Below are 57,671 nucleotides of genomic sequence, written 5' to 3'. Positions count from 1 at the left end.
TTCCAATCGGTAGCGTGCTGCGTTTGTCGATTCGAGGACTAGCACTGTCTTGCAAAATAAGGTAAGCCTATGCAAACAGCAATGGGGTGGGTCCAACATTGTGGGCGTGCACACAGCGCTCACGAAGAGTCGGGAGAACCGTGGAAACGCTCCTTGTCGTCGGTGCCGGGCCGAAAGCCCTTGCGGTAGCGGCGAAAGCTCACGTACTGCGTGCATTCGGGTTGCCAGCGCCACGCGTGGTGGTGGTCGAGGCGCACGCGGTCGGTGGAAACTGGTTGCCGAGCGGCGGCTGGACCGACGGCAGGCACCGGCTCGGCACCAGCCCCGAGAAAGACATCGGCTTCCCGTATCACTCGACCTTGGCGCGCGGCCGCAATCGAGAAATCGATGCGGCTATGACGGCGTTCAGCTGGGCGTCCTTCCTGGTTGAGCACGGCACCTATGCCGAGTGGATCGACCGAGGCCGTCCCAACCCGCAGCATCACGTCTGGGCCAAGTACCTGCAGTGGGTAGCCGGCAAGCTCGATCTCGAACTTGTTCTCGGCACGGTGAGTTCGGTCGCGGTCGCCGACGATCGCTGGCGGGTCTCGGTGACCGATTCGGACGGCTCGGTCACCGAGATCGACGCGGATGGCTTGATGATCACCGGCCCCGGCCATAGTGGCCAGCCGCTCGCCGAGCATCCGCGGGTGCTGAGCATCGCCGAGTTCTGGGATCTGGCCGCTCGGCGCACGTTGCCGCTGTCCTCGCGGGCCGCGGTGATCGGTGGCGGGGAGACCGCGGGCTCCGCGCTCCACGAACTGGTTCGTCACGACATGCTGACCATCTCGGTGATCTCCCCCGCGGCAACGATCTATACCCGGGGCGAAAGCTATTTCGAGAACTCGCTTTTCAGCGATTCGATCACCTGGCAAGCGCTGAGCGTCGACGAGCGCCGCGAGGTGATCCGGCGCACCGATCGCGGCGTCTTCTCGGTGCGGGTGCAAGAGAATCTGCTGGGCGACAACCGAGTTCATCACCTACAGGGCCGAGTGATCCGCGTCGCCGACCACGGCGATGGAGTAGCCGTCACCCTGCGCAACGAGCTGCGCACGGACCAGGTACACACCTTCGACCTGGTCATCGACGCCACCGGTGGCCAGCCACTGTGGTTCCTCGGGCTATTCGATGCCTACGCGATGGATCTGCTGGAATTGGCGGTCGGCGGCCCGCTCACCCAGTCGCGGATCGAATCATCGATCGGCTACGACCTCGCGGTATCCGGGCTGGCTTCGAAGCTGTATCTGCCCAACCTCGCGGCACTCACGCAGGGTCCTGGGTTTCCGAATCTCAGTTGCCTCGGTGAACTTTCGGATCGGGTGCTGCTGGCCGAACCGGCCCATCCGCGAACCGGCGCCCGTCACCTGGTGTTTCGGTAGGTGAATCCGCGATCAGCGTCGGATTACCGGCATGTCGCCGGGTTCGCGCGGGAGAGTGTAGAGCGAGATCCGGCGATCGGACCGGACATCGAACTCGCCGAGGTGCTGCCAGCCGGTCTTCTCCAGTGCCTTGCGCATCGCCGCGTTGCGATGGTCGGGGTCGCACATCAGGCGTCGGCATTGTGGCTCCGCGCGCCACACTTCGACACCGAGCCTGCCGATCCAGGTCGATATCACCCCCTTGCCGATCAGATTCGGATCAGCGGTGGCGATGTGGAAACCCACGTCCATGGCGTCGGATTCGTACAGTGTGGCGATCTCGTCCTTGGCCGCGCGATACAACTCGACGTAGGCGACCTCTCGATGCCCGAGCTCGGGTCGATCGATGCTCGCGAAGTCGAGGCCGAGAATGCATGGCCGCGAGTAGGTTCCGGCCAATTGGGCGCGTATATCCGCTCGTCGTCGGCCCGCGGTCCACGGCTGCTCCCAAGTCTCGACCAGGTGCGGCAGAGACATCCATTCGGCGATGGTCTCGGGGTCGTTGCTGTCGGGATCTGCGACACGCAGCCGGAATGGCTCAGCGAAACGCGGCGCTATCGGTGCTTGGGCAGCGCGAATTTCGTCCGAAATGTCGGTCAGCTCGCGCGGAAAGACGTATGGCGTCCCCGTTTCGCTCATCGGCATGCGCTCCGTTCGATCGTTACTAAGATCACGTCGTTGGTAAGGCTAGCCTAGCCTAAGGTAGCGCTGTAAGATTGTGCACGCCGATCACCATCACATCGGCGGAGAGTTGCCAACAAGGCGTGCAAGGCCTTTCGTCGATACGACGACGTCGCGAATGTCCGGATTCTCATTTCGGTCGCGAAAAGACCAGGCGTAAACGGTCGCTGATGCGATATCGGCGGCATGCAGGAGAGGGTAGGCATGGCACGCGAACTCGGATGGCTCAGGCAATTTCAGACGCCACGTTCTGCTGCCTCGACACCACTGCTGATCTTCCCGCACGCCGGTGCCGGCGCATCGGCGTATCGAGCGTTCGCTCAACAATTGAGCGACGCCTTCGACGTTGTCGTCTTCCAATATCCCGGTCGGCAGGATCGGGCACGCGAAGCACCGGTGACGAGCCTGCCTGGCATTGCGCTCGGTGCGTTCGAAGCATTTCGGTCCTCGTCGCACGATCGGGCACAGCCGCTCACCGTTTTCGGGCACAGCATGGGCGCGATCATCGCCTTCGAGTTCGTCCGCCTTGCCGAAGCCGCGGGTCGGGAGGTGCGCCTGCTCGGCGCGTCGGCAGCGGTAGCGCCGAGTCGGGTTGCCGATCTGCCACCACATCCGACCGAGGACGAGCAGATCATCGATCACCTGTCCACGCTCGCGGGAACCGGCGCCGACGTGCTCGGCAGTCGTGAAATCATGCGGCTGGCGCTGCCCGTCGTCAAGGCCGACTATCTGGCCTTCGATGCCTACGATTGCCTGCCGGATGTCAAGGTGCGAGCGCGTATTCACGCCGTCGGTGGCGCCGAAGACGATTTCGTCACCGTTCGTGAGCTATACGGCTGGGCAAACCACAGCGAGCAGGATCTAGCGGTAACAGTTTTCGATGGCGGTCACTTCTATCTGAATACGAACTCCGCGGAAATCGCGGAAGTGCTCGCGCCCGAACTGAATCGGGTCGGATGAGCAGCGTGGTGGATCAGATCGTCATTTCCGGGATGGCCGTCGAGGCGCCGGGCGGTATCGACACCTTGTCGGCGTTCTGGACTGCGATCGCTGAATCGCGCGAACTCATCGGGTCTTTCCCGCGCAATCGTGAGTGGCCGGTCGAGCAGTTGCTTTCCCTGCACCGAACGCAGGGGTGGAGCAGAGTCGCCGATGCCGGTGGATTTCTCTCCGGTGCAACGGAATTCGATCCGATGTTCTTCGGGATCACGCCGCGTGAGGCCATATCGATGGATCCGCAGCAGCGGGTCGCGCTGCGGGTGGCATGGCGCGCGTTGGAGAACGCGGGCATCAATCCAGGCGAGTTGGACGGTGCCGACGCCGGTTGCTTCATGGGCGCGTCCATCAACGAGTACGGGCCGCCGGCCGCCGCGGTCACCGAATACAGCGGATACCGTGCGACCGGGTCGGCCCTCGGGGCGGTGGCCGGTCGGATCTCACACAATCTCGGCCTGGTCGGTCCTTCGCTGACCACCGATACAGCGTGTGCCTCCTCGTTGACCGCGCTGCACCTTGCCGCGAGCGCACTCCGTGCCGGGGAATGTGATTGGGCACTGGCGGGCGGTGTCTGTGTGATGGGTTCGCCCGCGGCATTCTTCGAGTTCGCCAAGAACCACGCACTGGCTACCGACGGGCACTGCCGCTCCTATGCCGCCGACGCCACCGGAACGCTGTGGGGCGAGGGCGCGGGCGTTGTCGTGCTGGAAAATGAATCCCGAGCGCGGGCGCTCGGACATCGGGTCTACGGCAGACTGCTCGCTTCGCGGGTCAACCACAATGGCAAGGGCGCGCCAATCGCGGTTCCGAGTGTGTCGGCACAATGTCAGCTGATCGAAAAGACCTTGTCCGCGGCGGGAATTCGGCCGGACGACATCGGGCTGGTCGAGGGCCATGGCACCGGGACGCCCGTCGGCGATCCGCTCGAGCTGACGGCATTGGCCAAGGTGTACGGGGCTGTCGACCGCGTGACGGGCAGCGCACGCCTTGGCTCGGTGAAGTCGAACGTCGGCCACGCGCAGGCCGCCGCCGGGATCCTCGGTCTGATCAAGATGCTGTTGGCCGGGGCCAATGGACAGATTCCGGCCAGTCTGCACACGGACCGGCCGACCGCCGAAATCGATTGGGACGCGACCAGTATTCGACTGGCCGCGGCACTCGAACCTTGGGAACCGGTCAACGACACCCGCTTCGGCGCGGTCTCCTCGTTCGGTGTCGCGGGAACCAACGCGCACGCCATCCTCGCCATGCCCGTGCTGGAGGACCTCGATGTCTGAATACCGGCTCCCGGACGGCACAACCCCCGTGCTGCTGTCCGCCGATACGGTCGACGGTCTGCGGACCGAAGCCGCCGCGCTTCGCGCCTATCTCGTGGACCACCCGACGGTGACGCCTGATCGAGTGGCCGACATGATCTTCCGCACCCGGGTAGCCCGCAGGCGCCGAGCGCTCGCGATGGTCGATTCGCGCGATGAATTGCTCGACGCGCTGGCATCGGTCGTCGCGGACAGCGAGCACCCCTCGGTGGTGTCGACTGTAGGTGCGGCCAGCGCTCGTCGCGTTGGCTTCGTCTTTCCCGGCCAAGGCAGCCAACGACCCGGCATGGGCAAGCTGTACTACGACATCTCGCCGACGTTTCGTACCGCGGTCGACGAATGCGCCGCGATATTCCAGGACCGATACGGCCACACGCAGCCGCTGCACTACCTACTCGGCGATGAAGGCGAATTCGACGACACCGTGCAGGTGGTGCAGCCCGCGCTGTTGTTCCAGATGACCGCGCTGGCCGCGATGTGGCAGGCGGCGGGCGTGCGGCCCGCGGCGACGATCGGTCACAGTCAGGGTGAGCTCTCCGCCTGCTCGGTCTCCGGCGTGATGACGCTTCGTGATTCGATTCTCGTGGTGACGCATCGGTCGCTACTGGTCGACCAGATGAGCCCGGATGGCTACTCCATGGCAGTGCTCGGCATGGACCGTGACGAATGTGAGGACCTGCTGGCCAGGCATTCCGGCTGGGCCGAACTGTCGGTGATCAACTCACCGCACATCCTGGCCATCTCGGGGGATCGGGCAACCATCGTCGACACGGTGACCACCGCGAACGCGCGTGGTCGATTCGCCAGGGAGATCCGGGTCGCCTATCCGGCGCACACGTCGATGGTCGTCGAGATCGGCCGCAGTGTCGGCAACTTCATGGGTGACGAACTCAGCAGCACGTATTTCGCCGCCAGCGACATCCCCTGCTACGGCGCAACGCTCGGAACACCGATCACCCCCGATCTCGAACACGCGGAGTACTGGTACTGGAACCTGCGCAATCGGGTGCGTTTCGATCGCGCGATCGTCGCGGCGGCGAACGACGGTGTCGATACCTTCGTCGAGGTGGCCGAACATCCGATGCTGCAACTGGCCATCCAGGAGAACCTGACCCTGGTGCCGGATCCCACGTCAGCGCCGCGCGATTTCCGAGTCATCGGCACCTCGTCGCGAACCGCGTCCGGACTGGGCGAGTTCACGCGCAATCTCGCGACGGTTGCCGTGCAAGATCAGAACTACCGGTGGTCGGCGCTGCGCGTCGAATCCAGTTCGGGCGCGGTACGGCTGCCACTGCGCGACTTTCCGAACACGGTGATGGCGCCCCAAAAGCTGTGGGCGCCGTACCAATCTGCGCAGGCCACCCCCGTCCCGCACCACGAAGAACCCACCGCCGGCGAAGGTGTCTCTCCGACAAGGCTATTGGAGAGCTGGGTCCGGCTCGGGCGTCGTTCGCTGATGTCCCCGCGTCGTCTGCTCCTGGTCGATCCGACCGGAGCGCGTGCTGGCCTCGTCGCGGCGATCCGTGCCGCGGCCGAGGAGCACGGCGCGGAGTCGGCGGTCTTCGATGCCGAAAGACCGCCAGCGGCACAAGATTACGATTCCGTTGTCGTCTTGCTGCCCGCACTTGCTGACCTCGACGGTCCCGATGCGGTGAGCCGAGTCGCCGACTTCTACACCGCACGCTGGCTACCCGTCATCGATCCAGCGGTCACCGACTGCTGGTTGCTGACCGCCGACGGCGAGTCGGTGCTGCCCGACGACCCGGCTCCGAATCTGTTCCACGGCGCGGTTTCCGCCGGTTTCCGCTGTCTCGCCGCAGAACACATCGGCACGGCCTTCCGTCACCTGGATCTGGCGGCACGTGATGACGCGGTCGCACAGGCGGCCGCGATCGTTCGTGCCCTGCACGCCAAGGGTGAGCCGCAACTGGCCATGCGAGGTAATGGGCTGTATGCCAAACGATTCGAGGTCGACGCGGCGCGTCCGGACTCCGCACCGACATCGGCCGAGCTCAACCATGTCGTAATCATCGGCGGCACCGGCACTTTGGGACTGAAGTTCGCCGAGTACTTCGCTGAGCACGGCGCTCAGCGCATCACCTTGCTGAGCCGGTCCGGTGCGACCGGCGCCGTCGCCGCTCGGGTACGCGAGATCAGGGCGATTCGCGGCACTGAGATCGTTGTCCTCGCCTGCGATGTCAGCGACGAATCCGCCGCGCGAAGGTTCGCCGCCGAATCCGCGGACAGCCCGATCACCACCCTCGTGCATGCCGCGGTGAACTACGTGCACGCCGATCTGGCCGAGGTCACCGCCGACAAGGTGCGGGAGACGGCGAGCTCCAAGATCATCGGCACCACCAACGCGCTGCGGAGCTGGCCGCTCGCCGCCGACTGCCGAATCATCATCTGTTCCTCGGCCGCCGCCACATTCGGCGGGCGAGGACAGATCCTGTACGCCACCGTCAATCGAATGCTCGACGTGCTCGCTATGCGGCTGCGGGCCGACGGCGTGAACGCCGTCTCGATGCAATGGGGAATCTGGGATCTGCCGGGACCACTGCATGCGGTCGGCCTGGACCGCGTCACCGCGGCAGGCGTTGTTTCGATGGATCCGGCCGACGCGCTCACAGTGGGCCTGACCGAACACGCGGCGATCGGCCGTCCGGGCAACCGGCTCGTCATCGCCGCCGATTGGTCCCGGATGCACGCTGTGCTGTCGGCTGTTGGATTCGAGCCAGTTCTCACCGAAGTACTTGCGCGGGAAAAGGCGAAGTCGCCATCGATCGTCCCGGAATCCGGCACTTCCCATTCCGGCGATGTCGTGGATGCGGCGCCGACGGGATTGGCCGCCGGATCGCTGTTCGACCAGGTGCGTTGTCAGCTGGGAGAGGTCATGGGTGCCACGGGAGCGGACGCCATCGATAGCGCCGTGCCGCTGGTTGCGCTCGGTTTGGATTCCCTGCAGGCACTCGATTTCCGCAAGCGGATCAAATCAGAGCTCGACCGCGATCTGCCGGTCGCCGCGATTCTCGGCGGCGCGTCACTGAACGATGTCGTGCTGCTGATGGCAGCGAACTCGCACTAGGGCTTAGGGGCCAGATTCATGTCGAACACCGACGCCGTCACCATGTCCGCGCAGGCGCGGCGCAAGCAACTACTACAGCAGCGGTTGCGTGAAAAAGGCTTGGCCGCACCGGCATCGACGCCATCACCGACACGACGCGTCGCACCGGGCGAGCGGCACCCGCTCGCACCAGGTCAGCGCCGGATGTGGTTCCTGCAGACCCGCGACCTCGCGGACCCTACCCTCAATATCTGCCTGGCCTACCGGTTGACCGGGGCCCTCGATGAGGCACGGCTGCGGGCCGCCTTCGCCGGCGTCGTCGCCCGGCACGACATTCTGCGGACGACCTACGGCGTGGACGGGGATGGAGAGCCGTACCAGGTATTTCAGGACGACGCCGAGATCGCTTGGGACTCGACTGACCTGACGGACCTTCTCGAACACGGGCGCGAGCGCCGGGTCGAGGTGCTTGCTCGACGCGAGTTCGGCCGCCCCTTCGACCTGTCCTGCGAACTGCCGCTGCGCGTCACGCTGGCCCGTACCGGCGCCGAAGAGTTCGTGCTGCTGCTCGTCATCCATCACATCTGCTGGGACGACGACTCGTGGCAGGTCTTCTTCGCGGAGCTCAATGCCGCCTATCGCGGTGACCGCGAGATCGACGACACCCAAGCACAATTCGTCGCCGTCGAGGTGATCGACGCGGCCGATGACGCCGATGCCACGAGTATCGACTACTGGCGTGACACCTTGCGTCCACTGCCCGAGCCGCTCGAACTGCCAGGATCGGCGGCGGCCGCGCCGTCCAAACAGGCCGAGCGCCGCAGCTTGGAGTTGCCCGCCGACCTGCTCGCCCGCGTCGACGCCTTCGCGCGTGAGCGGGCGGCGACCCCGTTCATGGTGTTACTCGCCGCGTTCGACGCATTGATTCGGCGTTACACGGCGGCAACGGATTTCCTGGTCTCCGTTCCGGTAACCGACCGCCGCGCGTCCGCGGCGGGCCTGATCGGGTATTTCGGCAACACGCTGCTGCTTCGCGCCACATTGGCGCCGGAGGACACCTTCGGTACCCTCGTCGACTCGGTGCGTGAGACGTGCGTCGGCGCGTTCAGTCATCAGAGTGTCGGGATCGATCGTGTTGTCCGCGAGCTGAATCCGGAGCGGATCGCCGGTCGAGACGCGATGGACCAGCTGGTGCGTCTCGGGTTCAGCGTGCGCACGAGCACGGCGAGATTCGCGTTATCCGGCGTTACCGCAGCAGAATTGGAGCTTGGTGCTTCGACGGCTCAGATCCCCTTGGCTCTGGCGGTTGTGCTGAATTCCGACGGCATCTCGGTGCTCGAGGCCGAGTATCAGGTGGATGTGCTGGCCCGGCCACTGGTCGACCAGCTGCTCGTGCATTTCGTGCGTCTGTTGGACAGCGCGTTGAGTACGCCGGACCACCGGATCGGCGATCTCGACATGCTCGGCGGTTCGGACCGGGCGGCGATTCTGGCGCTGTCGCACGGCGAACTCGTCGAGATGGCGCCGACCACACTGGTGGATATGCTCGAGCACCGCGCAGCGGTAGTTGCGCGAACACTGGCGCTGGTCTCCGATACCGCGGAACTCACCTACGACGAACTGCATCGGCGCTCGAACCGGTTGGCGCACTGGCTGATTCAGCATGGCATCGGTGCCGAGGACATCGTCGGCGTGCGCCTGGTGACCTCCGTGGAGTTCATCGTCGCCGTATTCGCCGTGCTCAAGGCGGGCGGCGCCTACCTGCCCATCAATCCCGCCTACCCCGACGATCGGATCGACTATCTGATCGAGGACGCCGGGCCACGGCTTGTCCTCGGCCTGGTCGAATTGGCTGCGGCGGAGGCGGCGGCGGCCGAGCTACCGGAATCGAATCCGACCGACGCCGATCGGGTCCGACCGCTGCGCCCCGGCCATCTGGCGTATGTCATCTACACCTCGGGATCCACCGGAAAACCCAAGGGCGTACCTGTATCCCATGCGGCGATTGCCGAGCACATCGGGGGTTTCACCGCCGAGTGGGGGGTTACCGCGGACGATCGGCTGCTGCAGTCCGCGTCGGTCAGTTTCGACGCCTCGCTCGCGGATATCTTCGTCACCTTGACACTGGGTGCGCGACTTATCGTCCCGAAACCCGATGCCTTCCACGATGTCCGCTACGTCGCCGATCTGATCAGCCAGCGCGGCGTGACCGTGTTCCACATGGTCCCGTCGATGTTGAGCAGCTTCTTGCTGCTACCCGAGGTGAGCGAATGGCGTGCGCTGCGGCATGTTCCGGTCGGCGGCGAGGCGTTGCCGGGTGAGGTGGCCGATAGGTTCACCGGAATCTTCGACGCCGAACTGCGAAACCACTACGGGCCCACCGAGGCGGTGGTCTGCTCCACGCACATGCCCGTCGAGGGACCACAGGGTGTCGGCACTGTGCCCATCGGCATCCCGAACCGCAACGTTTACGCATACGTGTTGGACGAGGCGTTGCAGCTCGTACCGACTGGAGTCGTCGGGGAGATCTATCTGGGTGGCGCGCAGCTGGCTCGCGGCTACCTCGGGCGCCCGGATCTGACCGCGCAGCGATTTGTCGCCGATCCGTTCGAGCCGGGGGCACGGCTCTATCGAACCGGAGATCTCGCGCGCCGCAACAGTTTCGGGGAGCTCGATTTCATCGGCCGCGCCGACGAACAGGTCAAAGTGCGCGGATTCCGGATCGAGCCTGGCGAGATCGAGGCGGCCATCGCGGCGTATCCGAACGTGGGTCACTGCGTAGTAGTGGTCGCCGAGGACCCGGTCACCGGGCCGATGCTCGCCGCGTACGTGGTGCGTGCGGCGAATTCCGCGGCCGCCGACATCGACCTCGAACTGGTGCGTGCGCACTGTGCCGCGGTTCTCCCGGACTACATGGTGCCCGGTGCGTTCGCGGTCATCGACGAGATCCCGCTGACGACCAACGGAAAGCTCGACAAGCGCGCACTACCCGCGCTGGCACCGGCAGCCGGGCAGCAGTATCGGGAACCGGCAACGGCAACCGAACGGCGGATGTGCGCGATATTCGAGCAGCTGTTCTCCGTGCAGCGCGTTGGTGCCGACAAATCGTTTTTCGAACTCGGCGGCCACTCGCTGCTCGCCGCCCGGCTTGTCGCGCGGATCCGGGCCGAGTTCGGCGTCGAACTCGACGTGCGTGTCGTCTTCGATTCCCCGACCGCGGCGGGCCTCGCGGCGCGGTTGGTCGCGCGATTCCGTGACGAGTTCGGCATCGACCTCGATGCGGTGGATATGGACGAGGTCACGCAGAGCGGAGCCGACGCTCTCGGCGCGTCGGTCGGCTCGGATCGGCCGCAACTCGGCGGTCGGGCGCGGGAAGACTGTGTCCCGCTGTCTTATTCGCAACTCGCAATGTGGTTCCAATATCGCATGGATGGCCCGAGCGCGGTGGGCAACCTGACCTTCACGTTACGGCTGGACGGTGCACTCGATACCGCCGCGCTGGCCGCCGCTGTCGGCGATGTGGTGGCAAGGCACGAGGTGTTGCGTACCACCTTCCCCGAACGTGACGGTGTGCCTTACCAGCTCGTCCACCCGGTGCTCGAGGTACCTGTGCCGAGTATGCGCAGTGCCGGCGACCGCCTGGCCGCGGACCTGGCCGAGATCGCCACGTACCGGTTCGCGCTGGATGGTGAACCGCTGATCCGGGCGCGGCTGCTGCTGCTCGACGCGCAGACCTCCGTACTTTCGCTGTTGATGCACCACGTCGTGGTCGACCATGCGTCGTTCAGCGTTTTCCTGGCGGACCTCATCACCGCCTATCAATCGCGTGTCGATAGCGGACGAGCACCGCGGTGGGCGCCGCTGTCGATTCAGTACGCCGATTACGCACTGTGGCAACGGGATGCCTTCGAGCCGGGCACGGCGGATACCGTGAGCCCCTTCGGCCGGTCCCAGATCGACCATTGGCGGACGAAACTGGCCGGGGTGCCGGACGAGATCTCGGTGGCGCCGGATCGTCCGCGTCCGCCGGTGCTCGGCAAGCGTGGTGAGGTCTCGACATTCACCGTGTCACCGACGCGGCGCAGTGACCTGACAGCACTCGCCGAACAGTGCGGTGCAAGCGAATTCATGGTGTACGAAGCTGTGGTGGCGACCGTGCTGCACAAGCTCGGTGGCGGGACCGACATTCCGCTCGGGACCCCGGTGGCCGCCAGGGTCGACGAGGCCTTGGGAAACCTGGTCGGCCTTTTCGCGAACATGGTCGTGCTGCGCAATGACCTGTCCGGCAATCCGACGTTGCGGGATACGGTGATTCGCGGTCGCGATGTGGTACTCGACGCGTACGGGCATCAGGAGCTACCGATCGAACGCCTGGTGGAGGCGATCAACCCGGTACGGTCACGCACACGGAACCCATTGTTCCAGAGCATGATTCATTTCCGCGGCGCGGACTGGGCACCGGCCGCGGTCGATTTGAGTGCCGAGGGCGACGCCACGATCACCGTATTACCGGTCGACTTCGATATCTCGTTCCTGGATCTGAATCTGAGCTTCAACGTGACGTCCGTCGGTGGCCTCGAGGTGCGCGTCGTCGCCAACGCGGACCTCTACGATCCGGCGACCACGCGGCTGATCGCCGACGCGGTGGCCGCGACGCTTGACGCGTACGCCACCGACCCGGATCGCACCATCGCCGAGCTACGGGTGCTGGCGCAGGCCGATCTCGAGCGGCTGCTCGAGCCGCCCGCCGCCCGATCGACGGCAACCGAGTCGCCGCGTGCGGCAAGCGGCGGGCAGCCGACAGCGACCGAGCGCACGTTGATCGCGCTGCTCGAGGAGCTGCTGGACATCACCGATGTCGAGGCCGACGACGGATTCTTCGCGTTGGGTGGCGACAGTGTGATCTCCATTCAGTGGTCGGCTCGCGCGGCCGAACTCGGGCTGCCACTCACTCCCCAACTCGTGTTCGAGCATTTCACGATCGCGGAACTGGCGGCCGCGGTCGATGCTGCGGTGAAACAGGCCACGCGAGAAGCGGATCAAGCGCAGGTCGAGCACGCGCCGATGAGTGCCTCCGGCCTGGACGCCGACGCGTTGGCCGCGCTGACCGCCTCGTGGCAGGCGCGGTGATGAGCGCGACCGATACCGTGCCGCCGCAGATCGAGGACGTGCTCGCGCTCAGTCCACTGCAGGAGGGGCTCTTCTCGCTGTCCCAGTTGACCGGCGACGGAATCGACCTGTACACCATGCAGTTCGTCGTCGACATCGACGGCCCGGTGGATGTCGCACGCCTGCGCGCCAGCACCCAGGCGATGCTGGGACGCCATCCGAACTTGCGAGTCTCGTTCTGGGACACCGATGTTCCCAAGCCGGTGCAGGTCGTGCCGGACCGTGCCGAGTTGCCATGGTCCGAACGTGCCGCGATGCCCGCCGAATTCCCGGGCATCGCGGAAGCGGAGCGACGGCGGCCGTTCGACCTGAGTCATGGTCCTGCGCTGCGCTTTGTGCTGCTGACCGTGCCGGACGCGACACCGCCCCGGCGGCGAATGATCCTCACCGCACACCACATCCTGATGGATGGCTGGGCGGTCGCGGTGTTCTTCACCGAGCTGCTCGCGGTGTATCAGGCTGGTGGCACCACGGATTCGCTACCTGCGCCGCGACCGTACCGGGATTACATCGGCTGGCTGGCCGCGCAGGACAGTGCCGCGGCGATGCGCCGGTGGGCTGACTATCTGGGCGACCTCAGCGGTCCATTGATGATCGCCGAGGGGTCCTCGGTCGCTGCCGGTGTGCCGGAGAAGACACGACTCTTGTTGCCCGCCAACGACACCGCGCGCTTGCGACAGTGGGCAGGTGCGCACGGCCTTACCCTCAACACCGCCGTGCAGTTCGCCTGGACGGTCGTACTCGGCAGGCTAACCGACCGTCGCGACGTCGTATTCGGCACCATCATCTCCGGCCGGCCCGAGCAGTTGGCCGGGGTAGAAGGCATGGTCGGCCTGTTCATCAACACCGTTCCGGTCGCGCACCGGCTAGAGCGTTCGGCAACTGTGGTGGAGCAGTGCGCACGATTGCAACGGGAATCCGCCGCTATGCGAGATGCCGGGTATCTGAGCTTGTCATCGGTGCAGCGCACGGTCGGTCACGGTGCGTTGTTCGACACGCTTTTCGTGTTCGAGAACGCGCCGATCGGCGACGCGATCCACACCGTCACCACGCCGGACGGCGCCTGCTTCCGGCCGATCGAGATGGAAAGCCTGGCCCACTACCCACTGACGGTGGTGTCGCATCTGAGCGAGGACGAGCTGGTGGTTCTGGTGGAGGCGATTCCGGCGGCGCTGCCGCATCTGAGCTGCGCGGAGATCGGCGAACGGCTACTTTCGGTGCTGCGCCAGCTGCCGGATATCGGCGACGCGACGCCGGATGCGCTCGACCTCCTCTCCGCCAGCGAACGCGCTGAGTTCCGCACCGCTGCCACTGATTCCGTGGCGCAGGCAGAGTCGACAGTGTGGGAGCAGTTCGAGCGGCAGGTCGACTCGACGCCCGAGGCATCGGCGCTGACTGTCGCCACCGGGGAGCGATACACCTATCGTGAGCTGCATGCGGCTGCGAGCCGGCTGGGCCGTGAGTTCGCCGAGCACGGCGTCGGGCCGGAAACCGTTGTGGCACTGGTGCTACCGCGATCTGCGCAGTCCGTCGTCGCCATCCTTGCGACATACGCCGCCGGTGCGGCCTATGTGCCAGTGGATATTTCGCTACCCGCGACGCGAATCGCATCGATCATGCGGCAGGCACAACCCGTGCTGGCCGTGGCGCTCGACAGCTGCCGACACCTGTTGGCCGGACAGTCGATCGACACCTTGGTACTCGACGATCCGACTGCTGCCGAACGTATTTCGCGGCAGCCAGCGGTCGCGCCCGCAGTGCCTCGGCACCCATCGCACAGTGCGTATCTGATCTTCACCTCCGGCTCCACCGGTGAACCCAAGGGCGTCATCGGCACCAACGCCGCTTTGACCGGCTACTTCGCCGACCACCGCGACCGTGTCTATCGTCCGGCGATGGCACGGCTCGGCCGCCCGCTGCGAATCGCGCACGCCTGGTCGCTCAGCTTCGATGCCTCATGGCAGCCGATGGTCGGCTTGCTCGCCGGTCAGGCGATCCACCTGTTCGGCACCGACGCGATGCGTGACGCGCACCTGCTCGTCGAGGGTATGGCGCGGCACGACATCGACATGATCGACACCACGCCGTCGATGTTCGCGCAGCTCAGCGCGGCAGGGCTGCTGGATAGGGAACTGCGGGTGCTCGCCCTCGGCGGCGAGGCCATCGACACCGCGCTGTGGTCGCGGTTGCGGGAGCTGACCGGCACCGCGGTCTACAACTGCTACGGGCCGACCGAGACGACGGTCGAGGCCGTTGTCGCGGCCGTCGCCGCCACCGAGACACCGACCATCGGCACGCCGACCGCCGGAATGTATGGCTATGTCCTCGATTCCATGCTGCGGCCGGTGCCCCGTGGTGTCGTCGGTGAGCTGTACCTGTCCGGCGTCCAGCTCGCTCGCGGTTATGTCGGCAGAGCCGCTATCACGGCCGATCGCTTCGTGGCCGACCCGCTGCGACCCGGGTGCCGCATGTACCGCACCGGCGATCTGGTGCGGCGCCTGCCGCACGGCGGCCTCGGTTACCTCGGCCGCGCGGACGCGCAGGTAAAGGTACGCGGGTATCGGATCGAGATCGGCGAGATCGAGACCGCGTTGCGCGGGCTGTCCGGAGTGGACACCGCGGCGGTCACCGTGGTGCGCCGAGCCGGTGGCGCGAGCCTGGTCGGTTTCGTTGTCGGCCAACCGAACCGGCCCGTCGACCCGAGCCGCATCCGGGCCGAGCTGACGGAATGTCTTCCCGCGTACATGATTCCGGCGCGAATCATCGCGCTCGACCTGTTGCCGGTCAACGCGAACGGCAAGCTGGACGGTCACGAACTGGCTCGACTCGCCGAGCGGGCATTGTCCGGTGGTGCGACCGGCGCAGCGGCGGCCACCAGCACAGAACGTGCGTTGTCTGAAGTATTTTCGGACGTGTTCGGCGGACAGCACCTCGGTGTCGACGATGATCTCTTCGCACTCGGCATGGACAGTATCGTTGCGATTTCTCTGGTCAACACACTGCGCCGGGCCGGAATCGTGGTCAGCGCAGCGATGGTGATGACCCATCCGACGGTGCGTAGTCTGGCCGAGGCCATCGATGCCCGTGCGGCAGTGGCAGATTCGGCCACCGACCGCATTGCCGAGTACGGCGCGGTTTCGCCTACCCCGGTGATCTCGTGGTTGTCCGAATACGGCGGATTCCGAAGGCTCGCACTGCCTTTACTGATATCGCTGCCCGATGACGTAGACCGGTTACGGCTGGAGTCCGTCCTACAGGCGCTACTGGATGGTCACGACATGCTGCGCGCCAGGCTAGTGGCGGCGCCGGACGGACACCTGGTGGAAACCAGGGCGCCGGGCAGTGTCCGGGCTGCGGAAGTGCTGAGTCGGACTCGGGTGGACGGCGATTTCGGCGCCATCCTGGCTGAGCATGCTCGAGCTGCGATCGATCGTATAGATCCATTCGCGAGCGCCATGATTCAGGCGGTCTGGTTCGAGCGAGCAGACGCGCCCGACGTGCTGTTGATGTACATACACCATCTCGCGGTGGATCCGATTTCCTTGCAGATCGTCATTGCCGATCTGGCGGATGCCTGGGCGCAGGTCAACGATCGGCGGGTATCGGTTGCCACTCCTGCCATCCCCGCTGAGTTCACCGGCTATCGTCGCTGGGCCGAATTGCTTCACGAGCGTCGCACTGCGCCGGAAGTGCTTGCCCAGCAGAAGTTTTGGGTCGAGCAGCTGTCGGGCGCGGATTCGGTACTCGGGTCGCGCCACCCCGATCCGGGAACGGACACCTGGGCGTCCTATCGAATAACCCCGACGTTCACCACAACCACGATGACACGGCGGGTGCTCGACGGGCTCGGCGGTGACCTCGGTATGCAGGAGTTTCTGCTGACCGTGCTGGCGATTGCTCTCTCGACCTTGCGGTCCGAGCGCGGCGATGACCCGGCCGAGGGCGCGCTTGTCGCGTTGGAGGGCCACGGTCGAGAGGACGTCTCCGTCGACAGCGAGGTCGATACTTCTCGCACAGTGGGGTGGTTCACCAGCATCTATCCGTTGCGAGTCGGTGTTGGTCGGGATCTTGATGTCGATCGTGCCGAGGCCGATCCGCTGGTGGTGCTGGATCTCTTGAAAGATGTTGCGATTCAGACGAACAGCGTGCCCAACAAAGGGTTGGACTACGGGTTACTCAGATACGGCGATGCCGCCCCGGGGTTGGCGGGTGCGCGTGATCCGCAGATCATGCTCGACTACCTGGGCCGAATGGATCTCGCCACGGACCGAGCGGGTGGCTCAGCCGACTGGACGCCGATACTGGATCTTTCTTTACACCAGCATCTTCCGGTCGCATCGGAGCCGGATATGCCGCTACGCTATGCCCTCGATCTGGTTGTTGCGACGTACCCGGCCGCAGCTGGGCCGCAGTTGGCTACGTTGCTGCGGTGGAGCGACGTGTTGTTCGACAATCGTGACATCGAGCGGTTCGCGGAAATCTGGCAGCGCGCCGTCGGGGCGGTGGGTGCGGCGCTCGACGTCGGATAAAGTTCGGTGCCGCTGTCCGTTCGACGTGGGGAGGCTCGATGACTCAGCCCGCGCCGACTTGGCTCGCGGCGGCAGCGCTCGCATTCGCGTTCGTAGTCGTGGTGGCTCGTTGGTTATTGGTGAACGAAACATTCGCCAATCGTCTGGTCAACCGAGTGCTGAGCTGGTTGACCGGCGGTGCGGCTATCGAGGTTCTCGGTTCAGGCACCGATCTCGCCAACGTGACATACCGGGTATTCCTCGGCTGCAACGCCATCACGATCGCCTACATCTACGGCCTCGCGGCATTGTTCGGCGGTGTGGACGAGGACAGGGCCCGGCGACGGCAGGTGGCCTACAACACCGTGGCCGTCGTTGGTGCCGTAGTCGTCATGTTCATCGGGCGCCCGGCTGATCCGCTCGAGCCGAGCTTCGGCTGGAAATCTCCCCTGGTCTGGGCGATTCTCAACGTCCCGTGGGTGTTGCTCGGAATACACGTCGTTCGTGCGTGTGTGCGTGAGTTGCGCGTAGCTGGGATCGCGGTGCGTGAACGACTGGCTTTCTCGGTTCTTCTGCTGGCCGCGGTGTACGCGATCTATGGTGTGGTCGCGTCGGGTCTTCAGGTCTTCGGCGGTCAGCCGTCCGAAAGCCCGCCCGCAGACTGGACAACGGCGGCTTGCCTCAGCTATCTCGTTATCACCGCTCTGCTGTCGGCGCAGGTGGTCGGCGCTCTGCTCGCACAGGCGGGATGGGATCGCACCGGTCGCCGCTGTCGGCGACTATGGCCGCTGTGGCGCGACCTCACCACTGTGGTGCCCGGCATAGTGCTGGACAAGGGACCCGCTCACCGCGATCCCGACCTTCGGCTGTATCGCATGTCCATCGAGATCCAAGACGCACTGCAGCATCTGAAGCAGTACATGCCGCCCGCCGACCGGCATTCCGTCGAAAGCTATGCCGTACAAATCGCCCGTGCCGCGGACAGCAAGCGGCGGGGCGCCCCACCAGCAGTCGCGGTACATGACCAGCGCGAGCCCTCGCGTGCCATGGGCAGCCAACTCGACGACCTGCTCGAGCTGGCACGGGTCTGGCCAGCCGCCCGCGCCGCCGCCTCGGCGGACATCCGAGTGGCCTGATTCGAGCCTGGTTCGGCCAGCGAGCGCGCCCATCTCGATACCGTAAGATCGGCTCCCGCTGATCACTGGACGGGTAGGGAGGTGCCGATGTTCGCCCCGGTGCCTATCGAGAGCGTCTTGTCGCCCTCGGCTGGAGCGCGCCGATGACAGCGCCCGCGCCGATGTGGTTCGTTATCGCGGCGATCGCGGTGCTGTGTTCGGTCACGCTGGCTCGGTGGATTCTGATCGACAGCACCCCTTCGGCTCGGCTCGTCAATCGTGCGATCACCTGGGTGTCGGTCGGCTCGGTGGCGCAGTACAGCGTCTTCGCCAGTGGGGACAAGGCGGTGGCGGTTCAGCTCTTTCTGTTCTGTTCGGTGCTGGCGGCCGCCAATTTGTATGGTCTTGCGAAGCTTTTCGACGGTGCCGATCCGGCCGGTGCGCGTGATCGGCAGCGCGTCTATGACGTCGCGGCCGTGCTGGCTGGTACGACGACGGTGCTCATCGGGCAGCCGGAAGGTGCTGGTGGAGCGGGCTTTTGGGTGCGGGCGGTGGTCAGTTGGACGGTGTTCAATGTTCCGTTGCTGGTGGCCGGGGTGCACATCGTGCGTGCCTGTGTGCGCGATATCCGGGTCGAAGCCTCATTGCTGAAGCAGGTGCCGTACTTCGGTCTGCTCGTGCTGGCGACGGGATGGTTTGTCGGCGCGAGTCTCACGGTGGTGCAGGCGTTCGAGGGCAAACCGCCCGGCACCATGTCGATGGAGTGGAGTGTGGCGTCGTGCCTGTTTTGTGTGCTGGTCGCGCTGGTGACGGCGGTGCCGCTGGCTCAGGTGGTATTGGCGCGCACCGGGTGGGATGAGACCGGTCGAAATCTGCGGCGACTGGAGCCGTTGTGGCGCGATCTCACCTTGGCGGTACCCGAGGTCGTGCTGCCCGCGGGTGTCGGGCTCGGTCGTGATCCTGAGTCGCGGCTGTATCGGATGACCGTGGAGATCAGGGACGCGTTGATGCATCTCCGATCGCATCTGTCGGCAGTTGACGTGCCCGAGCCGTCCGTCGAGACCTATGCCACGCAGATCGCCAGGGCGGCGCGTGCCCGAGCGGCGGGGGTTGCGCCGATCGGCGTGCGGGCGACGCCTTTTCATCAGGTATCAGCGCGGGACATGACGTCGGAGCTCGGCTACCTGCTCGACCTGGCGCATCACTGGCCGCGGGCTCGCGCGCTGGTCAATGGTCGCGCGCGGGTGAGCCGACAATGATGCTGCCGACGGCGCATTCGGTCAGCTCGTTCACGTTCGCCGCGGCGGCGAAGGCGGCGGTATCGCTGAAGCCCTGGGCACACGCGCCGAGTCCCATCGCGGTCGCGGCGAGATAGACGGTCTGCGTGACGACGCCGACGTGCTTCAGGATGCTGGCGTAGGCCACCTGCTCGTAGGTCCACATGACGCGTCCGGCCCGCGCGGCGAGCAGCAGCACCAGTTGCGGTTCGCCGCCCTCCGCGAGGGTCGCCGAGGTGGCGCGCAGAAGTCGTTGCACCGCAGGCGAATCCAGGTCGGCGACCGGGCGGAGCAGATGGTCGAACGAGTCGTAGTGGTACATGCCCGGCGCGAGCCCGTCGGCGTGCCGCACGATCGGGTAGAGCTCGAGCTCGTAGACGCTGCCACCCGACGGGTAGGGGCGCGAAGCCAATTCCTCACCGGGACCGGCACTTCGGACACCGCGGGTGCGGGCCGTCCGGTACAGCAGCTCGGCGAGTTGAGCACGGGTGATCGGGTTGTCGTCATCGAACGCGCGGGTGGATTGCCGATCCTCCAGCACCGCCGTCAGCGTCGGGTCCGTGGCGCGCAGCGCGGCGAGGTCGGGCGTCGCGAGCGACACCGGTTCGCCGGCATAGCTCGTTTTGCGCGCGGGTGGCTGCGGGAAACTGTCTTTCGCCCACTTCGTCGGGCCGAAGTGATCCCAGGTGACGGTGCGTTCGCCGAGCGTGCTGCGCCGGTGGAACCACAGGTCGGCGGCGTTCCAGCTGTGCGTGGCGAACTCCCGTTCTTCCTCTTCCGGATCCGCGACCAGGAATCCGCACCAGTGCAGATCGGCCGCCAGCTGCGACTTGATCGACATGGCCAGCGGCGATTCGGCCGCGCCGAAACCGTCGAGCAGGGAAAGCAGCCTCGGGTCATGGATGCGCACATCGCACCAGGACAGCGGGTGCTCGAGCACGAAACCGTCCGAGTCCCGGTGCAGCACGGCGAATTTCGACAGCGTCGCGCGCCACGGAAGTCTGGTGGCCGGTCGCGGCGGTGGCTGTCCGAATGGCCGGATGCTGTACAGGTTGCGGCCGCCGTCGCGCACGGTGACCGACAGCCAGCCGCCGTCGGTCAGCCGGTCCATCAGCCCGGCGACATCGTCGGTGCCCGATCCGGCGGACAGTTCCGACACCGTCGCGGGGCCCTGGTTCAGCGTCCGCAGTGCCTGCAGCTGGCCGCTGCCGAGGCCGGACAGTTTCTCGTTGCGCGGCGGGTTGAGTAGCAGCGCGCCCGCGGGTGTCGTCAGGCAGGTGACGCCCTCACGCAGGGCGTACCTGGTCTGGTCGGGATATGTGACGGCGGACAAAACCGCTGACCTCCGCTTGTCGATCCGATGTGGTTGACGCGCTGCCTATTTCGCCGCGGCGGCGAAGGCAGGTTCCAGTTTGTCCAGGATGTAGGGCACCGACAGCGCGGTCGGGGTGTTGATCGCGCTGATGTCCTGGGTGGTGAGGAATACGACCGAGCCCTTCCGCACCGCGGGCAGGTCGGTGTAGCCGGGCAGCTGCCGGTACTTCTCGTCCAAGCCGGGGGAGTAGCCCGCGAGCAGCAGGTCGGCGGTGAGCTTGTCGACCCGTTCCGGCGACAGCGCCACTCTGCCCTGGTTAGCGGGCAGATCGGTGAGATCCTTCGGAATGCCCATGCCCAACTTCGTGAACAGCTTGCTCGAGCCATCATTCGGGTCGGTGACCACCATGAGCTGGGTGGCGCTGGCGAACCAGGTGGTGGCGAAGGTCTTGCCGTTGAGCCCGGGGTTGGCCTTGGCGATCGTGTCGATCTTCTTGTCGACGTCGGCGATGACCTTCGCGGCGGCGTCTTCTTTGTGCAGCACCTTGCCGAGCGTGGTCACCAGATCCGGCCATGGCGTTACCACGTCCTTGCCGAGCGCGGGCAGGGTCGGCGCGATCTTGGAGAGCTCGTCATAGGTCTTCTGGTCGGCGACGAACGGGTCGGCGAGGATGAGGTCCGGCTCGAGCGCCGCGACCTGTTCGGCGACATTGCCCACCGGGTTCAGTGCCTTCGCGGCTTCCAGTGCCTTCGGCTCCCACGGCGGTGTGCTCTTGGACACTGTCGCGACATTGTCCACGTACCCCATCGGCGTCACGCCGAGGGCCAGCGTGGTGTCGAGCCACTGATTACCAAGGACGACAATCTTTTTGGGTGTGCCGGGCACCGTGGTCGAGCCACGCGCGTGGGTAATGGTGACCGGCTCGCCGCCGGACCCGGCGTCGTCGCTGGATGAGCCGCAGGCGGCCAGGCCAAGCGTCAGCGCGGCGGCGAGGGTGGCCACCGCGGCCTTCGCCCAGCGCGACATTCGAACAGACTCCATCAGGCGGACCCCTTCAAGGAACATCCCTGCCGGTTCGGTCGAGATACCGCCCAGCGTAATTCAGCCAAGGCTAACCTATCTAGCCCCGCACGTGGCCAGCCCCCTCTTGATGGTTAGATCTGCTAATTATATAATTTGAATAGTTAACCATTTGCGAGGGGCTGCCGTGACGATTCCATCCACCGATCTCGATCTTGGCGAAGTCAGCACCATCCGCCGCAGGCTGCGCTACGACAAGGATCACCCGCGCTACAAGTGGATAGTCCTGACCAACACGACGCTCGGTGTGCTGCTCACCGCGATCAACTCGTCCATCGTGCTGATCTCGCTGCCCGCGATCTTCCGCGGCGTCGGACTGAATCCGCTCGAATCGGGCAATGTCGGCTACCTGCTGTGGATGCTGATGGGCTACCTGCTCGCGACGGCGGTCCTCGTCGTCATGTTCGGCAGGCTCGGCGACCTCTTCGGCCGAGTTCGCGTATACAACTTGGGTTTCGCGGTCTTCGCGTTCTGCGCGATCGCACTGTCCTTCGATCCATTCCACGGCGGCGCCGGCGCGATGTGGATCATCATCTGGCGCGTGGTCCAAGGCGTCGGCGGCGCGATGCTGACCGCCAACGCGACCGCCATCCTCACCGACGCCTTCCCCGCGAAGCAGCGCGGCACCGCGCTCGGTATCAACATGGTCGCCGCGGTCGCCGGCTCATTCCTCGGCCTGCTCATCGGTGGCGTGCTGTCGGAATGGGATTGGCGCGCGGTGTTCTGGGTCAGCGTCCCGATCGGCCTGCTCGGCGCGTTCTGGTCCTACCGGTCGCTGCACGAGGTCGGTATCCGCTCGCAGGGCAAGGTCGACTGGGCGGGCACGATCACCTTCGGGCTCGGCCTCACCGCGCTGCTCACCGGCATCACCTACGGCATCCAGCCCTACGGCGGCCACGCCACCGGTTGGACAAGCCCGTTCGTGCTCAGCACGGTGATCGGCGGCATCGTGCTGCTCGGCGCGTTCTGTGTGGTGGAGAGCAAGGTCACCGACCCGATGTTCCACCTCTCGCTGTTCCGCATTCGCGCCTTCGGGCTCGGCAACTTCAGCAACCTCATGGTCTCCATCGGACGCGGCGGCATGCAGTTCATGCTGATCATCTGGTTGCAGGGCATCTGGTTGCCGCTGCACGGCTTCAGCTTCGAATCGACTCCGCTGTGGGCAGGCATCTACCTGCTGCCGCTGACCGTGGGATTCCTTGCCGCCGGGCCGCTTTCGGGCTGGCTCTCCGATCGGTACGGCTCGCGCCCATTCACCACCGGCGGCGCGTTGATCGCGGCGATCACCTTCGTGCTGCTTCTTGTCCTGCCCGTCGACTTCAACTACTGGGTCTTCGCCACGATCATCCTGCTCAACGGCATCGGCAGCGGTCTGTTCTTCTCACCGAACACCGCGGCGATCATGTCCAGCGTGCCCGCCGCGCAACGCGGCGCGGCCTCCGGTATGCGCGGCACCCTGTTCAACGGCGGCAACGCGCTGTCGATGGGAATCTTCTTCTCCCTCATGGTCGTCGGTCTCGCCGCCAGCCTGCCCTCGGCGCTCGACTCCGGCCTGCGCGCCCAGGGTGTTTCGGCCGACGCCGCCGCACAGGTGGCCGGGATGCCGCCGGTGGCGAGCATGTTCGCCGCGTTCCTCGGCTACAACCCGATCCAGGAATTGCTCGGTCCCACCGGCGAATTGGCCAAACCGGGCGTCAACGCCGACACCCTCACCGGCCAGGAGTTCTTCCCCCACCTGCTCACCGGACCGTTCCACACCGGCCTGGTCGTGGTCTTCGTCGCCGCCGCGGTGATGATGTTCCTCGCCGCCGCCGCGTCCTTCTTCGCGGGCGACAAGTACGTGCACGACGAGCAGGCGGAACTGGCCGAGGCCGAGGAACTCGCGGAAGCGGTCGCCGTCCCCGCGCGCTGATCGGAGATCACTTGAGCGAAACGCGTCGAGGCCCGGTCACCGACCGGGCCTCGACGGGCTAGCTCAGAATGTGACGCGCTGATCCACAGGCATGAAGAGCTTGTCGCTGTCCTTGACGCCGAAAGTGTCGTAGAACTCGATCAGGTTGCGCACGACCTGGTTGCAGCGGAAATCGGCGGGGGAGTGGGTGTCGGAGGCGAGCAGGCGGAGGGCCAGTTCCTTGGTCTGCTTTTCGCGCCAGCTGCGGGCCCAGGACAGGAAGAAGGTCTGGTAGTCCGGGTTGTCGATGCCACGGCGCTTCTCCGCGATGCGGAAGGCGGACAAGGTGATCTGCAGACCGCGCAGGTCGGCGAGGTTCTCACCGACGGTGAGCTCACCGTTGATGTGCTGGCTCGGGTCGAGACCCTCGGGCACCAGCACGTTGAACTGATCGATGAGCTGCTTGGTCTTGGCGTCGAACGCGGCCCGGTCCTCGGGCGTCCACCAATCCTTGCGGTTGCCGTCCCCGTCGTACTTGGAACCCTGGTCGTCGAAGCCGTGGCCGATCTCGTGGCCGATGGTCGCGCCGACGGCGCCGAAGTTGACGGCGGGCTGGGCGTCCTTGTCGAAGAACGGTGCCTGCAGATACGCGGCGGGGAACACGATCTGGTTGGAAGGCGCCGAGTAGTAGGCGTTCACCGTCTGCGGCGACATACTCCATTCGGTCTTGTCGACCGGCGTGCCGAGCCGGGCGAACGCCCGCTTGGACTCGAAAGTATTGATGGAAAGCAATGATTCGATCAGCTTGCCCTTGGTGATCTTCATCTGCGAGTAGTCGACCCACTTGTCCGGGTAACCGATCTTGGGATCGATCTTGTCCAGCTTCGCGATCGACGCCGTCCTCGTCGCCGGGGACATCCACGACGAGTTGGCGAAGTTGTCCCGATAGGCGGCGATCACATCGTCGAGCATTTCCTTGGCGCGCTGCTTGGCCTCGGCCGGAAAGTACTTGTCCACGTACACTTTTCCGAGCTGCTCGCCCAGCTTGTCGTCGACGATCCCGACCCCGTACTTCCACCGGTCCGGGCGCTCCGCCTGACCGCTGAGCACCTTGCCACTGAACTCGAAGTTCGCGTCGTTGATGGCTTTCGGCAGGAACGGCGCGAAGTCGCGCAGCACGCTCAGCTTGAGATAGTCACGCCACGTTGCGATGTCGACCTCGGTCCACAGCTGGCCCGCCGCCGTGATGAAGGACGGCTCGCCGACCACCATCGTCTCGAACAGCTGCCTCGGCCGGTCGGTGTTGCCCGCCATCCACGGGTCCCAGTCGAATGTCGGTGCGAGCGCGGTCATATCGGCCCACTTGAACACGTTGTAGGTCGCGTCGGTATCGCGGGTGCGCACGTTGTCCCAGTGCGCGGGTGCGATCCGCTTCTCCAGATCGAACACTCGCTGCGCGAGCCCCGCCGGATCGGGCAGTCCGGCACCGGCCGCGATGCGCTCGAGGAACACGCGATACTGCGCGAGTATGTCGGCGTATTCGGGCTTGCGGTAGTACTGCTCGCCGAGGCCGAGCCCGGACTGACCGACCGTCGGGATGTAGGCGTTGGAGTTCTTGCTGTCGATAGTGATACCGATGCCGATCAGCCCGGCGATCGGCAGCTCGGCCATCACCTTGGCCAGGTCCGCCTTGGTCGCGGCGCCGTCGATCTTGCCGAACAGATCGGCGAGCGGGGTCATGCCGAGCCGCTCGATCTCGTCCCAATCCACCCTGGCGTCGAACAGGTCTCGGATCTGCTGCTCCTCGGACCCCGGCTTGGGATCCTTGATGCCGTCGATGATCTCGCGCAACTGCTGCTGGGTGCGTTCGGTCGCCTCGCTCGTCGAACCGAAGGAGGTCTTGTCCGGCGGCAACTGGTAGTCGCGCAGCCACTTTCCGTTGACATGCCGGTACAGGTCGTCCTGCGGACGGATCGCGTCATCCGCACCACCCATATCGACGCCGGTGAGCGGTTTGGTCGCCGCCTTGGTGTCGCTCGAGCAGGACACCAGCGCGGCCGCGGCAGGCACCGCCCCGAGTGCGATCAGGAAGGCACGACGGTCCAGCTGTCCGAGACGTGTCACGAGGATTTCCTCTCCCGATGCGGTCCCGCCGCATCCTCGTCAGGCGCGATTGTTCGCCCGAGGCTACCCGTCGCCGGTGCTACCGGCTGACCATCTCAGAGCGTGACGCGCTGGTCCTGCGCGAGGAACAGCTTGTCGCCCGCAACCACGCCGAACGTGGTGTAGAACTCGGCGATATTGCGGACCACCTGGTTGGCCCGAAACTCGTTGGGCGAGTGCACATCCCTGGCGAGCAGCATCTCCCTGGTCTGCTTGGTCGACTGCTGCCGCCAGATCCTGGCCCAGGACTGGAACACCGTCTCCAGGTCCGGCTGCTTGCCGTCGCGCTCGGCGGACGCGCGGTAGGCGGCCAGCGCGATCTGCAGACCGCGCAGGTCGGCGAGGTTCTCACCGACGGTCAGCGCGCCGTTGACGTGCTTGCTCGGATCGAGGCCCTCGGGCACCAGCGCGTTGTACTGCTCGATCAGCTGCTTGGTCTTGGCCTCGAACGCGGCCGTGTCGTCGGTGGTCCACCAGTCGCGCCGGTTGCCGTCGCCGTCGTACTTGGCGCCCTGATCGTCGAAGCCGTGCCCGATCTCGTGGCCGATGACCGCGCCGATGCCGCCGAAGTTGACCGCGGGTGCGGCGTTGGCGTCGAAGAACGGCGTCTGCAGGATGGCGGCCGGGAAGGTGATCTCGTTGGCGGTCGGGTCGTACATGGCGTTCACCGTCTGCGGCGGGAAGCCCCATTCGGTCCGGTCGACCGGCGTGCCGAGCTTGTTGAAGGCGCGGGCGAGCTCGAAAGTCCGTACGGCGCGCACGGATTCGACCAGCTTGCCCTTGGTGATCGTGAGCTTCGAGTAATCGATCCACTTGTCCGGATACCCGATCTTGGCGACGATCTTGTCGAGCTTCGCGAGCGCGGCCGTCTTGGTCGATGAGGACATCCACGAGGATTTGGTGAAGTCCTGCCGGTACGCGGCCATCAGGTCGGCGACGAGCGCCTTGGCGCTATCCTTGGACTGCGCCGGAAAGTGTTGGGCCACATAGAGTTTGCCGAACGGTTGGCCGAGGTTCTGGTTGACCGTCCCGAGGCCGTCCTTCCACGGCTCCTGGCGCTGGTCGCGGCCCTGCAGCGCCTTGTCGACGAATTCGAACGCGGCGTCGGCGATGGCCTTGGGCAGGTAGCGCGCGAATTCCTTGACGACACCGACGCTCAGGTACTCCCGCCACTGCGCGATATCGACGTCGGCCCACAGCTGGCCAGCGGCCGTGACGAACGAGGGCTGCCGGACCACCACGGTGTCGAACAGCTGCTTCGGCCGGTCGGTGCTGCCCGCCAGCCACGGGTCCCAGTCGAATTGCGGTGCGAGCTTGGTCAATTCGGCCCAGCTGTGCAGGTTGTAGGTGGTGTCGGGATCGCGGTCACGGACGCTGTCCCAATAGCCCGCGGCGATGCGGGTCTCCAGGTCGAGCACTCGCTGCGCGGTGCCAGCGGGATCGGCGAGGCCCGCGCCTGCCGTGATGTGCTCCAGATAGGTCCGGTAGGCCTTCATCTGCTCGGCGTACTCGGGCTTGCGGTAGTACTGCTCGTCCAGATTGGCGTCGATGCCGGACTGGACGACCATGGCGATGTAGTTGCTGGAGTTCTTCTGGTCAACGACCACCTGCAGACCCATCAAGCCCGCGATCGGCAGCGAGCCCATCACTCGGGCCAGGTCGGCCTTGGTCGCCGCGTCGTTGATCGCCTTGATCAGGTCGGCGATCGGCGTCATGCCGAGCCGCTCGATCTCGTCGGTATCGAGCCTGGCGTCGTAGAGATCGCGGACCTGCTGCTCCGTCGAGCCCTGCTTCGGTTTGCTGATGCCGTCGACGATGCCGCGCAGCTGCTGCTGGGTGCGGTCGTTGGCCTCGTCGAACGCACCGAACGACGACTTGTCCGGCGGCAGCTGATATTGCTGCAACCAGGTGCCGTTGACGTGTCGATAGAGGTCGTCCTGTGGTCGGACCGCGGGGTTCGCCCCGGCCATATCGACCCCGGTCAGTCGTACATTCGATACCTGCGAATCCTGCGAGCAGGAGGCCAACGTCGCCGCGGCGGGCACAGCAGCGAGGGCGAGCAGGAAGGCGCGGCGATCGAGACGAGCGGACGAGCTCAAGAGCATCCCCTTTTCGGTACGGTCGAGCCGAACGGTGCTTCTCCTTTTGATCTTGCTCGATCCGAGGATAGTGGCGTGGCATGACTCGCCCGTCGTGACGTGAGTCTCGACCTCGACCCTGATTTGGGAACGACCTGCGGGTTCACCTACACTGGACCAGTTGCCTGCGGGAGCTATGCCCGCAATCCGGCAGTGAACCCCCAGTGGTTGGTTCTCGAGTTGCACATTCGGATCCATGAAACCGCTGGCAGGCGCGCGTCCGGAGGGTAACTGACCATGCCCGTCGGGTCGGCAATCCGGCGTGCGTATACATCCAGGTCCAGGAGGAGCTGAAGTGATTCAGCAGGAGTCGCGACTGCGCGTCGCCGACAACACGGGCGCGAAGGAAATCCTTTGCATCCGCGTTCTCGGTGGTTCGTCGCGTCGCTATGCCGGTATCGGCGACATCATCGTCGCTACCGTGAAGGACGCTGTCCCCGGTGGCAACGTCAAGAAGGGTGAGGTCGTCAAGGCCGTCATCGTGCGCACCACCAAGGAGCGCCGTCGCCCGGACGGTTCGTACATCAAGTTCGACGAGAACGCGGCCGTGCTGATCAAGCCGGACAACGACCCGCGTGGCACTCGCATCTTCGGCCCGGTCGGCCGTGAGCTGCGCGAGAAGAAGTTCATGAAGATCGTTTCGCTGGCCCCGGAGGTGCTCTGACATGAAGGTGCACAAGGGCGACACCGTGCTCGTCATCTCGGGTAAGGACAAGGGCGCCAAGGGCAAGGTCATTCAGGCCTACCCGGAGCGCAACCGGATCCTGGTCGAGGGCGTCAACCGGATCAAGAAGCACGTCGCGAACTCCACCAACCAGCGTGGCGCCTCTTCGGGCGGCATCGTGACCCAGGAAGCTCCGATCCACGTGTCCAACGTGATGATCGTCGACTCCGATGGCAAGCCGACCCGCGTCGGTTACCGGACCGACGAGGAGAGCGGCAAGCGGGTCCGGATCTCCCGTAACAACGGGAAGGACATCTGACATGACCACCTCTGAGCAGACCCAGCCGCGCCTGAAGGCGCGCTACCGGGCCGAGATCAAGGACGCGCTGAACAGCGAGTTCAACTACGCCAACGTGATGCAGATCCCCGGCGTGGTCAAGGTTGTCGTGAACATGGGTGTCGGCGACGCCGCCCGTGACGCCAAGCTGATCAACGGTGCGGTCAAGGATCTCGAGCTGATCACCGGTCAGAAGCCGGAGATCCGCAAGGCGACCAAGTCGATCGCGCAGTTCAAGCTGCGTGAGGGCATGCCCATCGGTGCGAAGGTCACCCTGCGTGGCGATCGCATGTGGGAGTTCCTCGACCGGCTGGTCTCCATCGCGCTGCCCCGTATCCGCGACTTCCGCGGCCTGTCGCCGAAGCAGTTCGACGGCAACGGCAACTACACGTTCGGCCTCAGCGAGCAGTCGATGTTCCACGAGATCGACGTGGACTCCATCGACCGTCCGCGCGGTATGGACATCACCGTCGTGACTACCGCGACGAACAACGAAGAGGGCCGCGCCCTGCTCAAGCACCTCGGCTTCCCGTTCAAGGAGAACTGACGATGGCCAAGAAAGCACTGCGGATCAAGGCTGAGGCCAAGCCGAAGTTCGCCGTTCGCGCCTACACCCGCTGCCAGCGTTGCGGCCGCCCGCACGCTGTCTACCGCAAGTTCGGCCTCTGCCGTGTCTGCCTTCGCGAGATGGCGCACCGCGGTGAGCTGCCGGGCGTGCACAAGAGCTCCTGGTGAGCTAGTGCTCGTCTGAGCACACCCGCGTAAGCGGAAAACTGAACAAAGGCACGGTCTCCGGTGGAGGCCGTGCCTTTGTGCGTGATTCGCCGTCAGTTCTGCCTGCGCAACAATTCCGCCGACCGCCGGTGCGCGCTGACCGCCAAGGCGGTCTCCCTCGCGGCGTCGGAGCCGCCTTGTCCGGCGAGGTACGTATGCAGATTGGCTTTGGCCTCGTACCAGGCCGCGCGCTCGATGTCGCCGGCCTCGGCAGTGGGGCGGCTCAGAGTCAGAGCGGTCATTTCGACCAGGACATTCACCCGCGGTCCCTTCTCGACGATTGCAGATGTTTCGTTCGATACACCGTGACCCACGTTCGGAGTGTTACGCCAGCCGCGAGTACCCACCTAGTATGTGCAGCTCCGTCTCCTGCCCAACAGAGGTCACGTGGTGTTCGCTGGGATGTCCTATCGAGGTTGCTGGGTCGCGGCAAAGTGGGCTTAACCCAGGCAGAACGCCCGTATATAGCCGCTTTTCGGCATTGTTGCATCCAATGTGCTGCATGATTGCCACTCAGTACTTCCGTGGGCGTGCACGTCAGTCTGTGTTCAGCTGCGTTGCGGCAGTTCAGAATTCGAGTTCAGACCAAGGGATGTGGATCGGGAACGGGAACTCGGCGGATATGCCGTCGGAATCCTTGGGCGTCCACTTGCCTGTTAGCAGGTAGTTGGCGGGATAGAGCGGGTGAACACCTTCGGGGAGCTCGCCGTGGTTGGTCTCCAGCGCGAACGCCCGGATCATCGCGATGGCACTCTTCTCGCGTTCCAGCGTCACCTCCCAGTACCAGGGAATGCCGGCCTTCGCGTACCGCGCCTGCCTCTCATCGATGTCGGTCTGCGTATCCGACGACGAGAGCACTTCACCTGCCATGAGCACATCTTCTGCGTGCACATCTTGGTAAGGGGCCCGGAGGCACCGATGCACCAGGAAGTCCGGCGTCATGAAATCGGACTTTCCCGACGTCCCGAAGAAGATGTTGGTTTTCGTAAGGACTCGCGAGCAGTGCAGCGGATTCGCGGCCATATCCGCTCGCGAGCATCGTCGTAGGCCGCTCCACATCAGGTTGGTGAACTCCTGGTGCTCAGCCGGCCCGCGCCGTATCCAAACCACTCGCCCACCCCATAGTTCGATCTGCCCTGCGATCTCCTGAGGGAGTTGTTCGAGCTCCTCCCATGCCAGGTACTCAGGGAGGTCAGGCGGTTCGATGCGCGGCAGCGACATTGCTCAATCGTAGGTGCGACCGGCAGCCGCCGAGACCCTCGTCTTGCGCAGAATCCAGTGGAACCCAGGCCGCGCCTGGTGCGTCATAGTAAGGACGGAGCAACGCTGATTCACCATCGAGAGGAGCTGGTCGGCCATGGGAGATCCATCGTCGCTATCGGTTGAGCCCGAAGAGGTGAAAGCGTTGGGACGCCTGGCCTATCAGATCGCGGAAGAGTTGAAGTCCGGGTATTCGTCGCTGGTTACCGATACCAAGGTCACGATCGACAGTTGGGTGGGGAACAACGCAGGTGCATTTACCGCCGCGTGGGACGAATTCCATGAAGGCGCGGACCAGGTGTGGGATGCGTTGCTCGAGCTGGCAGAAAAGCTGGGCGTGACTGCTGAAACGCTCCGCGCGACCGACCAGTCGTTCGCCTCGGGCATCAGCTCCCTGGACCTGCCTTGAACGAGGGCCGAGCTCATGACTGATCCGCCGGCATTCTCGGTCGACCTCGACAAACTCGAGGAACTGGCCGCACGCATGCGCGCGTACAAGGCCGCGGTTGCCGATCGGTTGGCGCAGCTCGAGGCGAAGGCCAAGGAAGTCGAGGGCGTGTGGGTCGGCGCGGCGGCCGTGGCCTATAACGAGGCGCACAGGGAGTGGGCCGCGGGGGTTACTGATATGCAAGACGGTCTCGCGGCTCTGGAGGCAGCGTTGAAGACCGCTCACGAGAGCTACACCAATGCCGCCACCCAGACCCTGCGGATTCTCGGCATATGACCGCCAAACTCGAGGTAGATCCCAAGGTCTACTACCAGGCCGCCGTCAACTGCTTCGATGCCGCCGCCGCGCTGAACGACAGCTTCAAATACGTCTTCGGCGAGCTCAACAGCTGCGGGCAGATGGCGGGCCGAGACGAAGACGGCCGCGCATGGGCGACTTCTTACGATGAGTCCGCCCGCGACGCCGTTTCGTTCTTCGACCAGACCTTCGCGACCCTCCGCGCATACGGCACCGCGCTAAACGACATCGGTTTCGAACACGCCAAATCTGATGCCGCACTGAAAGGTACGGCACAACCGGACAGACCGACCGACTCCGCATCGACAGTGACCTTCGGCCCCTACGCACTCCCGGCCTCAGCCGCAGGCGGGACCCCACAGGGCCTGGCGAAAACTTCCATCGAAGTACTCGACGCCATCAATTGCCCACTCCCCGACGGCAACACCGACACCCTGACCAAAGCCGCCGACGCCTGGGACCGCCTCGGCACGATCTACCAGAACACCAACGCCAAAGACAAAATCACCATCGCAGCAAGCCTTTTCGACGAAGTGACGTCCAAGGACGCGGTCCAGGTCCGCGAAGACCTGAAAACCCTGGAAACATCCATCGGACAACTCCTCACCACCTGCACCCAGATCAGCAAGACCTGCCTCGACTACAAAGAATCCATCGTCGAACTCCGCAACGAGATCAAAGGTTTCATCGAATCCATCATCGAAGATGCCGCCATCAACGTGGCGGTCATCGTAATAGCCTCCTGCCTAACCGGCGTCGGCGGCCTGATCGCCGGCGCCAAAGCCGCAGAATCGGCCCGAAAGTGGGCCGCGAAGATCAAAGAGGCCGTCACCGCCTGGCGTGCGCGGAAGGTCCTGCAGCTCAAGGGCCTCGCCGAGGACGCGAAGACCGCGCTGGCAAAGGGCAAGCAGGTCGTCAAAGACTTACGCGACCGGTTGGGAAAGAGGGGCGATGACCTTGGAAAGCTTCCCAAGAGTCGCGGCAAAATCGATGAAACGGAGAAGGTATTCTCTCCGGAGGAGAGGAAGATTGCTGATCTGCTGGCAGACGAAGGAAAAGATGTAAAGTCCGTCAAGGAGGGCGTAAATCGGACTCCTGATTCTACTGTTGATGGAGTGCCGACGGAATTCAAATCGCTGGATGAGGGTGCATCGAATGTATCCGTTAAGAACGCCCTGAACAGCGCAGGCGGCCAAGCTGAGCATGCAATTATCGACGCACGGGCAAGTGGGATTTCGCAGGAAGAAGCTCAGCGTGGGTTGAATAGATTCTTGGGTGCCAGTCCGGACAAGATGAAGGGGGTTCGAATTGTTGGAAACGGCTGGGAGATCAATTGGCCATAGGAAGGATTTCCCGTGAGTGCCTACCATGAGATATTTCTGAAGACCGCGAAGCCGTTCGATGAAGTGATCGAAGATGTCAGCGAAGCTGTCGGGGTCGAACTCGCCTCCGAACCATCGTCGAATGCTGTTCTATTATATCGTGCCGTGACGGACTCGTCCGTTATCGAAGTCGAGTCTTCGCATGCGTACGAAGACGATTATGGCATAGAGTTTTCTAGCTTGCCCATCCTGATCACAGTCCGCGATCTGGACTCTGACAAGGATCGAGAAGAATCCACGGCGCGCTCGCTCATGCAGGTCCTGGCAAACGATGGTGGTTACGCGGGTCTTTTGGTTTTCGATCTGAAGAGGCGCCTTGCCGAGATCTGAGCGGTAACGAGAAATCTCGAAGAGCCTGAGAGCTCTGTGTCGCGACCCGTCTTATCGAGGTTCGCAATGGTTGACGAGATCGTCGACTGCACCGCCGACGAGGTCGCTCAGATTGTGTCCGTCGCCCCGGATGGTCGGGATTGCGGAGCTTCTTCGCCGGTTGCAGGTCGAGTCGACGCATCGGAGGAGAGTCCAATCCTTCCGGGGAGCCGTGGTGGTGGGTCACCCTAGGCGAAGCATTGCTGCGGACATCAAGCTGATACCACGACCACTGCGTTGCGCGTTGCGACCGATTGTGCGTGGTCAACATATTTGGATCGGTTATGCATAAGTTTGCACAGAATAGATCGACCGATTTGATCGGTGCAAATATATTTGATCGGTGCAAATATATGCGAAGAGTCGGACGGGCCCGAGGTGTGCTGGAGGGCGAGCTGCGCGGCTATCGGGTCAGGTCGGCGAAGCTGATCTCACCGAGCACGACATGCTCGAGCTCGAGGAACCCTTCGCGATGCAACCGGTGCAGTCGGTACTCGGCGGCGTGCGCGTCGAGCCGGAACTCGCGGACCTCTTCGATGTCGTACTTGGTGTCGAGAGAAACGACCAGATACGCCGGAATGCCTGCGCGGGCATACTGCACCTTTTTGTCGAGCAGATCCTCGGCCGCGGTAGATGGTGACGAAACCTCGATGACGATCAGCGCATCGCCTGCTTCCGGCTTCGCGCCGCGTTCTGGCAGACAGCGGTAAACCGTCACATCCGGTCGGCGGAAGGTGAACTTCGGTACCCGCCAAAGGACAACGTCGATATCGGTCTCGACACGCACGCATGGTTCGGTACTCGGCAACTGCTCCATGGCGCCGGCGAGCCGACGTGCGACCCGATTGTGCTCCGGTACTGGAGATTCGCAGACGATCACATGCCCGTGCACAACCTCGATCTCGCGCGAGATGTCCTCGGGGAGGCTGCGGTACTCCTCCTCGGTCATCTCGTGCGGCAGGCCGGCCGACGCTTCGATCGTCATACTTGGAAGCGTACCCAGTCGGTCCGCCATCCGAGCTGCGTAGTGGCGGTATCGTAGCTTTCGAACGCCCCAGTGTCGCCTCTGAGCAATCACGCGCCTGGGGCTCCTTCGTGCGCTGTGCCGAATCATCGAACGCCCCGGATTTGGCCGTCAGCTGGGCGTTGTCTACACTAGACCGGTTGCCTGGGCACCTTTGTGTCTGCAGGTCTGTGTGCAGTGATGACCAGACGCCTGCGGCCCGCCCCGGCACCGAGAACTCATTTTGAGAACTCATCCGGTCGGCAAGCGTCGACCGGACCAGCCCAATTGCTGTAGGCCCACGATCGGCATGCCTTGTGCTCGCCGGTGTTGCATGGGAACCGTAGCGAGAAAGGTGTCGAGGTCTAACCATGACCATGACTGATCCGATCGCGGACTTCTTGACTCGTCTGCGCAACGCCAACTCGGCGTACCACGATCAGGTGAAGGCTCCGCACTCGAAGCTCAAGGCGAACATCGCCGAGATCCTCAAGCGCGAGGGCTACATCGCCGATTACCGGACCGAGGACGCGACCGTGGGCAAGGCCCTCGTTGTCGACCTCAAGTACGGCCCGAGCCGTGAGCGCAGCCTGCAGGGCCTGCGCCGCGTCTCGAAGCCGGGTCTGCGTGTGTACGCGAAGTCCACCAACCTGCCCAAGGTCCTGGGCGGCCTCGGCGTGGCGATCATCTCCACGTCGACCGGTCTGCTCACCGATCGCCAGGCGGCCAAGCAAGGTGTAGGCGGGGAAGTCCTCGCCTACGTCTGGTAAGGGGAGGTAGACAAATGTCGCGTATTGGCAAGAAGCCCATCGCAGTCCCGGCCGGTGTCGAGATCACCATCGACGGCCAGAACGTGTCGGTGAAGGGTCCGAAGGGCACCCTGACCCACACCGTCGCCGAGCCGATCACCATCGCCAAGGGCGAAGACGGCCAGCTCGAGGTCGTTCGCCCGAACGACGAGCGCCAGAACCGCTCGCTGCACGGCCTGACCCGCACCCTCGTCGCCAACATGGTCGAAGGCGTGACCAAGGGCTACGAGAAGAAGATGGAAATCTTCGGTGTCGGTTACCGCGTGCAGGCCAAGGGCTCGAACCTGGAGTTCGCTCTCGGCTACAGCCACCCGGTGCCGATCGAGGCACCGGCGGGCATCACCTTCGCGGTGGAATCGCCCACCAAGTTCTCCGTGTCCGGAATCGACAAGCAGGCGGTCGGTCAGATCTCCGCTGTGATCCACGGACTGCGCAAGCCCGACCCGTACAAGGGCAAGGGCATCCGCTACGCCGGCGAGGTCGTTCGCCGCAAGGTCGGAAAGACGGGTAAGTGATCATGGCGCAAACCGAAAACCAGATCGCCAAGCGCAAGCCGCGCGGCAAGGACGTGTCGACGACGCGTCGTCTGTCGAAGACCCGCCGCCACTTCCGTCTGCGCAAGAAGGTCGAAGGCACCACCGAGCGTCCGCGCCTGGTGGTCAACCGCTCCTCGCGGCACCTGCACGTGCAGCTGGTCGACGACTCGATCGGCAAGACCATTGCCGCCGCGTCCTCGATCGAGGCCGACGTGCGCGCGCTGGACGGCGACAAGTCGGCCAAGAGCAAGAAGGTCGGCGCACTGCTGGCCGAGCGTGCCAAGGCCGCCGGTGTCGAGGCCGTCGTGTTCGACCGTGGTGGTCACGACTACCACGGCCGCATCGCGGCGCTCGCCGACGCTGCTCGCGAAGGTGGGTTGAAGTTCTGATGATCAAGACCAACGGAAGGAACGTCTGATGCCGGGACGTCAACGGCGTGACGGCGGCAACGGACCCGCCGGACAGCAGAATGGTGCCGCCGGTGGCGGCGACAACCAGCGTGGTGGCGGCCGCGACCGCCGTGGCGGCAACGACCGTCGCGACCAGCAGGCCGAGAAGAACCAGCTCGAGCGCGTCGTCGCGATCAACCGCGTCTCCAAGGTCGTGAAGGGTGGTCGTCGCTTCAGCTTCACCGCCCTCGTGATCGTCGGTGACGGCAACGGTCTGGTCGGCGTCGGCTACGGCAAGGCCAAGGAAGTTCCGGCGGCCATCCAGAAGGGTGTCGAGGAGGCTCGCAAGAGCTTCTTCCGCGTCCCGATGATCGGCTCCACCATCGTCCACCCGGTTCAGGGTGAGGCGGCGGCCGGTGTCGTCATGCTGCGTCCGGCCTCGCCCGGTACCGGTGTGATCGCCGGTGGTGCGGCTCGCGCCGTGCTGGAATGCGCTGGCATCCATGACATTCTGGCGAAGTCGCTCGGTAGCGACAACGCCATCAACGTCGTGCACGCGACGGTTGCGGCGCTCAAGATGCTGCAGCGTCCGGAAGAGGTCGCGGCTCGCCGTGGCCTGCCGCTCGAGGACGTTGCCCCCGCGGGCATGCTCCGTGCGCGTGCTCAGGCTGCGGGAGGTGCCAGGTAATGGCGGATCTCAAGGTAACCCAGATCAAGAGCACGATCGGCGCCAAGAAGAACCAGCGTGACAGCTTGCGCACGCTCGGTCTGCGCAAGATCCGGCAGACCGTGGTTCGCGAGGACAACTCGCAGAACCGGGGACTCATCAACGTCGTGCGCCACCTCGTGACAGTTGAGGAGGTCTGACATGACCATCAAGTTGCATCACCTGCGTCCCGCGCCCGGTGCCAAGACCGAGAAGACTCGGGTCGGCCGTGGTGAGGGTTCCAAGGGTAAGACCGCGGGCCGTGGTACCAAGGGCACCAAGGCACGCAAGAACGTCCCCGCGTCCTTCGAGGGTGGGCAGATGCCGCTGCACATGCGGCTGCCCAAGCTCAAGGGCTTCACGAACCGGTTCCGCACGGAATACCAGGTCGTGAACGTCGGCGTCATCGCCAAGCTGTTCCCCGAGGGTGGCGAGATCGGCAAGGCCGAGCTCGTCGCGGCCGGTGCGGTTCGCAAGAACCAGCTGGTAAAGGTTCTCGGCGACGGCGAGATCGGCGTCGCGGTCCAGGTGACCGTCGACAAGGTGACCGGCGCGGCCAAGGAAAAGATCACTGCGGCCGGTGGCTCTGTCACCGAGCTGGGCTGACGGTACTCTGCTCTCAATGGCACCGGACGAGTGAAAGCTCGTCCGGTGCCACTGTTAGAGTTCAAGTTGTTGTCTGCCAAGCCTCGTCATGGTTTTCAGCGTCCCCAGATGCCGATCCTTCGGATCTGGAGTATTGCTTGAAATATCCATGTCCTGACCATGTCGTTCGCCAGGAGGATCTGTGCTTTCCGCCTTCGTATCGGCCTTCCGGACTCCGGACTTACGGCGGAAGATTCTCTTCACGCTGGGGTTGATCGCGCTGTACCGTCTGGGTGCCGCGTTGCCGTCCCCCGGCGTCGATTACAGGGCCGTCCAGGATTGCATCAAGCAGGTGTCCGGCGGTGAGTCCGGCGGTATCTACCAGCTGATCAACCTGTTCTCCGGTGGCGCGCTGCTGCAGCTGTCGGTGTTCGCGATCGGCATCATGCCGTACATCACCGCGAGCATCATCATCCAGCTGCTGACGGTCGTCATCCCGCGGTTCGAGGAACTGCGCAAGGAAGGCCAGTCCGGCCAGAACAAGATGACGCAGTACACCAGGTACCTGTCGATCGCGCTGGCGATCCTGCAGGCAACCGGTCTCGTCGCGCTCGCCTCCCGCAAGCAACTGCTGCAGGGCTGCGATAAGAACATCATCGCCGACAACGGCATCTTCGGCATGATCATCATCGTGCTGGTGATGACCGCCGGTGCGGCCCTTGTCATGTGGTTCGGTGAGCAGATCACCGAACGCGGTGTCGGCAACGGTATGTCGCTGCTGATCTTCGCCGGTATCGCCGCGCGCATCCCCACCGAGGGCAAGCAGATCCTGGACAGCCGTGGCGGATTGGTGTTCGGCCTCGTGTGCTTCGCCGCACTCGTCATCGTCACCGCCGTCATCTTCGTCGAGCAAGGCCAGCGCCGAATTCCGGTGCAGTACGCCAAACGCGTGGTCGGCCGGAAGATGTACGGCGGCTCCTCGACCTATCTGCCGCTGAAGGTCAACCAGGCCGGTGTCATCCCGGTGATCTTCGCGTCCTCGCTGCTCTACCTGCCCAACCTGGTTTCCCAGCTCACCTCCTCGAAGAACAACCCGAACCCGAGCTGGTGGCAGGACATCATCGCCAAGTACCTGGTGAACCCGGGCAACCCGGTCTACATCGCGATCTACTTCGGTCTGATCGTGTTCTTCACCTACTTCTACGTCGCGATCACCTTCAACCCGGAGGAACGCGCGGACGAGATGAAGAAGTTCGGTGGCTTCATCCCGGGGTACCGCCCCGGTAAGCCCACCGCCGACTACCTCAATTTTGTGCTGAGCCGCATCACCCTGCCCGGCTCGATCTACCTCGGTCTCGTTGCTGTCCTGCCGAATCTTTTCCTCGATATCGGCGCTTCCGGTAACGGCCAGAACCTCCCGTTCGGTGGCACCGCGGTGCTGATCATGGTGAGCGTCGGCCTGGACACGGTGAAGCAGATCGAAAGTCAGCTGATGAATCGAAATTACGAAGGGTTCCTCAAGTGAGAGTTGTACTGCTCGGTCCGCCGGGTGCCGGCAAGGGCACTCAGGCCGTCCTGCTTTCGGAAACACTGGGCGTTCCGCACATCTCCACCGGGGATCTGTTCCGCGCGAATATCGGCCAGCAGACGCTGCTCGGCCGCGAAGCACAGAAGTACATGGACGCGGGCGATCTGGTGCCGAGCGACGTCACCAACCGCATGGTCGAGGCCAGGGTCAACGAGACCGACGCCGCGAACGGCTTTGTGCTGGACGGCTATCCGCGCACGGTCGACCAGGCCGACGCGCTGGAGAAGATTCTCGCCGAAATGGACAAGAAGCTCGACGCGGTGCTGAGCTTCGATGTGCCGGAAGAGATCGTGATCGAGCGGTTGGTCGAACGCGGTCGCACCAGCGGGCGCAGCGACGACAACGCCGAGGTCATCCACAACCGGATGGTGGTCTACCGGGACGAGACCGCGCCGCTGCTCGAGCACTACGACGGCCTTGTCGTCCAGGTGGACGCGGTCGGCAGCATCGACGAGGTGCATGCCCGCGTGCTGCACGCCCTGGGCCGCTGATGCTGTTCACGACGGGACGCTGATGGTCTTCGGCCGTAAAGGCAAGAAGGTGGTGCCTTTTCGCACCACCGGTGAACTCGACGCCATGGCGGCGGCGGGCGCGATCGTCGGTCGCGCCCTGGTCGCCGTGCGCGCGGCCGCCAAGCCGGGAGTGTCCACCCTCGAGCTCGACGAGGTCGCCGAGCAGCTCATCCGCGACGCGGGTGCGGTGCCGTCCTTCAAGGGCTACCACGGGTTCCCCGGCTCGATCTGCGCGTCGGTGAACGACCGTGTGGTGCACGGGATTCCGACCGCGGGTGAGATCCTGACCGAGGGCGATCTGGTTTCCATCGACTGCGGCGCCATTCTCGAAGGCTGGCACGGTGATTCGGCGTGGACGTTCGGCGTCGGCAACATCATCGACGCCGACCGGTTGCTCAGCGAGGCGACCAAGCTCTCCATGGAGGCCGGTATCGAGGCGATGCTGCCCGGTAATCGGCTCTCCGACGTCTCGCATGCCATCGAGCTCGGCACCCGCGCCGCAGAGCAGCTGCACGGCCGCGCCTACGGCATTGTCGACGGCTACGGCGGGCACGCCATCGGCCGCGAAATGCACCTCGATCCGTTCCTGGCCAACGAGGGCGACCCGGGCAAGGGCCCGAAACTCGTCGTGGGATCGGTCCTCGCGATCGAACCCATGCTGACCCTCGGCACCACCCAAACCCAGGTCCTCGACGACGACTGGACCGTCGTCACCATCGACGGCACCCGCGCCGCCCACTGGGAACACACGGTCGCCGTCACCGAAAACGGCCCCCGCATCCTCACCCTGCGCCCGGAATAAGCCAGTTTGTCGGACGATGCGCGTCGTCCGAGCGGATGCGCACGCACCCGTTGCCGACAGTGGGCGCCGCCGATCTCTGCCGACCCCCTCCTGTGCGGAAGATCGGCGGCGCAACGTTGTTCGTGACACTGGGGGTCGGGACGCTGCGTGGCGAGGAGTCGATACGCACCGACGCCAGCGGCGGGTTGCCCCGTGCTGGACGATCTCGCCGCGTGCTCGGGGTGCGGCACAGTCGCGCCTGCCCCCGAGTCGTGGACGATACCCAGCGGTATCGCTGGATCGGTGTCGTCGTTCCTTGCGCCTGCGGCGCGCGACCGTGACTTTGGGCCGGGCGGCGTTGCCCGGGTGTCGAAATCAGGTCGACGTTGGTGCCTGATCTCTTCGGTGCTGAACTATGCCGTTAGCGTATGTTCGAGCGGGTGGGGACGACGCGAGTAGACCACTACTCGAATCCGGTTGGCGCACCACGCGGTTCGGGGTTGCACCAGCATGGGCCGGCAGGCGGATGGGTCGGAAATTGTGTGTGGTGTGCGAATTCCCTTGCGGCAGGTAGTCAGCGGGCGGGCGCGGGGTTCGATGAACCGCCTCGGCCGGAGCGCAGTGCGGTGCGGAGCACCAAAGTCACCAGGGGAAGGTCGAATTCGCCCTCGGCCGTCTCCGGCCTGCTGTGCAGATAGTCGGTGATGCGGCGCAACACCTCGGTTCGCTGCTCCGGCGAAATCACCAGGGTGTGTGAGTGCGTTCCGATGGTCGCGGTCAGCGACGCCGCGGTCCGTCGATGGCTGTGCGGGAATCGGGCGGTTTCGAAAGGCTCGAACAGCGGATGCTCGGGCAGCTTGGCGGCGGCCGGTTCCGGCGCCGGAGCCGAGGCCTCGGAGCGCGCGATGCGGCCCAATTCGGCGACCCAGTCGACGTCCGGATCGTCGGTGTTCCACAGCGCCGCGAAAACTCCGTCTTTCTGCAATACCCGCGCGAACTCAGGAAAAGCGCGCTGCTGATCGAACCAGTGGAACGCCTGGCCGGCCACGATCGCGTCCACCGATCCGTCCGCGAGCGGAATCGCCTCCGCCGTCCCCTCATACACGCGTACCCCTGGCAGCCGTCGCATCAACTCGACGCGCATACCGTCGTCGGGTTCGACCGCGATCACCGTGGCACCGGCGGCGAGCAGCCCCTCGGTGAGTTTGCCGGTACCCGCGCCGAGGTCGAGCACGACCGGCGCGGGCACGGCCGGAACAAACTCCAATGCCCACTTGATGGCCGCGAGGGGATAGTCCGGCCGGTGTTCGGCATAGTCCATCGCGTTGGCGCCGAAGGAGGTTGCCCGCCGGGCATGCAGGTCACGCTGGCTCGCATCTCGATCAGTCGTATTCCCCATGCGCCCCACCCTAGGTCCGGGTGGGGCGCATGGGGAAGGAATTACGACGCGCCTGGCAAACGCCGCACCCCAGCGCACACTTCGGCGGCCAGGTCGTCGTAGCCGACGGCCAGTTCCGCGAGGCGCTGCCACGCGTCCCACAGGTCCCACTCGGAGGCACTCGCCAGCGCCGCGTAGGCGTTGGCGGTGAACTGGGCGAGCCGGTCGATCACGGCGCCGACCGTCTCGGTGTGCACATGCGCGGCGCCGTGCGCGGGCGGCAGTTGCACGGTGATCCAGCGGTCGATATCACGCACCAAACTCGCTCGGAGCGCGTCGATTTCGTAGATGGCCTCGCGCCCGGCGCCGAGCCGCCGCTCGTGCAGCGTGGTCAACTCGTGTGCGCACCGAAGCAGTGGGTTGTTCTCCGGGTGCTCACCCCGGCAGGCTTGCAGCACTTGATGTTTGGCGGGAAGCTGCCCGGTCGTCATCGCAGCCCCATGTTGCGGCAGGCCCGCAGGGTGTCCACGATGGCAGCGCCGGACGGCCGAAATCTGTTCTCCGGAGCCACAATCCACTCGCGGTATCCGGCGTGCGCGTCGGCGGGGGATGGCAGTGCGATCTCGCCGCCGATCGGCACGATCGACACGTTGAGCCGGAACAGTTCGGCGAACAGGCGTACGTCGTCGGGCAGGTCGGGCCGGATCAAGAAGGTCCACCGTTTCGAGCGCACATGAGAAATGACGGGGCCCAAGGGATTTCGATGATGTATCAAATCGTCGTGGACCTGCTGACCAAGCGCGGCGGGCATGGTGATCGCGCCGACGAATCCGGCCCGGACGATGATCCGGCCGATCTCCGGAAGGAATCCGGCGGGTAGGTCACAGGTGTGGCGGTAATAGGCGCATCGGGCGGCTGGGGTCTCCGCCAACGCCAGTTGATCCATGAGAAGAGCCTCGACTAGCATCGTGTGTCTGGTGAAGCCGCCCGAACTAGTGCGTCATGGCCACTGAGGGTGACCTATGACACCCGTTCGGGCGTGGTCTCAGTAGAGCACTCCATGGATGGGCATAAACGTTCCGTTCAATTAGTTCTCGAGAAGTTTGCCTGCGGGATTCATGCCGTCCGCCCGGTTGACCTGCGAACCGCACGTCATTCCTCGATTCCGGCATTCGCCGCCGACGGCCCGCCCGCGACCGCGGGGTACTTTAATGCTGAAGTGTTGGGCGCGACCCGGAGGTCTGGTCCGCCCCGAGGTCGTATGCGAGGTCATCCCCGCGGCGTACTCCGGTGGTCGTATCCGCGACAGCAAATTCAGGGTTAGTCACCGATGTGCCGCAGCCGGTCCATACCTACGCTGATTGGCATGACAACAATTGCTCTCGCTTCCGCCCCCGCCCTGGCCAGCGCCGCTGAAACAGCAGGCTCGATCGCCTTCGGCGTTCTCGCCGTCGCCGTCGCCATCGGTGCCATCGCATTGTTCATCGCAGGTGTGGTGAGCGCGCTACGATCCAGCAACTACGCGGCGGCCGGTAAGGCGATATGGGTGCTGCTCATGCTCGCGTTCCCGTTCCTCGGCCCGGTGGTGTGGTTCATCTGGGGCCGCAACTCGACCATTCAGCCGGTACGGCCGACCGCCATCGGGTGACGCCTCACGGCGTCGTGCGGAAGAACAGCACGCGATCACCGTGCTCGGCGAGCGGGGTGGTCGCGCTGATCTGCCGCAGGCCGCTCGACGGAAGATAGGTGAGGTTGGCGAACATCTGGGTATTGCCGAACGCCGCGCGCAGTTTCGTTTCGTTCGCGCGGTCGGCGTTCAGATCAGCCAGCATCTTGAAGTCAAGGGGCGCGAGCGGTTTGTCCAACGGCGCCTGGCCGGCCGGTCTGCCGAGCGCGGCGTACTGGGTCGCCGCGCCGTGCTCGTACCAGCACAGCTCGTAGGCGACATGCTCGGTCACCGTGATCGCGGCCACCGGCCAGTCCTGAGACAGCCGTCGCGCCAGCGGGTGCTTGCCGACCGGCGTCAGCTCCCAGTGCAGGCTCATCACCGTCACCCAGCCGCCGTAGGGCTGATCGATCAGCACCACGTCGTCGCTGAGCTTCTCCGCCGTATTCACCTCGGCGTCGGTGATCTTCCAATGCTCCTCGCGCTCACCGAGATAGCTCTCCCGATCCAGCGGATAGGCGTCGTCGGTCGCGTACGCACCGATGATCGCCGCGCGGATCTGCGCGATCGCGTCCGGCACCGGGCAGTACACGCTCAGCGCGCCGAAGCTGGTGCCGATCTGCACCGGCATCGACGGCGGATCGGGTTCCGCGCCGGGCAGCAGCGGCCGCAGGCCGACGAGGGCGAGCTTCCAGTTGATCTCCTCGACGGTCGACAGATCGCCGGAGGACTTGAACAGGATCTGCTGCTGAGTCAGCCGTCCGGCCTGCTCGAGCGTGCGGCAACCGAGTTCGGCGAGCGCCTTGTACGACTTCGGCGTCAGGTCGAGATCTTGAACCCCGCACGCGCGCAACCGGATCGACATGCTCGTCGAGGTGAACGCGGAGTACCGCTCGCGGTACATCGACAGGGCCTGCTTGCGGGACCGGCCGACCATCAGCGTCCGCAGCAACGTGCTCAGGCTGGCCAGGTATTTGCCGGACAGCTCCGGCGCCGCCGCGGCCAGCGCGCTGCGGATCCGTGCCGCCTCCTCGGTCGCCGCGACGGCGGCATCCTGATCGAGGCGGCCGAGCCACACGCCACACTTCGACAGGCCGTCGGCACAGAGCCCAGCGACCTCCGGGTGTATCCGCGCCACTTGCCGATAGGCGTCGCACGCGCGCCGGATGGTGGTGGTGGCGAGTTCGCGGCGACCGCTGTGCCTGGCCGCGAGCTCGACCGACCGCAGGGCTTCGTTCAGTTCGCCAGCCAGACGTGCGTTCAACACCTGTCCGGTGGCGAGCAGGCGGAGCCGGATACCGACCGCCTCCTCGGCGGGTGCCAGCGCGTCCCTGGTCCGGTCCCGTACCGACCCGTCGGTCTTGGTGGCGATAAAGCCTTTCGCCAGATCGGCGAGCGAGGTGGCCAGTCGCAGATCCGCCTCGATCGAACGATCAAGCGCCGCATACCGATCCGCGGCGACCCGACGCTCCAGCGCGTCCAGATCCATCGCGTCCCTCGTTTCCAGCATGATCCTCCGCTAACCGGCGGCGTCTAGCCACCCGCACCTTCTGCGCACGAGTCTGTCACGGTTACGGGCTCGGCGCACCAGGATCCTTCGCTGCGGGTGTGCTCGGACCCGCCCGGCAGGACCGGTGTGATCACCATCGCGTCCGCAGCGCGCGATCAAGCTTCCAGCAACAGCGTGACGGGGCCGTCGTTGACGAGTTCGACGCGCATGTCGGCACCGAACCGGCCGGTCGCGACGGTGGCGCCGAGTTCGACAAGTGCGCGGACGAACGCTTCGAAGAGGGGCTGTGCGACGAGACCCGGCGCGGCCGCGTTCCAGGACGGGCGGCGGCCCTTGGTGGTGTCGGCGTAGAGGGTGAACTGGCTGACCACGAGGATCGGGGCGGCCAGGTCGGCGGCGGAGCGCTCGCCGTCGAGGATCCGTAACCGGAACACCTTGTCGGCGAGCGATTTCGCGATCGCCTCGGTATCACCGTGGGTGGCGCCGACCAGCGCGAGCAGCCCGTGCGGAACTCCGGCCGCGGCCGGGTCGATGCGGCCGACGACCTCGTCGTCGACGGTCACCTTGGCGGAACTCACTCGTTGCAGCAGCACGCGCACAGTCGTTGATCATGCCGTGCCGCACGGCGATGAGCCGGTCCGACCCGGCGCGGCCGACACCCGCGGTAATCGTTCGATGATGCGCGCGTGATGGATATTGCGCCCGAATTCCGTTGGGCGACACCGCGAGTTCACCGCTGTGCGGTGTCGTAGAAGCCTGTCGACGTGAGGCTGCCATGGGACTGTATCTGCCCGAAGGGCTGCGCTGGCTTGGTTGGGTCGCCGGTGCGACCTGGCCCGACGGCGACGAGAGCGGCATGTGGGAGATCGCGGCCGCGTGGAAGAAGGCGAGCGAGGACCTGACCGCCTTGTTGACGGAGGTCGATGCGGCCAAGAGCGCGACGATGTCGGCGTATCGGTCGGGCGACGGTGCTGTCGAGATGGGAGCGACGTTCGACAAGCTGCACAGCGGCGACCAATCCCTGGAATCGCTCGCACAGCTGCTCGAGACGGTCTCCGACTCCAGTTTCGACGCTGGCACCGAACTCGAAGCGACGAAGATCAACATCATCGTTTCGCTCGTCTGGTTGGGGCTGGAAATCATCTGGGCCTGGCTTTTTCCGCCGACCGCACCCGCGGCGGAGGCGGCGGCCATCACGACAACCCGGTCGATTCTGAAGGTGCTCGAGGACCGGCTTGCCGCGCAGATCGGCAAGTTGGCCGCGAAACTCGGTGCGGCCACCGAGAAGCGGTTCTTCTTGAAGACGCTGGCGTCGGGGCGCCTGGTCGCGCCGACCGCCAAGGGGTGGGGCGTGTACTCGGTGAAACTGCTCGAGACCGGGCTCACCTCGGGGGGATTGGACGCGAGCGTGCAGCTCGGTCAGATGGCCGCCGGGCATCGCCGGAAATTCGACGCTACCCAGTTCGGCGTCTCCATCTTCGCCTCGGCCGCCGGTACCTTTCCCTCTCGGGAGTTCGCGCGCTACATGGGTTTTGGACTGGACAAGGTGATCGGCGGGCGGAATATCGGCGCGTGGGGCGCCACGGCGCGCGGTGCGTTCATCGGCGCGGGGGCCGGGCTGGTCGGTTCGGTGGCGGGGAATGTCGCGGTTGGGGCGGCGACCGGGTCGTGGTCGTCGTTCGGGTCGCCCGCCGGGTGGGTCGGTGCCGCGGCGCGAGGCGGGCTGGTCGGTGGTGCGCGAGGTGGATTCACCATGAAGAATGTTTCGCCGACCGATGTGCGACGGTTCGTCTGGGCGAGCAAGCCGACCCCGCCCGCGGCCGTTGCCAGGGGAGGGAACGGATCGACGCGAAACGGTGATGGTTCGGCGGTTGTGCCGAATGGGTCGGCGGCACAGTCACATTCGGTATCGAACAGGTCGGCGTCGAATAGTGCTGGGTCGCAACAGGGGACAGGTTCTGGGCGCGGGCCGTCGGCGCAGAGTGTGCATTCGTCCGGAGGTGATGGACAGTCCGGCTCGTCCGTGCGGCCGTCGTCGACGCACAGCGCCGGTCCCCCGGTGCGGTCTCCCGGTGGATCATCGGGTGGTTCGCAGCGGTCGGATTCGTTTGTGACGGCTCGTGAGAATTCCTTTGTGACGGCTCGTGAATCGTTTGGTGGGTCGTCGGTTCGTGAATCGGCGGGTGGTTCGTCGGTTCGCGAGTCAACGGGTGGTTCGTCGGTACGTGAGACGACGGGTGGTCCGCCGGTTCGTGAGACGACTGGTGGTCCGCCGGTTCGTGAGATGTCGAGTGGGTCGTCGGGGCGTGAGACGACGGGTGGTCCGCCGGTTCGTGAATCAACCGGCGGTCCGCCAGTTCGTGAATCAACCGGCGGTCCACCAGTTCGCGAGTCAACCGGCGGTCCACCGGTTCGTGAGACGACGAGTGGTCCACCGGTTCGTGAGTCAACGGGTGGTCCGTCGGTTCGTGAGACGACGGGTGGTCCGCCGGTTCGTGAGATGTCGAGCGGCTCGTCGGGGCGCGAGACAACCGGCGGCCCCCCGGTCCGCGAAACGACGAGTGGATCATCGGGACGTGAGACGACGGGTGGGTCGTCGGTTCGTGAGACGACGGGTGGCCCCCCGGTGCGCGAGACAACGAGCGGATCCTCGGGACGCGAAACCACCGGCGGGTCGTCGGGCTCATCGCAGCGCACCGGTTCGTTCGTGACCGCGACGGAAAGACCCGGCGGGGACGGGAGCCATCCGATACCGACGCGCACCGGCGCGGGCCTCGAGCCGCCGACGTCATGGCAGTCGTCCGTGGACGGTGGATGGGCACCGCCCACGTCGAGCACCCATGGGTCATCGACATCACTGCCGATCGGCGGCAGTCAGCGGGGAAGTGCGATCGTCCCGGAGCAGAACGTCACCGGCACAACAGGTTCGCGGCCGTCATCGACGGCGTCGGGCAGCGGCGAGCGGGAACCCGTCCACAGACCGGCACCTGGTCAGGATCTGGACTCCTACCTCAGCCCTGGTAAGGACCTGAAGGCGAAGACGCGACCGAAGCAGGTCATCGACTGGGGCCCGATGCCCGCACCGTTCAAGGTGCCCAAAGCGCCCACGGTGGACTACTGGCTACCGGACGGCTCGAAAAAGAAAGCGGCACCGCAGGTCGATGTGCCGTTCACGATGAGCGATAAGGAGAAATAATGCCCCAGGTCGAGGTCGATACCGACCAGTTACGTGGCGCCGCGAAACACTCGGCGGCGATCCATGACCGAATCGACAACGTACTCACCACTTTGCTGGGAAAGCTGACCGCGACCGGCGCCGCGTGGGGCACGGACAGCACCGGCAAGAAATTCGCCGATGGCGACAAGGGCTATCTCGCCGCGCACGACAACCTGGTCGGGGGCATCAAGGGAATGGCGACGACGTTCGGTACGGTCGCCGATGGTCAACGCGACGCCGCCGCCCTGATCGACAATCAGGAAGTCGACAATGTCCATGGCTTCGGGCCGCAGGGCAAGGCATAGCGGCAACTCGGCTGTGCGTCCAGAACCGCTCTCACCACAGGGAACGGGGACGAATGTCGTTGGCCAGATCGATCAGCGCATACCGATGCAGCCGGTTCGGCGTGGACCGTGCCACCGCGCGCAGCACCGATTCCAGTCCGCCACGCAGGCCCGCCTCCGTATAGCGGAACCCGAGGATCGTGCCGCGCGGCTCCGGTCGCCCACCCCGGCTCAGCCAGGCCAGCGCGGCGGTCAAGACGATCGCCTGCAGCTGCATCAGTCGCGGCTCGTCCGGTAGCGCGTGCAGGTGCGCGGCCGCCGCGTCGAGATCTGTTTGGGTCAGCTCGGTTACCGGTTTGGTGGCCAGCAGCAGACACGCGGTCATCTGCGCGGCATTGTGGTGCCGCGAGGAATCCGGCACCTGCCGCAGCGTGGCAACGGCGGTGAACACGTCGCCGTCGACGGCAAGCCTGCGCGCCAGACCGAACGCCGCGCTCGCCACACCACGGGTGTTTCGCCAGACGGACTGGTAGTAATCCGTGGCCGCGCGGCGCCACCGGTTCGGCTCGTCGGAGTTCTCGCTCGTTTGCAGCATGAGTTCGGCGGTGGCGGCCAGCGCTAGCAGCGGCGCGATCTCACCGGGGACCATGGAGTGCACGCGATCGAAATGCTCATATGCCCGCGCGAATTCGGCGCAGGACAATTCGGCGATACCGGTGTACCAGTCGATCCGCCAGTCCGTGTGATAGCCGGGCAATAGATGCTCGAGGTTTACCCGTGCCTGCTCGACCTCGCCGAGGTCGAGATGCGCCCGCACGGCGGTCAAAGTGCCTTCCAGGTCAAAGGTTTCGGGTGTGCTGATGGCTCCCGCGCTCATGTCCGCGGTGCTCTGGCGCAGGGTGTCGAGGGTCCGCTGCGGATCGCCGTGCAGTAGGGGAGACAGCAGTTCCGCACTCGGATCCTCGCTGTCGATCAGCGGCACCGGCAGTGCGGCAACGACACTCGGCGGATCGAGGGTCAGCGTCAAATGCAGGCCCTCGATGACTCCCTCGGTCTGCCGGATCAGCGTGTCGATACCGAAATCGCCACGCGGCGAACCGAATACGGCCGAGGTCTGCGGGTACTCCTGGTTCGTGTCCTCGGTGAGGACCGCGCGGAGCACGCCAGCGAGTTGACGGTACATCGCGTACGCGGACGGAAACCGTTGCGCCGGATCGGGATCGGTGGCCCGCAGCAGCAGCCGCTCGAAGGACGGATAGCGGCGCAGCACCGGCTCCTCGTCGGCGGACGGGATGCCTGGCAGTTTCGGGCCGAGCTGGTCGGTGGGCATCCGCAGGGTCAACGCGGCCAGCGTCCGGCCGACCGTGTGGATATCGGAGGCCACCGTCGGACCGGTGCTGGTGAATTCGGGTGCCTGATAGCCGAGCGTGCCGTAGAGACTGCCGCCGGATTCCCTGGCCGCCACCGCGCCGAGGTCGATGAGTTTGACCTCGTCCTCGGTGACCATGATGTTGTCCGGCTTCAGATCGTTGTAGGCAAGGCCGAACGAGTGCAGGTAATCCAGCGCCGGCAGTACTTCCATCACATACGCGATGGCCTCGGCCACCGGGATGCGTTCAGGTGCGCGAAGATCGAGCATTTCCTTCAGCGATTGCCCACCCACATACTCCATCACGATGTATCCGCACGGAATTCCCTCCGCCGACCGATGCTTGACGAAGTTGAAGATTTTCACGATCCCCGGATGCGCCATTTCCGACAGGAACTGGCGTTCGGCGAGCGCGACGACGTGTGCTTCGAAGTCGAGCGGGTTCTGCAGCCCTTTCAAGACGACCCAGCGGTCGCTGACATTGCGATCGCGGGCCAGGAATATCCAGCCCATACCGCCGTAGGCGAGGCAGCCCTGCACTTCATATTGACCGGCTATCACATCGCCGGTGGCCAACAGCGGCCGGAAGTTGAACGGTGACCCGCAATTCGGGCATTTACCCGCCGTCGCCCCTGGCTCGGTGCCGGCCGATCGGCCGATGGGCTTCTGGCATTTCCAGCAGAACCGTTTGTCTTCGGGAACTTCGGGATGGCGGAGCATAGCGGCGGCCGGGTCGACCAGTGACACCCTCGGCAGGTCGACAAGTCCCGCGCTGAGGCGGCGAACACTCGGTCGGGAGCGAACACTGCGTTCGGAGCTCGGTTCGTTCTCCGGCGATAGCGAATCGTTCTGATCGGGCGACCACGGAGTGGTTTCGGTTGCCGTCGCGCGCCGGGTTGCCCAGGGATACTGGGCCCGATACGTCATTTCCGCGGGATTGCGGGTCAGTGTGGCCGACGGTGCGTCCTGGCGAATGTCGTCGGATCCACTGAGGTGTTCCGGCATTCGACCCTCTCAGCACCCGCGATTACAACAGCGGGCCAACCCGCTCCGCTCCGCGGCACCGGTGGATTACCGTGCCGCGGAGCGGATAGGACAGGTCGGCCTTATCGCGATTCTGCCTCATTGTGCGTTGCGGTGTCGTTGCTTGCGCGGGATATTTCGGTAATACGAGGATCGCGATGTTCCATCGGTCGCTCGGCGACCACCGGGAATGCGCCGGTATAGCCTTCGCGCATCGCCGCGAGATGCATAACCCTGCGCCGGGCGAGGAACCAGCCGCCGATCATGGCCGGGATCATGATCACCGCCATCGCGATGACGGCGCCACGCTGCACATCGCTACCGCTGAACAGCATGAGCACGACCACCGCGGCCAGGAACACCAGTGTCGCGATGCTCGTGTACGGCGCGCCGATCAGCCGGAAGGAGGGGCGCTCCATCCGTCCTTCCTTCGACCAACGCCACAGCTTGAGCTGGCAGACCACGATCGCGGCCCACGCCGTGATGGTGCCCAACGCCGACATGTTCAGCACGATTTCGAAGGCCTTCTGCGGAACGAGGGCGTTGAGCCCGACACCGACCAGCGCGACCGCGCCGGTGGCGAGAATGCCCACGTAAGGCACGCCGCGTTTGGACATCAGACCCGCCATCGCGGGGGCACTGCCGTTCATCGACATCGATCGCAGGATTCGGCCGGTGGAGTAGAGCCCGGCATTCAGGCTGGAGAACGCCGCGGTCAGCACGACCAGGTTCATCATCGTGCCTGCGCCGCCGACGCCGATCTTGGAGAAGAAGGTGACGAAGGGGCTCTCACCGGACTTGAACGCGGTGTAAGGCAACAGCAGTGACAGCAATATCAGCGATCCGACATAGAACAGCGCGATGCGGGCGATGACCGAGTTGATGGCGCGCGGCATGATCTTGGCCGGGTTTTCCGCCTCACCGGCGGCGGTGCCGATCAGTTCCACCGCGGCATAGGCGAAGATGACGCCGGTGGTGGACAGGACGAGCGGAATCGTGCCGTTCGGCAGCAAACCGCCGTGGTCGCTGATCACGCTGATCCCGGTGGTGTTGCCCTGGATCGGGAATCGGCCCGCCAGGAATATGGTGCCGACGATGAGGAAGCCCATCAGCGCGACCACCTTGATCAGCGCGGCCCAGAATTCCATCTCGCCGAACCAGCGCACCGACACCATGTTGATGCTGACCACCAGTGCCAACGCGATGAGCGCGATCGTCCACTGCGGAATCACCTGCAGGCTGCCCCAGTAGTGGACGTAGGTGGCGATCGCGGTGATGTCGACGATGCCGGTCATACACCAGTGGAAGAAGTACATCCAGCCGACACCGAAGGCGAGCTTCTCGCCGTAGAACTCGCGGGCGTAGGAGACGAACGAGCCCGACGACGGGCGGTGCAGGATCAGCTCACCGAGTGCCCGCAGGATGAAGAAGACGAAGATGCCGCACACGGCATACGCCACGAAAAGCCCCGCGCCGGCGTCCTTCAACCGGCCGCCGGCGCCGAGGAACAGCCCGGTGCCGATCGCGCCGCCGATGGCGATCATCTGCAGTTGGCGTGGGCGTAGCGCCTTGTGATAGCCCGCATCCTCGGCATGCAGGGCACGCGCGGTCGGCTCCTGCGTCTCTGAGGGAGGTCGAACGATGGTCATGCGTGGGGCCTTTCATGTGACGGCAGTCATATCGCTCAGTAACGTACCGCTGTTTAACGGCACGTTCAACACATGTACATGAATGTCATCTCATGAAACGAAATCGTCATGTGGGGCCGCGCTGACGGCTACCGGACGGCAATTGTCCGGGGCGGCAACGGTTATCGCGCGGGCCCGCGACGGCTCCCGGGACCGTCGGCGGTCCCGGCTTCGCGGACCGCGGTGAAATAACGCACCTTCGGACCGGCGGTCAGCGCGGGTTACGGTGTGGTTTCCTTGAGTTATGGCAGCAGGTACGGAGTTTACGATCGACGAGCTGGCGCGTCAGGCCGGCACGACCGTGCGGAGCCTGCGCGTCTATCACGAGCGAGGCGTGCTGCCGCCCCCGCAGGTGAAGGGGCGCACCGGTTTCTACGGGTCCGAACACCTCAACCGGGTGCGCACCATCGGCCGGTTGCTGGATCGGGGCATCAAGCTCAACGGCATCAGGGAACTGCTCGAAGCCTGGGACCGCGGGGACGACCTGGGTGACATCCTCGGCGTTCCCGAACCGGAGGCCATCGCCCATCCCGGTGTTAGCGCAGAACCCGGCGCGCCGGTCGATCCGCATGTGCCGCCGTCTGTTGACGAAAAGGTCGTTGCCGCAACCGAACTCGCTGATCACTACCGTGATGTTCCGCATGGTCTCGCCCGGGTCGTCGCGACCGGAATGTACGAGCCGCTCGACGCCGCCACCTACCTCGTCGCCGACCATCAGCTCGTTCGGATCGCCGAGCAATTGGCGGCGGCGGGTGCGTCGCCCGCGCAGGTGCTCGACGAGATCGAGCGGTTGCGGGGCGATTGCGACCGCATTGCCCGTCGATTCGTTGATGTCTTCGAGCGGACCGCCTGGCAGTCGTTCCGGCAGTCGGGGCGTACCCCCGAGGATCGGGCCGAGCTTGCCGAGCGGGTGCTTGCCGCCCGCGTTGTACCTGGTCAGGCCGCGGCTGAGCTGGTCAATCGTTTCGTCGCGCGGTACCTCGAACGCGATATCGCGGAGCTGGCCGACGAGCTGCCCGGGCTATAACCACAGCTCAAACCTTGCCGCTGGACAGCGGCACGTCCTTCGATGTAACGTTTAAGTCGGGATCCGGGGGCATGCACAAAGCGACGCCAAGCTGCGCATGCTTCCGGAACCTGGCAACCCGGGCCGCCCTCCGTGGGCATCCCCGCTCCCGCGACGCATCACGCAGAAGTACCTGATGCCTTGCGCGGTCGAGCTTTTCGCAGTGACCTGCCTCCTCGTCACCTTCAGCTGAGATCGCCAGGTCCTCGAACGCCCACGCGTATAACACATTTCGCCAGGTGAACGACTAGGTGTACCCACTTGTTGCATGTAACTGTCGCGGCACTTTCCGTTCATGTGCGAGCAACAGGGGAGTTGCTATCGACTGTCATCGTCGGATGCGTACGAGCTGAGGTAAGTGCGGCGTAACCGCACATACGCGGAGGGAACGCGGTGGCGGACAAAGTCCAGTACGACTCGGATCTGTTCTTCAAGGCAGCGAAGAAGACCGCCGACGCGCGCGACCGAATCAACGCGGTGCTGCACACCCTGCAGTCGTCGATCAACGCGCGCGGAAACCCCTGGGGCAACGACACACTCGGCAATAACTTCGCGAACGGGCCGGACGGGTCCGGCGGTTACACCGCGTCGAGGGACAACATGATCGCCGGCGCGCAGAACATCGCTGGCTCGCTCGACAACTTCTCGACCGGGCAGACCAAGAGCGCCAAGCTGCTCGAGAAGGTGGAACACGGCAACCGCGACGGTTTCCGCTGACCCGAACATGATCGAACTGCCGGGCTATCTGGAGTGGCTCGCGCCTATTGTCGGCATGGAGTGGCCGGAGGGCAACGAAGACCAGATGTGGGCATTGGCCCAGGACTGGCACACCGCGGCCGCGGACCTGCGCAGCATCCTCACCGATATCGACGTGGCGAAGAGTGCCGCGCTGACGGCCTATCCCTTCGGCGAGGGTGTCGAGGAGATGGTAAAAGGCTTCGACGGCCTGCGGTACGGCGACGGTTCGGATAAAGACCAGTCGCTGAACAAGCTCGCGGAGCTCTTCGACCAGATCGGCGAATCCGCCAACGGCGTCGGCTCCGAGATCGAATACGCCAAGCTGATGTACTGGTCCTCGCTCGGCCTGCTCGCGGGCGAAATCGCCGCGTCATGGCTGTTTCCGCTGGCCGCGCCCGCGCTGGAGGCGGCCGCGATCGGCGCCACCCGGATCGCGATTCGGGTGATCGGTGAGCGGGTCGTCTCCGCGATCATCCGGCACGTCGGCAAGCTCATCGCGTCGAAGTTCGTGAAGTTCCTGCTCAAGCACGTGGCGATCGATATGGTGCTCGGCACGCTGCAGGAACTCGGCGTTCAGGAATGGCAGGTCAAGCACGGTCACCGCAGCGGGATCAACTGGGACCAGGTCGCGGTCACCGCGGTGAGCTCGGCCGCAGGCGGCGCCGCGGCCGGCCCGCTCGGCGACTGGCTCGGGCACCGGCTGAGCGCGGAGATGAAGCCGTGGATGCGGGCCGCGATCACCGGCCCCGCCTCCGGTCTGGTCGGCGCGGGGGCGGGCTTTGTCGCCGCGACCGGCACCCAGTTCGGGATCGACGCCGCAAGGAACGGTTGGGGCGACGCGTGGACCAACCTGAAGAACACCCAGGTCGATTGGCGGATGTTCACCGCGGGCGCGTCGAACGGCGCGATGTCGGGCCTGAACAAGGTTGGCGCACAGCATGCTTGGGGGAGCATGCGGCCGGACCTGTTCAACAGGCCCAGTTTCGGGTCTCGCTTCGAGGATGTGGTCAACCCCGGCGGCGGCGCGAATTCGACTGACGGTACCCGCGTCGGGTTTCGGCCCGATGGTGCCGGACTGCCCGCCGGTAGTGGGGATGGCAGCGGTCGGGGCACGGTGGGTGACGGTGGTGCGACCCGGCCTGCCGGTACCTCGGGTGCTGATAGCCGAGGTGGCGGGGCGGACAGCGGTGCTCGGCAGGGCGGTGCGGACGGGGGCAACGGCCGGAATCCGAGTGATGTCAACGGGTCTGGCGACAGTCGGGGGTCCGGTGATGCGCGGGGATCGGGTGACGCTCGGAATTCGAGCGACGCCAACGGCTCTGGCGATAACCGGGGAGCGGGCGACCCAAGTCGATCGGGCGACGCCGGGACCAGGGGGGCGGACCGGGCCGGGGATTCGGCATCGACAACCCGTTCCGATGGCGACAGTCGGATCGGTGATGGCAGCGGTCGACCGGTCGGTGGTGGTCTCACGAGCCCAGACCGCGTTGCCGCGCACGCTGATTCAGGCGATACCGCAACCCACCGTGCGGACGCGGCACAGGCGGATGCTGTGCACGGGCCCGGTTCCGACAGTCGCATCGACGCCACATCCACTGGCAACGAACCGGTTTCGCCGCGCAATGTCGATGGCGGACTGGTCACCAACGCGCCCACCCCGGCATCGTCCACCGCCACCGCCACCGCGAACGCCACGCCCGCACATCCGGTATCGGCTAATTCGACGTCCAACGGCGAAAGCCGCAACACCTCAGCATCATCCAACTCCATCCGGCCGGTAGCCGGGGACGTGCGTGCGAGCACCGGATCGGATGCCCCGCGGGTCGAGCAACCACGGGCCGGAACTCCGGACGGTCGACCCGAGGGAGAGGGCCGACCGTCCGGCGATCGTCCCCGTGCCAGCGATGTCCGCGGCGACGGCACCGCCGCACGTCCAGGCAGTCGCACCGGCGTAGCGGACGGGTCACCGCGCGGCACCGACCATCGGTCGGCCCTGCAGTCGGGCTCGCGCGGCGAACCTGCCTCGCGGGCCGGGGTGGACGATGCCGCAGTACGGCAAACAGCCGACTCCCCGCAGTCTCGGCGCGAGGGCGACGGTCCATCGCCCCTCGACGCGGCCGGTCTGCTGCCACTCGCCGCGGTGCCCGGCACCGACGCATCACCGCGCGCGGACCGGACCGCACACCCCGAGCCGGTTGCGGGCACCGATGACGACCACGCCACCACACGACCGGATCCGCAGGACACCGAGCAGCCGCGCGACTGCGCGATCCGCAGTCTCGAATTGATCCGTCAGGCCACGGGTAGCGACGTGATCGAGGTGCCGACCAGGGAAGTCGGCTTGGACGGCGTCTCCCAGAGCGAGATCGAGCAGGCGGCCGGGGTGCCGTTGCGAGATGTCGGGAATCACAACGATATTCGCGATGCGCTGATGTACGAGACCGGGCCGGACGGCAGTCTCGTCCTCGACTCCGACGGCCACCCGATCGAGCGCCCCGACGGGGTAGCCGCGCTGGTCGTGGATATCTACGGCAAGACCGACGAGCACAACGTCGGCGCACACGCCTACGTGCTGCTCAAGGAGAACGGCGAGGTCGTGGTGCACGATCCGACGGCCGGCCTGCGGCACGACTTCCCGCCGAGACTGCCGAGCTCCGACTACCCGGTGCAGGTCACTCGCACGATCCTGTTCGACGAGAACGGAATTCCGCACCAGCACGAAGGTGTCGAGGTGCCGGAACCGGCTTTACGCAATGTCGATGTCGGGCAACGGCCACCCGACGCGGCGGGCGGGCCCGTCGAACCGGCTTCGGGTTCGGACGGTGGCGCGCGGCAGCCGCCCGGTGAACCACCACGGCCCGCTTCGCCAGGTGATCCGGGCGGCGAATCGTCGAACAACAACCGCGACAACGAATCCGGCGAGTCCCCGGCGCTGGAACCGGACTCGATCTCACTCGCTGACGAGACCAAGCCGTTCACCGTCGATATCGAGGGCGAACGGATACCGCTGGCGCTGGAGCCGGACGGCGAGAATCATTGGCGCGCAGTGCCAGCCGAGGAGGGCGAACCACCAGCTCGGCCGGAGGGATCTGGCGAGGTCGAGAAGAAGTCGCCGCTTCGCA

At 65.3% G+C, this 57,671-nt stretch carries 47 protein-coding genes (1 of these 47 only partly in view); 32 read left to right on the top strand and 15 right to left on the bottom strand.

Annotated features, from left to right (window positions below):
• Positions 1-140 precede the first annotated feature (140 nt).
• Positions 141-1,418 (top strand): SidA/IucD/PvdA family monooxygenase, encoded by a 1,278-nt coding sequence (locus OG203_RS20815; RefSeq protein ID WP_405167294.1) that lies wholly within the window; start codon positions 141-143, stop codon positions 1,416-1,418.
• Positions 1,419-1,430: 12 nt separating this feature from the next.
• On the opposite strand, the gene OG203_RS20810 is transcribed toward OG203_RS20815, so the two are convergent.
• Positions 1,431-2,096 carry a GNAT family N-acetyltransferase gene (locus OG203_RS20810; protein ID WP_405167293.1) on the bottom strand — a complete coding sequence of 222 codons (666 nt, stop codon included), beginning with the start codon at positions 2,094-2,096 and terminating at the stop codon, positions 1,431-1,433.
• A gap of 246 nt (positions 2,097-2,342) precedes the next feature.
• On the opposite strand from OG203_RS20810, the gene OG203_RS20805 reads away from it, so the two are divergent.
• The 7 genes from OG203_RS20805 (at position 2,343) to OG203_RS20775 (ending at position 19,565) form a co-directional block, all read left to right on the top strand.
• A complete protein-coding gene (locus OG203_RS20805; protein ID WP_405167292.1) occupies positions 2,343-3,098 on the top strand; it encodes a thioesterase II family protein in 756 nt (251 codons plus the stop codon).
• The gene (locus OG203_RS20800) at positions 3,095-4,411 is read left to right on the top strand and encodes a polyketide synthase (protein ID WP_405167291.1); all 1,317 of its coding nucleotides are present in this window, start codon (positions 3,095-3,097) and stop codon (positions 4,409-4,411) included. Before OG203_RS20805 ends, OG203_RS20800 begins: the two co-directional genes overlap by 4 nt.
• Complete coding sequence (gene nbtC / locus OG203_RS20795) at positions 4,404-7,535, top strand: nocobactin polyketide synthase NbtC (protein WP_405167290.1); 3,132 nt, start codon at positions 4,404-4,406, stop codon at positions 7,533-7,535. The genes OG203_RS20800 and nbtC overlap by 8 nt, the downstream gene beginning before the upstream one ends.
• A gap of 18 nt (positions 7,536-7,553) precedes the next feature.
• A complete protein-coding gene (locus OG203_RS20790) occupies positions 7,554-12,644 on the top strand; it encodes an amino acid adenylation domain-containing protein (RefSeq protein ID WP_405167289.1) in 5,091 nt (1,696 codons plus the stop codon).
• Positions 12,644-17,212, top strand: a complete 4,569-nt coding sequence (locus tag OG203_RS20785) for an amino acid adenylation domain-containing protein (RefSeq protein WP_405167288.1) — start codon at positions 12,644-12,646, stop codon at positions 17,210-17,212. Before OG203_RS20790 ends, OG203_RS20785 begins: the two co-directional genes overlap by 1 nt.
• Before the next feature lie 38 nt (positions 17,213-17,250).
• Positions 17,251-18,327: an MAB_1171c family putative transporter gene (locus OG203_RS20780; protein ID WP_405167287.1), complete on the top strand. Its 1,077-nt coding sequence runs from the start codon at positions 17,251-17,253 to the stop codon at positions 18,325-18,327.
• 143 nt (positions 18,328-18,470) lie between these two features.
• Positions 18,471-19,565, top strand: coding sequence for an MAB_1171c family putative transporter (locus OG203_RS20775; RefSeq protein ID WP_405167286.1), 1,095 nt, complete (start codon positions 18,471-18,473; stop codon positions 19,563-19,565).
• Here OG203_RS20775 and OG203_RS20770 read toward each other — a convergent pair.
• Positions 19,534-20,916: a SagB family peptide dehydrogenase gene (locus tag OG203_RS20770; protein ID WP_405167285.1), complete on the bottom strand. Its 1,383-nt coding sequence runs from the start codon at positions 20,914-20,916 to the stop codon at positions 19,534-19,536. The two genes, OG203_RS20775 and OG203_RS20770, sit on opposite strands and share 32 nt — an antisense overlap.
• 45 nt (positions 20,917-20,961) lie before the next feature.
• Positions 20,962-21,939 carry an ABC transporter substrate-binding protein gene (locus OG203_RS20765; protein WP_405167284.1) on the bottom strand — a complete coding sequence of 326 codons (978 nt, stop codon included), beginning with the start codon at positions 21,937-21,939 and terminating at the stop codon, positions 20,962-20,964.
• A gap of 166 nt (positions 21,940-22,105) precedes the next feature.
• Here OG203_RS20765 and OG203_RS20760 point away from each other — a divergent pair, with 166 nt between their 5' ends.
• Positions 22,106-23,890: an MFS transporter gene (locus OG203_RS20760; protein WP_405167283.1), complete on the top strand. Its 1,785-nt coding sequence runs from the start codon at positions 22,106-22,108 to the stop codon at positions 23,888-23,890.
• A gap of 63 nt (positions 23,891-23,953) precedes the next feature.
• Here the strand turns inward: OG203_RS20760 and OG203_RS20755 are convergent, their stop codons facing one another.
• Positions 23,954-25,993, bottom strand: coding sequence for a M13 family metallopeptidase (locus OG203_RS20755; protein ID WP_405167282.1), 2,040 nt, complete (start codon positions 25,991-25,993; stop codon positions 23,954-23,956).
• A 95-nt stretch (positions 25,994-26,088) separates the two neighbouring features.
• On the bottom strand, positions 26,089-28,137 hold the full coding sequence (locus OG203_RS20750; protein ID WP_405167281.1) for a M13 family metallopeptidase: 2,049 nt from the start codon (positions 28,135-28,137) through the stop codon (positions 26,089-26,091).
• Positions 28,138-28,465: 328 nt separating this feature from the next.
• Here OG203_RS20750 and rplN point away from each other — a divergent pair, with 328 nt between their 5' ends.
• From rplN to OG203_RS20730, 4 genes are read left to right on the top strand one after another with little or no spacing between them, the layout of a single operon-like run.
• On the top strand, positions 28,466-28,834 hold the full coding sequence (gene rplN / locus OG203_RS20745; RefSeq protein WP_396995662.1) for a 50S ribosomal protein L14: 369 nt from the start codon (positions 28,466-28,468) through the stop codon (positions 28,832-28,834).
• Between the two features lies 1 nt (position 28,835).
• Positions 28,836-29,153, top strand: a complete 318-nt coding sequence (rplX, locus tag OG203_RS20740) for a 50S ribosomal protein L24 (protein WP_150404095.1) — start codon at positions 28,836-28,838, stop codon at positions 29,151-29,153.
• A 1-nt stretch (position 29,154) separates the two neighbouring features.
• Positions 29,155-29,718 (top strand): 50S ribosomal protein L5, encoded by a 564-nt coding sequence (gene rplE / locus OG203_RS20735; RefSeq protein ID WP_107654148.1) that lies wholly within the window; start codon positions 29,155-29,157, stop codon positions 29,716-29,718.
• A 2-nt stretch (positions 29,719-29,720) separates the two neighbouring features.
• Positions 29,721-29,906, top strand: coding sequence for a type Z 30S ribosomal protein S14 (locus tag OG203_RS20730; RefSeq protein WP_040731429.1), 186 nt, complete (start codon positions 29,721-29,723; stop codon positions 29,904-29,906).
• Between the two features lie 92 nt (positions 29,907-29,998).
• On the opposite strand, the gene OG203_RS20725 is transcribed toward OG203_RS20730, so the two are convergent.
• Together OG203_RS20725 and OG203_RS20720 are read right to left on the bottom strand one after the other, a co-directional pair.
• Positions 29,999-30,187, bottom strand: a complete 189-nt coding sequence (locus OG203_RS20725) for a hypothetical protein (RefSeq protein ID WP_405167280.1) — start codon at positions 30,185-30,187, stop codon at positions 29,999-30,001.
• A gap of 325 nt (positions 30,188-30,512) precedes the next feature.
• Complete coding sequence (locus tag OG203_RS20720; protein WP_405167279.1) at positions 30,513-31,166, bottom strand: Uma2 family endonuclease; 654 nt, start codon at positions 31,164-31,166, stop codon at positions 30,513-30,515.
• Between the two features lie 136 nt (positions 31,167-31,302).
• On the opposite strand from OG203_RS20720, the gene OG203_RS20715 reads away from it, so the two are divergent.
• The 4 genes from OG203_RS20715 to OG203_RS20700 are packed head-to-tail and all read left to right on the top strand — an operon-like array spanning position 31,303 to position 33,662.
• Complete coding sequence (locus OG203_RS20715; RefSeq protein WP_405167278.1) at positions 31,303-31,614, top strand: WXG100 family type VII secretion target; 312 nt, start codon at positions 31,303-31,305, stop codon at positions 31,612-31,614.
• Between the two features lie 15 nt (positions 31,615-31,629).
• Positions 31,630-31,929, top strand: a complete 300-nt coding sequence (locus tag OG203_RS20710) for a WXG100 family type VII secretion target (protein ID WP_405167277.1) — start codon at positions 31,630-31,632, stop codon at positions 31,927-31,929.
• Complete coding sequence (locus tag OG203_RS20705) at positions 31,926-33,293, top strand: hypothetical protein (protein ID WP_405167276.1); 1,368 nt, start codon at positions 31,926-31,928, stop codon at positions 33,291-33,293. The genes OG203_RS20710 and OG203_RS20705 overlap by 4 nt, the downstream gene beginning before the upstream one ends.
• A 12-nt stretch (positions 33,294-33,305) precedes the next feature.
• Positions 33,306-33,662, top strand: a complete 357-nt coding sequence (locus OG203_RS20700; RefSeq protein ID WP_405167275.1) for a hypothetical protein — start codon at positions 33,306-33,308, stop codon at positions 33,660-33,662.
• Positions 33,663-34,104: 442 nt separating this feature from the next.
• Here the strand turns inward: OG203_RS20700 and OG203_RS20695 are convergent, their stop codons facing one another.
• The gene (locus OG203_RS20695) at positions 34,105-34,686 is read right to left on the bottom strand and encodes a Uma2 family endonuclease (RefSeq protein ID WP_405167274.1); all 582 of its coding nucleotides are present in this window, start codon (positions 34,684-34,686) and stop codon (positions 34,105-34,107) included.
• A 389-nt stretch (positions 34,687-35,075) separates the two neighbouring features.
• Here OG203_RS20695 and rpsH point away from each other — a divergent pair, with 389 nt between their 5' ends.
• From rpsH to map, 9 genes are all read left to right on the top strand, one after another.
• Positions 35,076-35,474, top strand: a complete 399-nt coding sequence (rpsH, locus tag OG203_RS20690; protein WP_069161946.1) for a 30S ribosomal protein S8 — start codon at positions 35,076-35,078, stop codon at positions 35,472-35,474.
• Between the two features lie 14 nt (positions 35,475-35,488).
• On the top strand, positions 35,489-36,028 hold the full coding sequence (gene rplF, locus OG203_RS20685) for a 50S ribosomal protein L6 (RefSeq protein ID WP_405167273.1): 540 nt from the start codon (positions 35,489-35,491) through the stop codon (positions 36,026-36,028).
• 2 nt (positions 36,029-36,030) lie between these two features.
• Positions 36,031-36,438, top strand: a complete 408-nt coding sequence (gene rplR / locus OG203_RS20680) for a 50S ribosomal protein L18 (protein ID WP_405167272.1) — start codon at positions 36,031-36,033, stop codon at positions 36,436-36,438.
• Positions 36,439-36,466: 28 nt separating this feature from the next.
• Complete coding sequence (gene rpsE, locus OG203_RS20675; protein WP_107654159.1) at positions 36,467-37,126, top strand: 30S ribosomal protein S5; 660 nt, start codon at positions 36,467-36,469, stop codon at positions 37,124-37,126.
• The gene (rpmD, locus tag OG203_RS20670) at positions 37,126-37,305 is read left to right on the top strand and encodes a 50S ribosomal protein L30 (protein ID WP_150404110.1); all 180 of its coding nucleotides are present in this window, start codon (positions 37,126-37,128) and stop codon (positions 37,303-37,305) included. Before rpsE ends, rpmD begins: the two co-directional genes overlap by 1 nt.
• 1 nt (position 37,306) lies before the next feature.
• On the top strand, positions 37,307-37,750 hold the full coding sequence (gene rplO, locus OG203_RS20665) for a 50S ribosomal protein L15 (RefSeq protein WP_379286737.1): 444 nt from the start codon (positions 37,307-37,309) through the stop codon (positions 37,748-37,750).
• Positions 37,751-37,931: 181 nt separating this feature from the next.
• Positions 37,932-39,254 (top strand): preprotein translocase subunit SecY, encoded by a 1,323-nt coding sequence (gene secY / locus OG203_RS20660; protein ID WP_405167271.1) that lies wholly within the window; start codon positions 37,932-37,934, stop codon positions 39,252-39,254.
• Positions 39,251-39,808 carry an adenylate kinase gene (locus tag OG203_RS20655; RefSeq protein ID WP_405167270.1) on the top strand — a complete coding sequence of 186 codons (558 nt, stop codon included), beginning with the start codon at positions 39,251-39,253 and terminating at the stop codon, positions 39,806-39,808. Before secY ends, OG203_RS20655 begins: the two co-directional genes overlap by 4 nt.
• A gap of 22 nt (positions 39,809-39,830) precedes the next feature.
• Positions 39,831-40,631, top strand: coding sequence for a type I methionyl aminopeptidase (gene map, locus OG203_RS20650; RefSeq protein WP_405167269.1), 801 nt, complete (start codon positions 39,831-39,833; stop codon positions 40,629-40,631).
• 553 nt (positions 40,632-41,184) lie between these two features.
• Here map and OG203_RS20645 read toward each other — a convergent pair.
• The 3 genes from OG203_RS20645 to OG203_RS20635 are packed head-to-tail and all read right to left on the bottom strand — an operon-like array spanning position 41,185 to position 42,934.
• Positions 41,185-42,009 (bottom strand): class I SAM-dependent methyltransferase, encoded by an 825-nt coding sequence (locus OG203_RS20645; protein ID WP_405167268.1) that lies wholly within the window; start codon positions 42,007-42,009, stop codon positions 41,185-41,187.
• Positions 42,010-42,050: 41 nt separating this feature from the next.
• The gene (locus OG203_RS20640) at positions 42,051-42,479 is read right to left on the bottom strand and encodes a DUF4254 domain-containing protein (RefSeq protein WP_405167267.1); all 429 of its coding nucleotides are present in this window, start codon (positions 42,477-42,479) and stop codon (positions 42,051-42,053) included.
• The gene (locus tag OG203_RS20635) at positions 42,476-42,934 is read right to left on the bottom strand and encodes a DNA-directed RNA polymerase subunit beta (RefSeq protein WP_405167266.1); all 459 of its coding nucleotides are present in this window, start codon (positions 42,932-42,934) and stop codon (positions 42,476-42,478) included. The genes OG203_RS20640 and OG203_RS20635 overlap by 4 nt, the downstream gene beginning before the upstream one ends.
• A gap of 420 nt (positions 42,935-43,354) precedes the next feature.
• On the opposite strand from OG203_RS20635, the gene OG203_RS20630 reads away from it, so the two are divergent.
• Entirely contained in the window at positions 43,355-43,636 is a 282-nt protein-coding gene (locus OG203_RS20630) for a PLDc N-terminal domain-containing protein (protein ID WP_405167265.1), read from the top strand.
• Between the two features lie 4 nt (positions 43,637-43,640).
• Here the strand turns inward: OG203_RS20630 and OG203_RS20625 are convergent, their stop codons facing one another.
• Both OG203_RS20625 and dtd read right to left on the bottom strand, forming a co-directional pair.
• Positions 43,641-45,164 carry a hypothetical protein gene (locus OG203_RS20625; RefSeq protein ID WP_405167264.1) on the bottom strand — a complete coding sequence of 508 codons (1,524 nt, stop codon included), beginning with the start codon at positions 45,162-45,164 and terminating at the stop codon, positions 43,641-43,643.
• 155 nt (positions 45,165-45,319) lie between these two features.
• Complete coding sequence (gene dtd, locus OG203_RS20620; protein WP_405167263.1) at positions 45,320-45,763, bottom strand: D-aminoacyl-tRNA deacylase; 444 nt, start codon at positions 45,761-45,763, stop codon at positions 45,320-45,322.
• Between the two features lie 176 nt (positions 45,764-45,939).
• Here dtd and OG203_RS20615 point away from each other — a divergent pair, with 176 nt between their 5' ends.
• Together OG203_RS20615 and OG203_RS20610 are read left to right on the top strand one after the other, a co-directional pair.
• Positions 45,940-48,360 (top strand): hypothetical protein, encoded by a 2,421-nt coding sequence (locus OG203_RS20615; RefSeq protein WP_405167262.1) that lies wholly within the window; start codon positions 45,940-45,942, stop codon positions 48,358-48,360.
• Complete coding sequence (locus OG203_RS20610) at positions 48,360-48,686, top strand: WXG100 family type VII secretion target (protein ID WP_405167261.1); 327 nt, start codon at positions 48,360-48,362, stop codon at positions 48,684-48,686. Before OG203_RS20615 ends, OG203_RS20610 begins: the two co-directional genes overlap by 1 nt.
• Positions 48,687-48,717: 31 nt before the next feature.
• Here the strand turns inward: OG203_RS20610 and OG203_RS20605 are convergent, their stop codons facing one another.
• Both OG203_RS20605 and OG203_RS20600 read right to left on the bottom strand, forming a co-directional pair.
• Positions 48,718-51,039, bottom strand: coding sequence for a tetratricopeptide repeat protein (locus tag OG203_RS20605; RefSeq protein WP_405167260.1), 2,322 nt, complete (start codon positions 51,037-51,039; stop codon positions 48,718-48,720).
• 101 nt (positions 51,040-51,140) lie between these two features.
• The gene (locus OG203_RS20600; RefSeq protein ID WP_405167259.1) at positions 51,141-52,706 is read right to left on the bottom strand and encodes an amino acid permease; all 1,566 of its coding nucleotides are present in this window, start codon (positions 52,704-52,706) and stop codon (positions 51,141-51,143) included.
• 283 nt (positions 52,707-52,989) lie between these two features.
• Between OG203_RS20600 and OG203_RS20595 the strand changes: the two genes are divergently transcribed.
• The 3 genes from OG203_RS20595 to OG203_RS20585 form a co-directional block, all read left to right on the top strand.
• Positions 52,990-53,772, top strand: coding sequence for a MerR family transcriptional regulator (locus OG203_RS20595; protein ID WP_405167258.1), 783 nt, complete (start codon positions 52,990-52,992; stop codon positions 53,770-53,772).
• Positions 53,773-54,204: 432 nt separating this feature from the next.
• Positions 54,205-54,528: a hypothetical protein gene (locus tag OG203_RS20590; RefSeq protein ID WP_405167257.1), complete on the top strand. Its 324-nt coding sequence runs from the start codon at positions 54,205-54,207 to the stop codon at positions 54,526-54,528.
• 7 nt (positions 54,529-54,535) lie between these two features.
• Positions 54,536-57,671: the beginning of a hypothetical protein gene (locus OG203_RS20585; RefSeq protein ID WP_405167256.1), read on the top strand. It continues 5,960 nt past the right edge of the window; the window shows 3,136 of its 9,096 coding nt (coding positions 1-3,136); the start codon lies at positions 54,536-54,538; its stop codon lies off the right edge, out of view.

This window comes from Nocardia sp. NBC_01499 (assembly GCF_045040275.1).
Taxonomy (GTDB): Bacteria; Actinomycetota; Actinomycetes; order Mycobacteriales; family Mycobacteriaceae; genus Nocardia.
The sequence above is the reverse complement of the archived record's forward strand: the minus strand, read 5'-3'. Positions and strand labels throughout refer to the sequence as shown.

Excerpts from the sequence above, each read along its gene's own strand:
- OG203_RS20810 (WP_405167293.1), bottom strand. The coding sequence starts at position 2,096 with ATGAGCGAAACGGGGACGCCATACGTCTTTCCGCGCGAGCTGACCGAC.
- OG203_RS20805 (WP_405167292.1), top strand. The coding sequence starts at position 2,343 with ATGGCACGCGAACTCGGATGGCTCAGGCAATTTCAGACGCCACGTTCT.
- OG203_RS20800 (WP_405167291.1), top strand. The coding sequence starts at position 3,095 with ATGAGCAGCGTGGTGGATCAGATCGTCATTTCCGGGATGGCCGTCGAG.
- nbtC (WP_405167290.1), top strand. The coding sequence starts at position 4,404 with ATGTCTGAATACCGGCTCCCGGACGGCACAACCCCCGTGCTGCTGTCC.
- OG203_RS20790 (WP_405167289.1), top strand. The coding sequence starts at position 7,554 with ATGTCGAACACCGACGCCGTCACCATGTCCGCGCAGGCGCGGCGCAAG.
- OG203_RS20785 (WP_405167288.1), top strand. The coding sequence starts at position 12,644 with ATGAGCGCGACCGATACCGTGCCGCCGCAGATCGAGGACGTGCTCGCG.
- OG203_RS20780 (WP_405167287.1), top strand. The coding sequence starts at position 17,251 with ATGACTCAGCCCGCGCCGACTTGGCTCGCGGCGGCAGCGCTCGCATTC.
- OG203_RS20775 (WP_405167286.1), top strand. The coding sequence starts at position 18,471 with ATGACAGCGCCCGCGCCGATGTGGTTCGTTATCGCGGCGATCGCGGTG.
- OG203_RS20765 (WP_405167284.1), bottom strand. The coding sequence starts at position 21,939 with ATGGAGTCTGTTCGAATGTCGCGCTGGGCGAAGGCCGCGGTGGCCACC.
- OG203_RS20750 (WP_405167281.1), bottom strand. The coding sequence starts at position 28,137 with ATGCTCTTGAGCTCGTCCGCTCGTCTCGATCGCCGCGCCTTCCTGCTC.
- rplX (WP_150404095.1), top strand. The coding sequence starts at position 28,836 with ATGAAGGTGCACAAGGGCGACACCGTGCTCGTCATCTCGGGTAAGGAC.
- rplE (WP_107654148.1), top strand. The coding sequence starts at position 29,155 with ATGACCACCTCTGAGCAGACCCAGCCGCGCCTGAAGGCGCGCTACCGG.
- OG203_RS20730 (WP_040731429.1), top strand. The coding sequence starts at position 29,721 with ATGGCCAAGAAAGCACTGCGGATCAAGGCTGAGGCCAAGCCGAAGTTC.
- OG203_RS20725 (WP_405167280.1), bottom strand. The coding sequence starts at position 30,187 with ATGACCGCTCTGACTCTGAGCCGCCCCACTGCCGAGGCCGGCGACATC.
- OG203_RS20720 (WP_405167279.1), bottom strand. The coding sequence starts at position 31,166 with ATGTCGCTGCCGCGCATCGAACCGCCTGACCTCCCTGAGTACCTGGCA.
- OG203_RS20715 (WP_405167278.1), top strand. The coding sequence starts at position 31,303 with ATGGGAGATCCATCGTCGCTATCGGTTGAGCCCGAAGAGGTGAAAGCG.
- OG203_RS20710 (WP_405167277.1), top strand. The coding sequence starts at position 31,630 with ATGACTGATCCGCCGGCATTCTCGGTCGACCTCGACAAACTCGAGGAA.
- OG203_RS20705 (WP_405167276.1), top strand. The coding sequence starts at position 31,926 with ATGACCGCCAAACTCGAGGTAGATCCCAAGGTCTACTACCAGGCCGCC.
- OG203_RS20695 (WP_405167274.1), bottom strand. The coding sequence starts at position 34,686 with ATGACGATCGAAGCGTCGGCCGGCCTGCCGCACGAGATGACCGAGGAG.
- rpsH (WP_069161946.1), top strand. The coding sequence starts at position 35,076 with ATGACCATGACTGATCCGATCGCGGACTTCTTGACTCGTCTGCGCAAC.
- rplF (WP_405167273.1), top strand. The coding sequence starts at position 35,489 with ATGTCGCGTATTGGCAAGAAGCCCATCGCAGTCCCGGCCGGTGTCGAG.
- rplR (WP_405167272.1), top strand. The coding sequence starts at position 36,031 with ATGGCGCAAACCGAAAACCAGATCGCCAAGCGCAAGCCGCGCGGCAAG.
- rpsE (WP_107654159.1), top strand. The coding sequence starts at position 36,467 with ATGCCGGGACGTCAACGGCGTGACGGCGGCAACGGACCCGCCGGACAG.
- rpmD (WP_150404110.1), top strand. The coding sequence starts at position 37,126 with ATGGCGGATCTCAAGGTAACCCAGATCAAGAGCACGATCGGCGCCAAG.
- rplO (WP_379286737.1), top strand. The coding sequence starts at position 37,307 with ATGACCATCAAGTTGCATCACCTGCGTCCCGCGCCCGGTGCCAAGACC.
- map (WP_405167269.1), top strand. The coding sequence starts at position 39,831 with ATGGTCTTCGGCCGTAAAGGCAAGAAGGTGGTGCCTTTTCGCACCACC.
- OG203_RS20645 (WP_405167268.1), bottom strand. The coding sequence starts at position 42,009 with ATGGGGAATACGACTGATCGAGATGCGAGCCAGCGTGACCTGCATGCC.
- OG203_RS20640 (WP_405167267.1), bottom strand. The coding sequence starts at position 42,479 with ATGACGACCGGGCAGCTTCCCGCCAAACATCAAGTGCTGCAAGCCTGC.
- OG203_RS20635 (WP_405167266.1), bottom strand. The coding sequence starts at position 42,934 with ATGGATCAACTGGCGTTGGCGGAGACCCCAGCCGCCCGATGCGCCTAT.
- OG203_RS20630 (WP_405167265.1), top strand. The coding sequence starts at position 43,355 with ATGACAACAATTGCTCTCGCTTCCGCCCCCGCCCTGGCCAGCGCCGCT.
- OG203_RS20625 (WP_405167264.1), bottom strand. The coding sequence starts at position 45,164 with ATGCTGGAAACGAGGGACGCGATGGATCTGGACGCGCTGGAGCGTCGG.
- OG203_RS20615 (WP_405167262.1), top strand. The coding sequence starts at position 45,940 with ATGGGACTGTATCTGCCCGAAGGGCTGCGCTGGCTTGGTTGGGTCGCC.
- OG203_RS20610 (WP_405167261.1), top strand. The coding sequence starts at position 48,360 with ATGCCCCAGGTCGAGGTCGATACCGACCAGTTACGTGGCGCCGCGAAA.
- OG203_RS20605 (WP_405167260.1), bottom strand. The coding sequence starts at position 51,039 with ATGCCGGAACACCTCAGTGGATCCGACGACATTCGCCAGGACGCACCG.
- OG203_RS20600 (WP_405167259.1), bottom strand. The coding sequence starts at position 52,706 with ATGACCATCGTTCGACCTCCCTCAGAGACGCAGGAGCCGACCGCGCGT.
- OG203_RS20595 (WP_405167258.1), top strand. The coding sequence starts at position 52,990 with ATGGCAGCAGGTACGGAGTTTACGATCGACGAGCTGGCGCGTCAGGCC.